This window comes from Cypionkella sp. (genome assembly GCF_034376685.1).
Lineage (GTDB): Bacteria > Pseudomonadota > Alphaproteobacteria > Rhodobacterales > Rhodobacteraceae > Cypionkella.
This window is the reverse complement of sequence record NZ_JAXMJJ010000029.1, coordinates 115,344-171,239: the sequence shown is the minus strand read 5'-3', so window position 1 is coordinate 171,239 and position 55,896 is coordinate 115,344. Positions and strand designations below refer to the sequence as shown.

Genomic DNA, 55,896 nt, shown 5'->3' with positions numbered 1-55,896 from the left:
GCACCGCTAAAATGTGGTGCGGTCGGGTAGCTGGTATAGCGGGGCACGCGCGCGTCAAAGAGACCGAGCTGCATCAGTTGCGAATGGACTGTCATGAGCGTAGTTTGACAGCGAGTGTGCCCGGATGCCTTGACCCAGATCAATCGACCCGAACCCATCAACCGAAAGGCCGGATATGTCGCATCATGACCCGAAGATCGCCGATCTGAATTGTGGCGACTGTCCGATCCGGCACCGGGCGGTTTGCGCGCGGTGTGAGACGGATGAGCTGCACCTGCTGGAGTCGATCAAATATTACCGCAGCTTTCAGGCCGGGCAGCCGGTGATCTGGTCGGGCGACCGGATGGAGTTTGTGGCCTCGGTCGTCACCGGCATCGCGACGCTGACCCAGACGATGGAGGATGGTCGGCGGCAGATGGTGGGTTTGTTGCTGCCGTCGGATTTTGTCGGACGTCCGGGGCGGGCGACGGCGGCTTATGATGTGACCGCCACCACCGATCTGGTGATGTGCTGTTTTCGCAAGAAGCCGTTTGAAGAGCTGATGGGATCAACCCCGCATATCGCGCAGCGGTTGCTGGAAATGACGTTGGATGAGTTGGATGCCGCACGGGAGTGGATGCTGCTTCTGGGCCGCAAGACTGCGCGCGAGAAGATTGCCAGCCTGCTGGCGATCATCGCGCGGCGGAATGCCTCGTTGAAGAAGGCGCCGGGCACCGGGGGGGCGCGGTTTGATCTGCCGCTGACCCGTGAGGAGATGGCGGATTATCTGGGCCTGACATTGGAGACGGTCAGCCGTCAGATCTCGACTTTGAAACGGGAAGGCGTGATCGTGCTGGAAGGCAAGCGGCATGTGGTCGTGCCGAATCTGGACCGTTTGCTGGAAGAAACCGGCGACGATTCCGATGGCGGGATGCTGAACTGAGGTCCCAACTCGGGACCTTTTGAAATCGTTTGAAAACAATGGCTTGACCCTATCGCGTTAAGTGTTTCTTAATCCCTCAACCCCTCATTCAAGGATAGGCCATGCCGCAACCGCCAGATCCCGAACAGCCCAACGGTGCCTTGACCCTGCGCACGCTGACGATGCCGCGCGATGTCAACAACAACGGCGATATCTTTGGCGGCTGGGTGCTGTCTCAGATGGACATGGCGGCGGGGATTGTGGCCTCGGCTCGGGCGCAGGGCCGGGTGGCGACGGTGGCGATTGACGCGATGCAGTTCATCCGCCCGGTGAAGGTTGGCGACGTGCTCTGCATCTATGTCAGCATCGCGCGGGTCGGGCGAACCTCGATGGGCTTGCAGATTGAGGCTTGGGTGCTGCGCAACCGCCAGGCGCTGCGCGAAAAGGTGACGCATGGCATGTTTACCTTTGTGGCGATTGATGAGGCGGGCAAACCGCGCGAGCTTCCGGCAGAGTAAGCCGCCATCACGCTTGCGCGAGCATTCCCGCTTATCAGACCAAAGGCTGATCTTGCAGCGCCCGCCTTGTGCTATGGTGGCGGTGCAGGGCTACGGTGCGCCGTCCCTGCACTCTCGCAGGACCGGGGCTTGTGCTGCCTTGGTTGATCCTGCGACGTTGCTGCGGAACGTCTGATCGCAAGGAGATCTGTGATGCACTATAGCAAACACCTGACCGCGTTGAGCGCGGCTTTCATTCTGGGATCGAGCCTTGCTGCGCAGGCGGCAGGGATGCTGGCCGATGCCAAGGGCATGACATTGTATATTTTCGACAAGGATGCAGGCGGGGTTTCGGCCTGTTATGACGACTGTGCGGTGAAATGGCCGCCCTATCTGGGCAAGGCCGATGACAAGATGGCCGAAGGCTGGACACTGGTGGACCGCACCGATGGCAGCAAGCAATGGGCCTATGACGGCAAGCCGGTGTATTATTTCGCGGGCGACAAAGCCAAGGGCGAGGCCAATGGCGACGGTTTGGGCGATGTTTGGCATGTGATCAAGGAATGATCCGAGCCCTGCCGGGCTAAATTGAAAAGAGGCGAGGGGAAACCCTCGCCTCTTTGTTTTGGCCCGCTTGGTTAGCGGCTGCTTCCGCGTTTTACAGGGCGGCGGCATGCCTGCGGAGCTGAATTACTGGGCGTCAAAAAATGCCCGTCACATAAAGCAGAATAATCACGACAATCGGAATCCCGAGGAAGTATGCGACAATGCCTTTCATGGCGGTCTCCTTTGGTTGGAAGCACTCGACTTGAAAGACAAACCCTGTAAGCCCGATTTGGTTCCCGCTGACCGGTAGGCAGCGCTTCAGCCGTCGTGCCACGGTCGTCGCCGACTGATCGGGAACCGTTTGGCGATGTCTGCGTTTTCTCTTCATGCGGCAGACACCGCCTGCGCCGATCTGGTGAAAGGTTTGCGCGGGGCTCTGGCGCGATGCAGGTGCACGCTGTGCTCAGAGGAGATGTATCATGGATAAAGACCGGATTGTAGGCTCGGCCAAAGTGGTCAAGGGCAAGGCGAAAGCTGCGATTGGCTCGGCGATTGGCGATGCCAAAATGAAAGCCGAAGGTCAGGCCGATCAGGTTGAAGGCCGAGTGCAAAACGCCGTCGGCAGCGCCAAAGACACAGTGAGAGATGTGATCAAGGGCAAGTAAGCCCAAACAATTCGCGGGTTGGCTGTTCAGGCCAATCCGCCCCCTGCCCCTTTATCATGGAGTTATCCGATGTCGCTTGGAACCATTCTGCTGATCATTCTAGTGATCTTCCTGCTCGGCGGCTTTAGCGGTCGTTTCGGTGGCTATGGCTATGGTTATGGCCACGGCGGCGTCGGTGTGATCGGCGTGGTGGCGATTATCGTGCTGGTGCTGTTGCTGACCGGGCGGATGTGACGGGATTGGGCAGCCCGGCCATGCGCGTCGGGCCATCAATCTGTGGCGGAGCAGCCCTATTCTGATCGTTTCAGCAGCTTGCAATCTTAATGGGTTGCATACGCCTATGTTGACAGTGCGTGCACTGCGTTTTTCTGCATAGCTTATCGGACCACCATCAATACAATCCCAAATCGCGCATGATTGGCGGCCAGTCCTTGATACGCTTGCGGGCTTTATCAGGGAATTTCCCTGCCACAGCATGAATGATCACGTTCAACAGGGTGGTCATCGCCCCGGTGCTTTCCAGAAATGCATCCACTTTTGTGGTGACGTGAAACACCAAAGGTGTCTCCTGTGCCGCCCAAGTGTTCAACTCATCCGTCACAACCACGACCGTCATGCCCAACCGAATGGCCGTCTGGACAATCGGCAGCGCTTCACGCGCGTATGGTGCCATATCCACCATCACGAGGCAGCGGGCTTCATCGGCACGACGGAACGACGGGATCCACTCGACCAAGCCACCGTCATGCGGTGACAAAAACCGCACCGAGCCGCGCACGATGGACAAGCGCCGGGTGAAATCCTCGGCAATGCCGCGAATGGTCTGGAATCCCATGACAAAAACTTCGTCCGCTGCAGCGATGGCGTCGATGGCAATCGGCCAAACGGGTTTGTCGACTTCATGCGCGAGGGCCAGCACTGCATCGGCATCGCGCTTAAGGATGGCACCGATTTCGCCATCGAGCAGGCGGAAATAGCGCTCGCTGGGTGAGATATGGGTGTGCACCAGCGCGGCCTGCAAGTCTTCCTTCAGCCCCTGCAAGCCTTTGAAGCCTGCGCGTTTCAGGAAACGGCTGACGGTGATCTCACTGACCCCGGTTTTGGCGGCGATCGAGGCACCGGTTTCCAGCCCCAAGGTAGCTTCGTTGAGAGTAAGCCATTGCACAATGACTGCCTCAGATTTGGTCAGCACACCGGAAAGGCTGCGCAAACGCGCGGCAAGGGGAGAATCCTCGGGGGTTTCAGGCATATTGTTCATGGCAGAGTTTACATCAAATATCTAATATGGTAGCGATCTGTCATAACCATAACATGCTCGACTCGCCGCTGCCAACAGATTCTGACCAAAGCGGAGTGGTAAGAGCGACAACCGGGAGATCATGATGAAGGCTTTTGGAGTGGCCGTTTCGCTGGCCCTGATGACGGGTGCTGCGCAGGCGGAAGAGACGCTGGCGCTGTATAACTGGGGCGATTACATCAACCCCGAAATTCTGACCAAGTTTACCGAGGAAACCGGCGTCAAGGTGACGTTGGACACCTATTCCTCGAACGAGGAAATGTTGGCGAAAATTCAGGCGGGTGCAACGGGCTATGACATCGTGTTCCCCTCGGTGCATATGAATGACATCATGTTGAAGCTGGGCCTGTTGGAAAAGACCGACATCAACCTGTCGCCGGATTTCAAGAACATCGACCTGGCCAACCTGCGATCCAAAGAAGATCAGACCAGCAGCTATTGCCTGCCCTATGCCTGGGGCACGGTGGGGGTGTTTTATAACGAGAAACTCACCGGGCCGCTGACGTCTTGGGCGGATTTCTTTGCGGTGCCGGAAAAGACCGGCGGCAAGATCACCCTGCTGGACGACATGCGCGAAGTGCTGGCGATTGGGCTGATCGCGAATGGCAAATCGGTGAACTCGGCGGATCCGGCGGATATCAAACTGGCGACCGACTACATTCTGGCGCACAAGGCCAGCGTGTCGGCATTTTCCTATGACAGCATGGCGATGATGACCTCGGGCGATATTGCGGCGGCGCATTTCTTTGTCGGCGGCAACGTGTTTTTCACCCAGACGCCCGAGATCAAATACATGATCCCCTCGGAAGGGGCGACGATGTATCAAGAAAACATCTGCGTGCTGGCCTCGGCGCCGAACAAGGCAAACGCAAAGTCCTTCATGGAGTTCTACCTGCGCCCGGAGATCGCGGCGCTGAACGTGGCACAGCAGTATAATGGCACCGCCAACGTGCCCGCCCGCGAATTAATCCCGGCAGAGATCAAGAACAATCCGAACATCACTGTGGGGCCGGAAACCATCGCGCGGCTGCAAATCTTTGAAGATATTGGCGCTGCGTTGAAGTTGTATGATCGCGCGTGGAACACCATCCGCACCGCGCAGTAAACATAGCTTGGCACTGATCGGGCGGTCCTTTGTGGGCCGCCTTTGTTCACCGGGATATCTGACATGGCACTTCTTGAAATCCGCAATGCGCGGCGCGAATTCGTCACACCTGAAGGCGGCAAGTTTGCAGCCCTCGATGGGGTCGATTTGGACGTCGGCGCACATGAGTTTGTCACGCTGCTGGGGCCTTCGGGGTGTGGCAAGACAACGCTGTTGCGATCGATCTCGGGGTTTGAGACCCTTGATGGCGGCGCGATCTTGCTGGATGGCGCTGATCTGGCGGCGCTGCCGCCGTTCCGCCGCCCGGTGAATACGGTGTTTCAAAGCTATGCGTTGTTCAGCCATATGTCTGTGGCGCGCAATGTGGGTTATGCGCTGGAGGTGCGCGGAGAGGATCGTGCCAGCCGCGAGCGTGCCGTGGCTGAGGCGTTGGAGAAGGTCGGGCTGACTGGCATGGGCGCGCGCAAGCCATCGCAACTGTCGGGCGGGCAACGCCAGCGTGTCGCGCTTGCGCGGGCGATCATTGGCAAGCCTAGGTTGTTGCTGTTGGATGAGCCGCTGTCGGCGCTGGACCGCAATCTGCGCCAACAGATGCAGATCGAGTTGAAGACGCTGCAAAACACCCTTGGCATCGCGTTTATCTTCGTCACCCATGATCAGGAAGAAGCGCTGACCATGTCGGATCGCATCGTGGTGATGCGCGCGGGCCGGATCGAGCAGATCGGCACCCCGCGCGAGATTTATCGCCATCCGAAAAACCGCTTCGTGGCGGAGTTTGTCGGTGAAACCAATCTTTTCGCGCTGACCATCGACCGGATTGAGGCGGGTCAGGCTTTGGGCCGCACGGTTGAGGGGCTGGAGCTGATGCTTCCCGCCGGTGCCGCCAAGGCCGGAGACAAAGCCGTGGCCGTCCTGCGCCCGGCGGATTTCACACTGTCGGATCACGGCATCGCCGCCACCGTCACCAAGGCGGTTTATCTGGGCTCTGACCTGCATCTGTTCGTGCAGCCCAGTGTTGGCGGCCCGGAAATCCGCGTCACCGCCCGCGATAGTGCGTCCGCCCCGAAAGAGGGCAGCGCCGTACATCTATCCTACGATCCAGCAGCACCGCATGTGCTGGAGGCGGCATAATGGCCATCAGGCGACAAACCCTTGTGCTAACAACGCTTTTAACCCCGGTGACGTTGTTTCTGGGCGTATTTTTCCTGCTGCCCCTGCTGATCATCGCGCTGTTTTCTTTCCTGACTCCGGGGCTTTACGGTGGTGTCGAATGGGCGTTTTACCACTGGAACTATGGCCGGATTTTTGGCTGGGCCGATGACATCCTTGAAGTCTATGAGCCGATCTATCTGCAAATCCTTATGCGCAGTCTTGGCTTTGCCGCGCTGACGGCCCTGCTGTGTTTGCTTTTGTGCTACCCGGTGGCGTTCTGGGTCAGCCGTTTGCCAAGCCGCTGGCGGATGTTGTTTCTGTTCCTGATCACGCTGCCGTTCTTTTCCAGCCTGATCGTGCGGCTGTATGCGTGGCTGTTGATCCTGAAGCCTTCGGGAATTTTGAACACGGTGTTGATCAGCGTCGGCGTAATTTCCGAGCCGTTGGAAATTCTCTACACGCCTGCCGCCGTGGTGCTGGGCATGGTCTATGTCATGGTGCCGTTCATGTTTCTGCCGCTGTATTCGGCTGTCGACAATCTGGATCGGGCGCTGATTGAGGCGTCGATGGATCTTGGCGCCACCCGGTTGCAGACCTTCGTGAAAGTGGTGTTGCCGCAGACCCTGCCCGGTATCTTAGGCGGTGCGGTGATTGTGTTCATCCCTTCTGTCGGCAACTTCATCGTGCCGGATGTGCTGGGCGGCGCAAAGGGGCTGATGATCGGCAATCTGGTCGAGCAACAGTTTCTGTCGGCGCGCAACTGGCCGTTTGGCTCGGCGCTGTCGATGATCGTGATGGCGGTGGTTCTGGCGGTGCTGCTGGGGTCAATGGCCTTCGCCAAGCGCAAAGGGGGCCAGAATGCGTAATCCGATTGGCTGGGCCGCGCTGACGTTGTTCTCGCTGGTGTTCTTCCTGTTCATCTACGCGCCGTTGTTGGTGATCATCGGCTATTCGTTCAACTCGAACCCGGTCAATATGATGATCTGGGAGGGGTTCACCTTTGACTGGTATCGCGGCCTGCTGGGTCTGGGCGAACGTGTGGCCGATCCGAACAGCCGCGCGACCTATATCGAAAGCACGGATCAGATGCTGGCGGCGCTGAAAGCCTCGTTGACGGTGGCGGCTTTCACCACCACGGTTTCGACCGTGATCGGCACGGCGACGGCCATCGCCCTTGCCCGCTATCGCTTTGCCGCGAAAGGGTTTTACAACGGCTTTCTGATGTTGCCGATGATGATGCCTGATATTGTGCTGGGCATAGGGCTGCTGATTTTCTTCGTCACCATCGGGATGAACCTGTCGATGCTGACCATCATCATCGGGCATTGCACCTTCCTGACTTCGTATGTGTTCATCATCGTGCAAGCGCGCATCGCGGGGCTTGATCCGGCATTGGAAGAGGCTTCGGCCGATCTGGGTGCGTCGGAATGGGTGACGTTGCGCAAGGTGCTGCTGCCGCAACTGGCACCGGGGATCATTGGTGGGGCGCTGCTGGCCTTTGTGATCTCGATGGATGATCTGGTGATCACCTATTTCGTGGCGGGCACCGACAACACCACGCTTCCGGTATTCATCTTCGGCATGGTGCGCCGGGGGGTGAAGCCAGAGATTAACGCCATCGCAACCATGATGATTGCGGCCTCGATCGTGATCGCGGCTTTGGGACTATGGCTGCGCGCCAGAAAGACGGAATGAGATGAAAGATACGAACTTGAAACTGGGCCAGAAACCTCGGGCCCGCGATCTTGGCTTGCCGTTTCCCGGCAAAACCGGCCCGCTGAATGCGATCACCGATGTGCCGGGTGTCGCGGTAGGGTTTTGCACCCTGACCGACCCTGCGCGTAACATGCGCACGGGTGTCACGGCTATTCTGCCGCGTCCGGGCACGGTGCCGATGCCAGTTTGGGCGGGGCAGTATTCGTTGAACGGCAATGGCGAGATGACGGGCACGCATTGGATCCATGATGCGGGTTATTTCGTGGGGCCGATCTGCATCACCAACACCCATGGTGTGGGCGCGGTGCATACGGGGGCCGTGCGCTGGATGATCGACACCTATGCGGATTATTTCCAGAACCATCACGCTTGGGCGATGCCCGTGGTGGCCGAGACCTATGACGGTGTGCTGAACGATATCAACGCGCTATATGTGCAGCCCGAACATGCCATCGCTGCCCTGAATGCGGCAAGCACCGGCACGGTGGCAGAGGGGTCCACCGGCGGCGGCAACGGCATGATCTGTTACGAGTTCAAGGGCGGCACAGGCACCTCATCGCGGTTGATTGAGATCGGCGGGCAAAGCTACACCGTGGCCGCCTTGGTGCAGGCCAATCACGGCATCCGGCCTTGGCTGACCATTCTGGGCCGCCCAGTTGGCCAGTTGATGCCCGAGGATTCGCTGCACGCCACCGAGATGGGCTCGATCATCGTCATCGTGGCCACCGATGCGCCGTTGTCGGGGCTGTCGCTGCGGCAGGTCGCCAAGCGTGCGGCAATCGGCATTGGGCGGGGGGGCACACCGGGCGGCAACAACTCGGGCGATATCTTCATGGCGTTCTCGACCGCCAACGCAGGCCCGGTGCCGCAGTTTGCGCCCGCTGTTGTGACCAAACAAGAGCTGAACGGCGAGGTGCTGGACCCGCTTTATCTGGCCTCGGTTGAAGCGGTGGAAGAAGCCATCGTCAACGCCATGGTTGCGGGGGAGGACGTGGTAACCTTCAAGCCTCAGGGGGTGATTTGCCGCGCGATCAACCACGACCGCTTGCGCGGGATTTTCGGCGGGTCTGAGGCTCGATAAATCTGCGCACAGGGGGCACCGTGCACGCCCTACGGCAAGATCGGGGCAGATCCATGCGACAGTTGGCGCCGACTGACGGTCGCGCCTCCATTGACTGCCTCGCGGAGCATATCAAATGAAGATCACCGCCATGAAAACCTTTATCGTGCCGCCGCGCTGGCTGTTCCTGAAGATCGAGACCGAAGAAGGCGTCTCGGATTGGCGGGAGCCTTTGGTCAAGGGCCGCGCGCTGACGGTTGAGGCGGCTGTGCATGAGTTGGCCGATTACCTGATCGGCCAAAGACCCGCTCCGGATCGAGGAGCATTGGCAGGTGATGTATCGCGGCAGTTTTTATCGCGATGGCGGTTGTCGATATCATCCAGCCCGACAATTGCTCGGACTACGCGCCGGCAGAAACGGCAGTCACTCCAGACGTACCACCGCGCACGCCATTTGTGATCGAAATGGTTTGCCGTCCTCTCAAACACTGAGACGGTTGCGAATGCCGCTCGCATAGGTGCGCCCGACCGTCAGTCTGGTGCCGTCGCTGATCTGAAGCGTCAATCTGCCGTCAACGCCGCGTTGAATCTTCTGGATTGCCTTGAGACTGACCAAAGTGCTGCGGTGAATCCGAACAAAGCCATAGGGGGCGAGTTTGGTTTCCAGTGCAGCCATATTCTCTGGGTAAAGACAGACTTTCTCGGTAAGGTGAAGCTGCACATAGTCCCGCTCTGCCCTTGCATAGATGATGTCTTCAATTTCGACCCGCAGCAAACCGCTGCGATGCCTGATCCAAAGCGCCGGGTTGGGAATGGTGACTTCGGCCAGTGTTTCCCGCAAGCTGTGGACCGTCGTTGTCAGTTCTTCAACCTTGCAAGACGATGCGCGTGCCGCGATGGCCAAGATGGCGCGCTCAATCGCCTTCGTCAGCCGGACCGGGTCGACAGGCTTGGTCACATAGTCGACGGCCTCAACCTCAAAGGCGCGCAGCGCGTGTTGATCGTAAGCGGTGACAAAGATGATTTGCGGCGCTGACGCACCCAACCTTTCAAGGACGCTAAAGCCGTCACCGCCCGGAATCTGAATATCCAACAGCAGCAGGTCGGGTTTCAATCTTTCCGCTTCAGCAACAGCTTGCTTCACGTCTGCCGCTTCACCCACCACCAGAACCGACTCCAGCCGCCGCAACATGCGGATCAAGCGACGGCGCGCGATGGGTTCGTCGTCGACAACAAGAACCGTCGTCACCGTCACGGCGGCCCCCACGACATCGGCAGCGTAATCTGCACTTTGAAGCGGTTCTGGGCCGACAGCGTCGCCTCGCACGCGCATTGTTCCGGCCAACGCGCCTGCAACCGATGCGCGACGTTTTCTAAGCCGATCCCAAGCCCCGCTGCTTGTGACGCACCGCTTGGCGGAACGGTGTTTTCCACCCATAGCCGCAGAGTGCCTTTGGGTTCTTCTGCAACACCAATCACCAATTCGGCAGGCCCCTGCATCTGCGAAATGCCATATTTTACTGCATTTTCGACCAAGGGCTGCAAAATCAACGGCGGCACCAAAAGGTCGTCCAGACCCGCAGCCACCTCGGTTCTTACCTGCAAGCGGTCTGAAAAGCGCACCTTTTCGATGCCAAGGTAGTTCAGCTGCATCGCCAGTTCATCGGCGAGGCGAATATCATGCTCGGGGTTCAGCGTCACGGTTTGACGCAAGAACGACGCAAGCCTCAAAAGCATTTCATGCGCCTGAACGCTGGCATTTTCCTCGATCAACCCGGCGACAGAATTCAATGTGTTGAACAGAAAATGCGGGCTGACCTGATACTGCAAGGCGCGCATTTGGGCTGCCAATGCCTCTTGCCGCACGGCGGCCACCCGTTGTTCGACCTCGCGGACGTGATCGCTGTATTGCAGCGCAAGGTAGAGACAAGACCAGCCAAAAAGCTCGGACGTGGTGAAAATCACCACCTGCGCGAAGACGGCCTTATCGAATGGAACGGGTTGGGGATAAACAAAATAGGCATGAATGCCCCAATCCAAAAAACCGGATACCGGCGAAAGCGCCAGAGCAAGCCCACAGCCGACCAAGGCTTTGTAACCCAGCCGGACCTTTCGCATTTTCCAAAGCACCAAAGTGATGATGATCGCCAGAATAGCGTCTCCGGTCATGCCGATCAGCTTGCCCGGCGCGGTGACAATCGGATCATAGCCCGCCAGACCCCAGACCAGACTGGCGACAACAAAATAAGTCGCGGCATAGGCCAAGCCAAGCTTGACCACATTGGGGCCAAAAGCCCGCGGCCCAGTCTTTGCTGCGCCTGCGGGCGGCGGTAAAGGCACGGCTGCATCAAACATCGGCGCATCATTCACCGCAGATTTCCCCCTGTCCAGCGACGTTCGTCGACGAATTCGGTGCCTTCGTAGACTAAGCCTTCGCCGGGCGATCTGACAAACCTAAGCATGGCAGCGAAGATTTGCTTCGCCTTCCGTGTGAAAAAGGATTTTGCCATGTTCACCCCCGCCATTTCTGCCGGTTTCAAGACCATCAACATCCTGCCAGACACCAACAGCGAAATGCTGGGCGCGGCGATCACGCTGCAAAATGGCAATCTGCTGCTGGTGTCTGAAGCTTATGGCAGTAATGGCGAAGTCTTTATGCGCCAGTTCACCCCAGACGGGCGCAGCTTGACCACTGCCGCCCAAGTGAACACCACCACCTTCGGTTCGCAAAAGGATGTTGAGGTTACACAGCTAGAGAACGGCAACTTTGTTGTCGCCTGGACAGATACCAGCGAGACCGCCCCGGATTTCACTGGCACCACGGTGCGGTTTCAGGTGTTCAATGCCGCAGGCAACAAGGTTGGGGGCGAGGTCGCCACGCCAATGACGACCACGGGCGATCAAGAGCTGACCTCGGTGGTGGCGCTGGATGATGGCCGCTTTGCGGTGGTCTGGACCCATCGCAGCGAGGCCGCGCCGCGCATGCGCGTCTATAACGCCAACGGCACCCCGGCGGGTGACGAGCAGATCTTGACCGAAGCCACCTACGCCCGGGGCATCGGGGCGATTACATCCTATGGCGATGGCGGCTTTGTACATGCGGTGGCGACTGGCATCTTCTCCAACGAGACCGTCAGCGTGCAGCGCTATTCAGACACCGGCAGTCCGATCGGTGGTCTGATCCAGGTCGCGGTCGGCGGCGATTACCGCAGCATCCGTATCGAAGAACTCTCCGATGGCAGGCTGGCGGTGACTTGGACCGATACCAGCGAGACTCCGCCCTACAACCACGGCTCTATCGTCCGGGGCCAGGTCTTGTACCCGAACGGCAGTCTGGCCGGCTCGGTGTTTACGGTGTCTGACGATATTTTTTCCGAACATCGTGCGTCAAAAATTACCGCGCTCAGTGATGGTCGATTTGCCGTAACTTGGAACACCGGCCCGGCGGATGAGGTTTATCAGCACAAAGAGGTCATGCGCATCTACAATGCGAACGGCACCCCGGCCAGCGAGATCATCACGGTCTATGATCAGCAAGAAACCTATAACGGAATCCGGTTGCTTTCTGGCTCGATCGTTTCCGTCAGCGAATTGCCGGATGGTCGGCTGGTGTACACCTTCAGCGCTTTGACGCCAAGCGGATCAGATTTCATCACCGCCACCCGCATCGTCGATCCACGCTCGGCCTTGGATGTAACTCTCGGCAGCGAGCACAACAATTTCACCGGAACCCGCTACAACGACGAGATCAATGGCGGCGGTGGCGATGACAGTCTGCTTGGCGCTGGTGGCAATGATCGTCTGGATGGTGGAGCTGGAAACGACAGCCTTGTCGGCGGGGCGGGCCATGACAGCCTTATCGGCGGATTGGGCGATGACCGTCTGCAAAACGATGCGGGCAATGATACGCTGGATGGCGGGGCAGGCATCGACACGGTCATCTTTACCGGCAGCGCGGCGGTCACCGTCAATCTTGCCCTGACCACGGCGCAGAACACCGGCTATGGCACCGACACGCTGCGCAACATTGAAAACGTATTGACCGGCAGCGGCAACGACGACATCAGCGGCAACGCGGGCGCAAACAAGATACAAACCGGTGCGGGCAACGATATCTTGCGGGGTTGGGCTGGCGACGATTTGCTTTACGGTGGCGCGGGCGCGGATCGACTCATCGGCGGCGCGGGGCGCGATCTGCTGTATGGTGGGGCCAATGACGGCGCCAGCGATGTGTTTGTTTTCACCGCAATCACAGACAGCGCCAAGGGTGCCGCGCGCGACGTGATCTTTGATTTCGTCGCGGGGACGGACAAGATTGATCTCGCAGCCATTGATGCCAACGCGGCGCTTGCTGGCAATCAGGTCTTTACATGGACGGGCACCACATCTGCGGCCAATGCGCTGTGGTATACGGTAAACGGCGCGAATGTCTTGCTGCGCGGCGACGTGAATGGCGATGGTGTCTTTGACTTTGAGATCCAGGTTGCGGGAATAACAACTCTAGCTTCAACGGACGTAATCTTGTGAGCAAATGTCTGGGAAGGTTTGAAAGTCGAGGGTTTTCTCGGCCAGTTTCGGGCCATGCCACCCAAATTCTCCACCACTGTGGTGCAATCACTGATTTGAACTGCGGCAATGAAGAGGCGGATCGTACGGCAATTAGGATGGCGGAATTGTATGCGCCGGACATTGCACGGAGAGTCCAGATCGAAGATCGGTATGGCTTGTGCAAAGGCAGCGAGGCGGTAAAGTCATTTGGTGCTGCGGATTGCGCGACCCATTTTGAGCGATTGCCAAAAGATGGTTTTGGGATCTACCTGTCCAAGCTGCCAATAAGCGCGATCTGATCAGGGCCTGACGGTGCGGCGCCAGACCACTTGCACCGGGAAATTCTGCTTGCCCAAGGCCGCTTCATCGCTGGTCAGGATGGCGGCGATATATTCGGCGATCTCGTTGATCGGCTGACGGAATGTGGTCAGGTTGTAACCCAGCCAGCCGGCCTCGGGGATGTCATCAAAGCCAATCACGCAGATATCCTCGGGGATCGACAGCCGAAAATCCTGCCGGGCGGCGTCCATGAAACCAATGGCAAGCAGATCGGTGACGCAAAATACACCGTCAGGCCGCGAAGAGGCCGCAAGCAACTGCCGGGCGCTGTCGGCCCCGCTGGCATAGCCGGTGGGGCCAGCGCGACTGACCGTGACCGCGAAGCCTTCCGCCTCGGCTGCGGCGACAAAAGCGCGCTCGCGTGCGGTGACGCTGGGCGTGCCTGCGGTTGAACTGACCACGGCAAGCCGGGTGCAGGCGGCGCGCAGCAGCATCAGGCAGGCCTCGCGCGCGGCCTCCTCGTTGCCAACCATGATCCGCTCGGGCCCGATGATCGGATCGTCGCGGTTGATCAGGATCACCCTTTGGCCATTGTCGATACAGGTCTCGATCAGTGAGGCCGAGGGGCTGCCCGACACCACTACCGTCGCATCAGCCCGGTAGTTCAGGGTCTGGCGCAGCGCCGCTTCGACATTGGCAGGCTGCCCCGCCGTATTCAGCACCATCACAACCTTGCCGATTTCCTGCAACCGCCGCGTCACCGCCTCTAGAAACGAGGATTGATAGGGCGCCTGCATATCCGCCACAATCAGACAGACAATGCCTGATCGGTGCTGGATCAAACCGCGCGCCAGCAGGTTGACATGATAGCCCAGCTTTTCCGCCGCCGCGAGAACCTTGCGGCGGGTCGCCTCTGACACGCTGGCGCCTTCGGTAAAGGTGCGCGACACCGCCGAACGCGAGACCCCGGCAAGCTCGGCGACCTTATGCGCGCTGATCGAGGCCTTATGCGGTTTTTGCTTTGATTTCGGCATCGGGTGGTCCAGATGAGGAACGCTGCGTTGCAATGTTGCACAGTTCTGTGAACATTGGAACTGGCCATGCAAAACACCAAACAATACACTGTAATAGCGAGTATATTTTGATCGACTGCCCACAAAAATGCCGGTGATGTGAGCTGAATCCTGCTTTGTAACGAATTTATGACACTATTCTGTTGCACGGCTGTGCATTGACTGGCACTCTGAGGCGATGCAGGCGCACACTGCGCCATGCCATCGGGGGCTGCCTTGGACTCGACTATCCAGCTTATCAATCTGCTCGGCGCAGCCTCTTTGTTGATCTGGGGATTGCGCCTGATCAAAACCGGGGTGCTGCGGGCCTTTGGGGCTGTGCTGCGGCAATGGATTGCCAAGGGGACGACGAACCGGGTTTCGTCGGCGTTTTGGGGGTTTGTGGTAACGCTTGGTTTGCAATCCAGCACCGCGACCGCTGTGATCACCGCCTCGTTCACGGCACGCGACATCGTGAACCCGCGCATGGCGCAGGCGGTGCTGCTGGGCGCAAATCTGGGCACTGCGGTGGTAACGCTGTTCTTGTCGATGGATCTTCACTGGCTGGGCAGCGCCTTGATCTTTGTCGGCGTGGTCATGTCGACATCAAGCACGACAAACGCGCCGCGCAATATGGGGCGCGCGGTGCTTGGGCTTGGGCTGATGCTGCTGGCCTTGCATTTGCTGGGCGACATCACCGCGCCGCTGCGCACATCGCCCACGGTGATCACGATACTTTCCGCGCTGGATGATGCGCCGGTGTTTGCCGTGCTGCTTGCGGCAGGGCTGGCAGTGCTGGCCTCCTCCAGTCTGGCTGTCGTCGTGCTGATCATGCTGCTGGCAAGCGCGGGCGTGGTAGAGCCGCCACTGGCGCTGTATCTGGTGGCCGGGGCCAATCTGGGCGGTGCGATTCCACCGCATCTCGCCGTGTCTGGCGATGGCGTGGTAGCGCGGCAGTTGACGCTGTCAAATCTGATCGTTCGGATGTTGGGCTCGGTTCTGGTCATGATGTTTGCGGTGCCGTTGGCGACACTGCTAGAGCGAGCGTTCCCTGATCCCGCGCACCTGACCGTGGCTGCCCATCTGGGTTTCAACATTGCGCTGCTGGTGATCTTTTTACCGCTGATCGGCCCGGTTGCGCGTATCGTAGAGCGCATCCTGCCCAATCGCGGCGATGCCACGCAAAGCGGCCCCAGCTATCTGGACGATAGTCTGCTGAACACCCCGGACATGGCGCTTGCTGTAGCTGCGCGCGAGACCCTGCGGGTTGGCGATCTGGTCGGTCAGATGTTGGAGCACACCCTGACCAGTCTACATCAATCGGATGAAGCCGCTTGCGCCGATGTTGGCCGTCTTGAAGATGAAGTTGACCGTCTGCATGAGGCGATCAAGCTTTACGTCACGCGCCTGGGCCGCACCGAGCTGGATGAACGCGACGCGCGACGCGCCAATGAGGTGATCTCTTACGCGATCAACCTCGAGCATGTCGGTGATATCATCGAAAGCGGGCTCGCAGAGATTGCCCTTAAGAAAGCCCGCAAGAAGCTGAGCTTTTCTGTCGAGGGGCTGGCCGAAATCGACGACTTCTACGCTCACACCCGCGAAAACCTCCAGATGGCACAGGCGATATTCCTGTCGCGTGATCCAGAACTGGCCCGGCGTTTGCTGGATCAGAAGGTGATCATCCGCAAGATTGAGGCGCAGTCCGCCGAAAGCCACCTGAACAGGGTGCGCGCCGGGCGGGTTGAGACGATTGAGACCAGCACCATCCATCTTGATCTGTTGCGTGACCTGAAACGGGTGAACGCGCATCTGGCCTCCGTCGCGCATCCGATTTTGGAAGAGCTGGGCGCGCTGCGAGAAAGCCGCGTCCGCGCCTCGTTGGCGTGAAAGTTTGAATGTGCGCCAATCAAACTGGCTTTGCAGCAAAATTGCCGCTTGGTCGTGAGAGGCTGCTGACCCGGCCCAGCGGTTTTGGCGGCCGTTCGGTGGCTATGGCCACGGCGGCGGCGGTGTGATCGGCGTGGTGGCGATCATTGTGCTGGTGTTGCTGCTGACTGGACGGATGTGACGCGATTACCCGTCAAATGGTTGAAAGATCCACTCGAATGTTGAGCGCGTTGGCGAAAATCCAAACGCAAGGTCATATGCATCCGTCGCATTTACGGTGAGTTTCGCTTCTACCAAGTTAGGAACGAAGTTGAAAACGCTGCGATCAGACAGTCCGTAGATCAACATTAGAACAGTTGAATTTGGCTGTGGGTCAAATGCTATAGTAACTTCCGCCCCCTTTACTCCAAATTGGTTGTATTGGCGCTGATCATAAAAATAGGGTTCCCAAAACCTGATCTTAACGCCACCGTTAAAAAGCGAGCAGTCGTCCAGCGCGGCATCGTGAAAGCCACCAACAGCTTCAAAAGCAAGTGATACCAACGGGTCGCAAAGCGTGCGCTTTTCATAAAAGATAAATGGCGGGATGTTTTGCATCGTTGTTGCCAATATGAAAAGAGCGGGGCTGAACCCCGCTCGATTATTTACCGGCTGAACCGCTTGTACTTCGCGCGTTTCGGCTCCAGCGCATCTGGACCCAAACGGCGGACTTTGTCTTCTTCGTAGGCTTGGAAGTTGCCTTCGAACCATTCGACATGGGCGTCACCTTCAAACGCCAGCATATGGGTGCAGAGACGGTCGAGGAAGAAGCGGTCGTGGCTGATGATGATCGCGCAGCCGGCGAAGTCTTCGATGGCGGATTCGAGGGCTTGCAGGGTTTCCACGTCGAGGTCGTTGGTCGGTTCATCGAGCAGCAGCACGTTGCCGCCCGAGCGCAGCAGTTTCGCCATGTGGACGCGGTTTCGCTCACCCCCCGACAGCAGGCCGACCTTTTTCTGCTGGTCGGTGCCTTTGAAGTTGAACGCCCCGGTGTAAACGCGGGAGTTCATCGACATATCGCCAAGCTGGATGACTTCCGAGCCGCCGGAGATTTCTTCCCAGACGTTTTTGTTGGGGTCCAAAGCGTCGCGGGATTGGTCGACGTAGGACAGTTGCACGGTATTGCCGAGCACGATGGTGCCCTCATCCGGTTGTTCTTGACCCGACAGCATGCGGAACAGCGTCGATTTACCGGCACCGTTCGGGCCGATCACGCCGACGATGGCACCCGGCGGGATGGTGAATGTCAGATCCTCGATCAGTTGCTTGTCGCCCATGTGCTTTTTCAGCCCGGTGACTTCGATCACCTTGGAACCGAGGCGTTCGCCGTTCGGGATGATGATCTGCGCGGAGGATGCGCGTTCCAGCACGGTCTGGCCAGCCATCTCGTTGTAGCGCGCCAAGCGGGCCTTGCCTTTGGACTGACGGGCTTTGGCACCCGAGCGGATCCATTCGAGTTCTTTCTCCAGCGCTTTCTGCTTGGATTTATCTTCGCGGGCTTCCTGGCTCATCCGTTTGGCTTTTTGGTCGAGCCAAGCCGAGTAGTTGCCTTCGTAGGGGATGCCGCGGCCACGGTCCAACTCCAAGATCCAAGAGGTGATGTCGTCGAGGAAGTAACGGTCGTGGGTGACGATCAGGATGGTGCCGCGATAGGCGATCAGGTGTTTTTGCAGCCAAGCGATGGATTCGGCGTCAAGGTGGTTGGTCGGTTCGTCGAGCAGCAGCATGTCGGGGGCTTCGAGCAGCAGTTTGCACAATGCCACGCGGCGGCGTTCCCCGCCTGACAGCGATTCGACATCGGCGTCATCGGGCGGGCAGCGCAGGGCGTCCATCGCGACGCCGACGGAAGCCTCAAGCTCCCAAAGGTTGCCGGCGTCGATCTGGTCTTGCAGGGCGGCCATCTCATCGGCGGTCTCGTCCGAGTAGTTCATCGCCAGTTCGTTGTAGCGTTCCAGAATGGCGGTCTGTTTGGCGACGCCAAGCATGACGTTGCCTTTCACGTCCAAGGACGGATCAAGGTAGGGTTCCTGCGCCAGATAGCCGACTTTCGCGCCCTTGGCGGCCCAAGCCTCGCCCTTAAAGTCGGTGTCCATGCCGGCCATGATTTTCAGCAGGGTCGATTTACCCGAGCCGTTGACGCCGACCACACCGATTTTCACGCCGGGCAGGAAGTTCAGGTGGATATTCTCAAAGCACTTCTTGCCACCGGGGTAGGTCTTGGAGACGCCTTCCATGTGGTAGACATATTGATACGAGGCCATTGGGGTGCTCCTGACAAAGTCGCTGTGCGCTGTTGCTGCGCTATGTAGCGATTGTTGGGGGCAAGGGCAACGTGGGGGTTATGCGGGACGTGGTGCTGGCACAGAAATGGTTTACAGATGATCGCGGATCGTGCTGCGCGGCCAGTCGCGTTTGTCCTACAACATGAGTGGCCCGAAATTCTCTTCACCGAATTTGTCCGGTGTTATGCAGCAAAAGCGCCAACAAAACTGAACCCGCGCGCGCCTGATTGGCTAACTTGGCGACATGTTAGAGCCATGACTCGTTCTCGGGTGATAGCCCGAACATGACGGTTGCGGCGAGGGCAACGGCGGAGAGGAAGTTCGGGTACCTGTCGGAGCGCATGGCGACGCGCCGCCAGTCCTTGAGGCGGCCGAACATGATCTCGATCCTGTTGCGGCGCTTGTCATGCTTGACGGGTTTGCTGCGAGACTTCCGAGCCGGGATGCAGGGCTTTATCCCCTTGTCTTTCAATGCATCTCTGATGCCAATCCGCGTCATAGCCCCGGTCCACCGGCAACCATTCTGCCCTCGGCAAGCAGCCCGGCAGGGCCGCTGCACCGTGTAATCACTGACCTCTGGCCTGCGGTGATGAAGAAACGGATCGGACGGCCGCCCGCGTCGGTGACGGCATGCAGCTTGGTATTCATGCCGCCTTTGGTTCTGCCAATCAGACGGCCTCGCTGGTCGTCGGTCCCGTTTTTGACCGCAGACTTGTCACCGTGCGGTGTGCTTTGAGGCAGGGCGCGTCGATCATGACGGTCTTCGGGGTGGCCGCCTCGGAAGGCCAGACCTCCATCATCCGGGTGAAGATGCCCTTGTCGCCCCGTCGCGCCCAATGCTTATTGGGGGTCTTTGGCGGGCCATACTCCCTGGGTGCGTAGCACCACCGCAACCCATTGCGATTGATGAAGATTATGCCGATCAAGACCCGGCATTCATCGACGCGCGGCTTGCCATTGCTCTTGGCAAAAGGCCTGTAGCCGCGCCATCTGCGCGTCCGTCAGCCAGAAAAGGTTGCTCATATCTCAGTCTCCTTACAGAGCCTGAAGCATGCCGTAACTGAAAGATCGATGGGCCTTGACCCTAGATACTTGTCGATATGCTTGGCCCAAACTTCGAAGCCTTCGTCGGATGAGCCGACAAAATACAGCGGCGGACAGGTTTATTGTACCGGCGGATAGTTCAGGCTGCCATCCGAGATCTGGGGATACTTGCCGGTATGTTCGCCGGTTTCGCCACGCAACCGGGCGCGGAAGCCGTCGTTGTATTGCACCAGATCTTCCAGCGTCGATTTCGCCCAGTTGCCTTCGCCCTCGGGGCTGGCCTTACCGGCGTTTTTCACCTCATGCGCGAAACCTTGCACGGCGTCCGGGTTGGCCTTGGCGACGATCTCATCCAGCACCGCGTGGGCCTCTGCCTCGGTCTGGCGCGCAATGGCAAAGGCGTTCACCTCAACCTTGACGCGCCGGCCTTCGGCATCGGCTTTGCCACGAATGTCATCGACTTGCGCGGCCAGACCCTCGGGGTGTTGCCGTTGGTGAAATACCAATCCGACACCCGTGCGGCCATATCGCGGGCGGCACGGCTGGAGCCACCCTGGAAAATCTCGGGCTGCGGATCAGCGGGCTTGGGTTTCATCGTGTAGTTGTTGAAACGGTAGAATTCGCCTTTGAAGGTGAAATCGTCCTGCCCCCAAATACCCCGCAACGCCCGGATGAATTCTTCGGAACGGCGATAGCGTTCGTCGTGATCCAGCCACGGCTCGCCAATCGCGTAGAATTCGCCCCGGAACCAGCCCGACACCACGTTGATGGCGATGCGGCCGTTGGTCAGTTGGCTGATGGTGGCGATCTGCTTGGCGGCGATCGCGGGGTTCCACGGGCCGGGCAACAGCGCCGCGATGACTTTCAGCTTTTCGGTGGCAGCAAGCAGCGCATGGCTGAACGCCACTGGTTCGTGTTGGTTATCAGCGCCATAGCCTGCGGTAAAGCGGATCTGGCTGAGGGCATAGTCAAACCCCGCCGCCTCGGCGATCTGCGCCAGTTTGCGGTTATAGTCGATGTCCCAGCTGGTGCGCTGTTCGATGTTGGGAATCACCAGGCCGCCTGAAACATTGGGCACCCAGTAGGCGAATTTGACGGGATCGGTAGTCATGTCAGCGGCCTTTTCGGGGTTATTCGCCAGCTTGCGCGGGGCGCAAAGCTTGCGGGAAATGCAGATCAAACTGGGCCACGGCGCGCTGCAACCGGGTCAGGGCGGCGGGGGCGGTCAACACAGCATCGGTGAAGTCTTTGTCCGAGACATGCACGGCGGTGGGCAGGGAATACGCCTCAAAGAACGCAAACAGCGGGCGCAGCTGATGCTCCACCGCCAGCGCGTGCTTTTCGCCACCGCCCGTCGCCGCGATCAGGATCGGTTTGCCGATCAAAGACAGGGGGTCCAGCAGGTCAATCAGATGCTTGAACAGGCCGGAATAGCTGGCCTTGTAGATCGGCGTTGCCACAACCAGCGCGTCGGCCGCGACAATACGCGCGATAAGGGCTTGGCCCGCGGCGTCCAGATCAGTCAGCCGACGCGCGCAGCCAAAGACACGGCAGCCTGCACCAAAGCGCGGGCCTCCGACGGGGTGGTGATGCTGCCAGACAGACCAACCGGTTCCAGCTTTGGCCTAGCCCCCAAAGGCACCGTCTGACGGTAGATTGGTGTTGTTTCGGCCAGATTCAGCCGAGATATGACACAGAAAGCAGTTGTGGATCGGCGTTTGATACGCCACTCCGAGGCGGTTGATCGGTCACGGGTTCTCGGCTGCTGACCCGTTCTTCACTTGTGATAAAGCTCTGCATATTGCTCGCGTAGCAGGTTCTTTTGCACCTTGCCCATCGTATTGCGCGGAAGCTGTGTTACGAACATCACGCGCTTGGGCTGCTTGAACCGGGCGAGATGCCCCTCCAACGCCGCAATGATGGCGGCCTCTGTCAGGCCTGGCGTACCAGTGGGCACCACAACCGCTGTCACGGCTTCACCGAAATCCTTGTGCGCGATGCCGATCACCGCGGATTCCAACACGCCAGGGATCTCGTCGATCTCGGCCTCGATCTCTTTGGGATAGACGTTGTAGCCGCCGGTGATGATCAGATCCTTGCCGCGCCCGACGATATGGACATAGCCCTTGTCATCGATGCGCCCCAGATCGCCAGTGATGAAAAACCCGTTCGCGCGCAGCTCGGCATCGGTCTTTTCCGGCATCCGCCAGTAACCTTTGAACACATTGGCCCCGCGCACCTCGATCATGCCAATCTCGCCCTGCAGCAGTTCAGCGCCGGTTTCAGGATCGGTCACGATCACCTCGGTACCCGGCAAGGGCAGGCCCACGGTGCCCGCCACCCGCTCACCGTCATAGGGGTTTGATGTGTTCATATTGGTCTCGGTCATGCCGTACCGCTCAAGGATCGCATGACCCGTGCGCGCCCGCCATTCGCGGTGGGTTTCGGCCAGAAGCGGAGCCGAGCCGGACACGAACAGCCGCATGTTGGCCGTGGTCTCGACGTTCAACATGTCGTCTTCCAGCAGACGGACATAGAAGGTCGGAACCCCCATCAGCACGGTCGCCCGTCCCATCAGCTCGAAAATGCGGTCGATGTCGAATTTCGGCAGGAAGATCATCGACGCGCCCGAGAACAGAGTCACATTGGTTGCCACGAACAGGCCGTGCGTGTGGAAAATCGGCAAGGCATGGATCAGCACGTCCTTATCGGTGTAGTGCCATGTTTCGCGCAGCGACAATGCGTTGGATACCAGATTGCCATGCGTCAGCATCGCGCCTTTCGAGCGGCCCGTGGTGCCCGACGTATAAAGCAGCGCCGCCAGATCGTCCTTGTCGCGCAGCACGGTGTCAAAACCTGCCGGGGCTGCGGCTGCTGCATCTGTCAGGCTGCCCTTGCCTTTGGCATCCAGCGTTACCATCCGCGCCTGAGCCTTTTCGGCGGCTACGGTCAGATCGGCTGCGCGCGAGGGGTCGCAAACAAACAACGATGGTTCGGCATCATTGATGAAATACGCGACCTCTGCTGCTGTGTAGCCAGTGTTCAACGGAAGGAACACCGCACCCACGCGGGCGGTGGCAAGATAGAGAATGATCGCCTCGACCGATTTCTCCGCCTGCACCGCCACGCGGTCATCCGGTTTCACGCCCAAAGACACCAGTGCATTGGCCATCCGGCCAGTGCGGGCGACGAGATCGGCGTAGTTGATGCGCGCGCCGTCAAGCGTCTCAATCGCGGGGGCCTCGGCATCGGTGATTGAGCGGGCGAGGATATCGAACAGGTTCGCGTTCATGAAAACTCCTGCAAAAACGGGAAATCAGGATTTATCGGTGGGCAGCGCGGTTTTCACGCTGTCCGAGGCGGAGACATAGCTGCGCTCGGCAAAGCCTTCGTGATTGGTCTCGATCTGACCAAGATCATAGAGGTAGTTCACCATCAGCCCATGCGATTGTTTCAGCCCATTGGCTGATATATCGCCCAAATAGTTCAGCCGTTCCAGCCGTGCGCCATTGCCCAAATGGAAGCGCGCCACCGGGTCGATCACGCGTTTCGATTTGTCGCGGGCGCGCAGGAAATAGGTGGCGGCGGCGGCCAGAAGTGGGGTGCGCAGCGCCTCGGCCATGGTGGCGTCCTGATGCCAACCGGGCAGATCCAGCACGGTAAAGGCATGCCGTTGCTCGGCACTGATCAGGTCAGAGGTTTCATCCTTGCGCTGTATCCCAAGCCAAGCCGCAAAGCTCGGTACCGGCGACAGGGTGACGAAGGTTTTGATGTTGGGCAGTTCACCCTTCAACTCCTCGACCACCTGTTTGATCAGAAAGTTGCCGAAGGACACCCCCGCAAGCCCGCGCTGGGTGTTCGAGATTGAATAGAACACCGCCGTATCGGCCTCTTCAGCGCGGATCGGCTGACGGGATAACTCCAGCAGGCCGCCGACATTGTCGGGAATGGCACGGGTCAGCGCCACCTCGACGAAGATCAGCGGCTCGTCCACCAGTTGCGGGTGGAAAAAGCCATAGCAGCGCCGATCGGTTGGTTGCAGACGGTTGCGCAAATCGTCCCAGTTCTGGATCGCATGCACCGCCTCATAGCGGATGATCTTTTCCAGAATGCTCGCCGGGGTGTTCCAGTCGATGTGGCGCAGCCCCAGAAAGCCGCGGTTGAACCACGACCCGAACAGATGCGCAAAATCGCTGTCCACCCGGCGCAGGTCAGCATTGTCGCGCAGGTGGCGCAGCAATTCCTCGCGGATGCGCACCAAAGCGGCGGTGCCGCCGGGGGCAAGGTTCAGACGACGCAACAACTCTTGCCGACGTGGTTCGGCGGCGGCGTGCAAGGCCTCAACAGCCTCCATCGACTCGGGTGTTTTCTGCATGGCGGCGAGGGCGGCTTTCACCGCCTTTGCGTCGGGGCCAAAGTTTTCGGCCAGTGCCTTCAGGAATGCCAGCCTTGCCGCCGTATCGGCATCCTCAAAAGCGGCCAGCAGGGCGCGGGCGATCACCACGCCCGAAGCCTCCCCCCGCCGCGACAGCAGGCGCTGGCCCAGTTCAGACAGGTCGGGGACGACGATTGTCTCTGGCCCCGCACCCTCGCGCCATCCGAGCAGACGACGGCCGCGCACCGTCAGGCTTTCGAACAGATCACCCAGAAAGGCAGGGCGGCTGTGGCGTTGGGGTTGTTCGGTCTTGATCATCACGGACCTCCGGGGTTGCTATTGCTGCCGGGATCAACCCGGCAGCACGACGAAGATGATCCACAGCACGATGGGGGCGATGATCGTCACCAAGGCACCGTAGTTGAGCAGTTTGCGGAAGAACGCCTGCTTGTCCACACCCTGCGCATTGGCCAGAACCAATGCACCATTGGTTGAGAACGGACTGACATCAACAATGGTCGAAGCAACCGCCATACCCGCGATAAAACCGATTGCGCCGACACCGGTGCCCGCTTGCAAAAACGGCACCGCCAGTGGGATCAGTGAACCGAGCACAGCGGTAGACGACGCAAAGGCGGACACCACCGCGCCGACAAAGAACAGCATCAGAGCCGCGAGCATCGGCGAGGCCATGCCAGCCACACTGACACCGACAAAGTCAATGGTTCCCATATGTTCCAGCACCGCGACATAAGTGGACACCCCGGTGATCAGCATGATCTCGGGCCAAGCGACCTGCGCCATGGCGCGCTTCTGCATGGTGGGGGCGCAAAGAGCCAGCGCCAGACCGATGGTCAGCGCAACGAAGCCAATGTCCAGCTTGAACGCCAGCACGAGCACAGACAGCAGCATCAGCGAGGCGAGCGTGAAAACCTGATACAGATTGCCGTCGCGGTGATTGCCTTCTTCAACTTCGGCGACCAGCTTGTTCGATGCGCCACCGCCTTCTTCTCCGATCCGGCGGCTTAGGGCTTCGGCCTCACTATCGCCAAAGATCTGCGGACCCGTGGCGGCACGCGTGATCTCAATATGCGGGACCTTGATGGTTTCGATGGTTTGCATGCGCATCTGCATCAGTTTGCGTCCGCCCAGCACCATGAACAGCAGTAGCGCCACCGCCGCGTTGACTGCGAAGCTGGCGGCAAAGGTGGTCATCGGGCTCAGCGGAAGTCCCGCCTTTTGCACCACACCATTGGTGATGCCGCCATAGATGCTGATCGGAGAGAACCCGCCAGCCTGAGCGCCGTGAACCACCATAAGGCCCATCAGCAGCGGCGAAATCTGGTAGCGGAAAGCAAAGCCAAGCGCGATTGGCGCGACAATGGCCACAGCGCCGGGGCTGACAGCGCCAACCGAGGTCAACAGCGCCGAGATGCCAAACATGATCCACGGGATCGCCGCGAGGCGGCCTTTGACCGCACGAACCGCCATGCGCACCAGCCAGTCAATCGTGCCGTTGTTTTGCGCCAAAGCAAACAGCCAGGTGATGCCGACCAAGGTCAGGAATAACCCGCCCGGAAAGCCTGCGATGATGTCTTTGGTAGATTGTGCGGCCAGCAACGTGCCGACAAGAAAGGCCCCGACAAATGCCAGTACCCCCATGTTGATCGGCCAGATGGTGGCGACGACAAACATCGCGACCAAAGCATAAATAGAAATCAGATGTGGTGACATGCGTGGCTCCTCTCCCTGCATTCGCCTGTGCCGGAATTCCGGCTGTCTATCCGCCCCACCCTCCAAAGTAAGGCGAATCTCCCCAAGAGCGTTATACTCATTGATGGCTCTGTTGTATATAACAAGATGCTGCATGGATATTATATCTGGGGTGGACTAGAGTTCAGCAAACAGGAAGGAAGATCGAATGCGCGCGATTCCCAACGCTTTGCGGATCAGGAACGCTCTGGAAAACGCAATCGTTCAGGGGGTCTACGCCCCCGGAGAACGGCTGGACCCTGAGGCCCTGGAGCGTGAGTTCGACTGTTCGCGCACACCGATCCGCGAGGCGCTGTATCAGCTGGAATCTTCCGGGTTGGTCCGGGTGATGCCCAAGCGCGGTACTTTCGTCACCTCTTGGACGGCCGAGCAATTGGCGGAACGCTTCGAAGTCATGGCCGAGACGGAGGCCACCTGCGGCCGTCTGGCAGCGCGGCGCATCACAGAATCCGAGTTGGTGGAGTTCGAGATAATCCACGCCCGCTGTCGCGAATTGGCGGAGGCGGGGGACACTGAAGGGTATTACCGGCACAACTCGTTGTTCCACCATTGCATTTACCGCGCCACCCACAATGCTTTTCTGGAACACGAGGCAGCCCGACTGCATGCCATGCTGCAGCCCTATCGGCGGATGCAGTTGCGGGTTCGCAACCGTATGTCACGGTCGTATAGCGAACATGACACCATCGTGGCCGCGATCCGAGCCGGAGACGCTGAGGCGGCGGCGACAGCGCTCCGCGAACATGTGATTGTTCAGGGCGACCGTTTTCACGACCTTCTTTCTGCCCTACGTCAGGCGGGCGAAAAGAAGGTGGGAAGGTAGCGGCCTTGGCGAAAAACTTGCAGCTTGAAACTTGCGATCAGAAATCCAGCCCCAGATCCAGCGTGCGGGCAGAATGGGTCAGCGCACCGCTGGAAATATAATCCACCCCCGTCGCCGCCACTTCGGCGATGCGTGGCAGCGCCATATTGCCAGAGGCTTCCGTCACCAATCGCCCCGCGACCAGATCGACCGCTTGCCGCAGCGTCGGCGTGTCCATGTTGTCCAGCAGCACCACATCTGCGCCGCCAACCGCCAGCACTTCGGTCAGTTGTGCCAGCGTATCGACCTCGATTTCAACCTTTATCATATGCGAAACCGATGCGCGTGCGGCCATCAGCACCGCACGGATACCGCCCGCCGCCGCGATGTGATTGTCTTTGATCAGGATCGCATCTGACAGCCCAAAACGATGGTTGAAGCCGCCGCCATGCAGCACGGCGGCCTTTTCGACCATGCGCAGGCCCGGCGTGGTCTTGCGGGTGCAGGTGATGCGCGTGGCGGTGCCCGCAGTCTGGGCCACGAAGGCCGCCGTCAAGGTGGCAATGCCGGAAAGCCGCCCGGCAAAGTTCAGCGCGACACGCTCGGCCGACAGGATCGACGCCGCAGCGCCTTCGATCTCCATCAGCACATCACCTGGCGCGCACTGGCTGCCATCGGCGCGGTGCAAGGTGATCGCAAGCGCTGGGTCCACCAAGCGAAAGGCAATGGCGGCCAGTTGCATCCCCGAAACCACGCCGGTTTCGCGGGCATTCAGTTTGGCACGGTAGCGCGTCGCCGCCGGGATCACCGCACGGGTGGTCACGTCACCATTCGGGCCAAGATCTTCGATCAATGCCGCGCGCACCAGTGGTTCCAGCAGCAGGTCGGGTAGCGGCGCGAAAGCGGTGGTCATTCCGAGGTCTCCGTTACGGATTGGCGCAGGGCAAGCGCTTCGGTCAGCGTGAGGGTGCTGCGATGCGCCAGCGCGGGATTGGTATCTGGGAAATCACGGCGGCAATGCGCGCCGCGCGATTCCTGCCGCAACAAGGCTGCGGCGGCGATCAAAGTGGCAGTGGCGGTCATGTTGAGGAAATTTGGGTGCTCGGACGCCTGATTTTCAAGATCGGCAATCCGGCGCAGCGCCAACCGCAGGCCAGCCCCATCGCGCACAACGCCGACATGATCCGTCATCACGGCCCGCAGCGCTGCGACCAAACCGGGGTCGAGGGCGCGGCCGCCCGCTTGCAACGTCAGGGCCACGGGCAAGGTGTGATCGCTGCTGAGACCCTGCGCAATATTGCGCGCGGCACGGCGACCGTAGACCAATGCTTCGAGCAGCCCATTCGAGGCGAGGCGGTTGGCGCCATGCAATCCGGTCGCACTGGCCTCACCGCAGGCCCAAAGTCCGGCCAGACTGCTGCGTCCCTGCGGAGACACGGCAATGCCGCCCATGTGATAGTGCGCAGCTGCCGCCACCGGAATGGCTTGCGTCACCGGATCAATGCCGCCGCGACGACAGGCTTCGGCCACGGCGGGAAAGCGATCGGTGATCTCGGCCCCAAGCGCCGCGCGGGTATCGAGCATTGGACGGCGCCCGGCTTCTGTTTCGGCAAAGATGGCGCGGGCCACCACATCACGCGGCGCAAGTTCGGCATCGGGGTGGACGGCCAGCATAAAGCGCGTGCCGCCACGGTTGATCAGGGTAGCGCCTTCGCCGCGCAAAGCCTCGGTCGCCAAGGGGGCGGGGTCTTCGCCCATGTCGATGGCGGTCGGGTGGAACTGCACGAATTCGGCATCCGAAATCACCGCCCCCGCCCGCGCCGCCATGCCGATCACCTGACCCCGGATGCGGGGTGGATTGGTGGTCAGCGCATAAAGCCCGCCCGAACCACCACCCGCCAACAGCACCGCCGCCCCACGCAGCAGGATTGGTGCAGAACCTTCTGTTGCTTCGATCACGACTCCGGTGACTTGGCCGTCTGGCAGCGACAAATCCGTCGCCATCACGCCTTCTATCACCTGCACCGAAGCCGTGCGCCGCACTTCGGCAATCAGCGCGGCCATGATCTCGCGGCCAGCCTGATCGCCGCGCACCCGGACCACCCGCGCCAGACTGTGTGCCGCCTCACGCGACAGCACATAGCCGCCCTGCGCATCGCGATCAAACGGCGTGCCGATCGCGGTCAGGTCCAGAATATGTGTGTGAGCCTCGGCAGTCACAAAAGCCGCCACCTCGGCGTCGACCGTCCCTGCCCCCGCGCGCACGGTATCGGCGGCATGGGCCTCGGGGCTGTCGGCTTCGGCCATCGCGGCGGCAATGCCGCCCTGCGCCCAAGCCGAGCTGGCACCCTGCCCCAGCGGATCGGGCGAGATAATCAGTACGGGATGCGGCGCAAGGTTCAGCGCAGCATAAAGCGCGCCCAGACCCGCGCCGACAATGATCACCCGTCCGGTGTCGACGCTGTGCATCGCCTGCGCTGTCATGGCTTAGGCCGCAGCCCGACTGATGTCGATCATCCGCTGCACCGCGACCCTTGCACGCGCTGAAATCTCGGCATCGACCAGCACCTCACCCGTCATGCTGTGCAGCGCATACAGGATCTTTTCCAGCGTGATCATCTTCATGTAGGGGCACATGTTGCAGGGCTTGGCGAATTCGACCTCGGGCAGTTCATCGGCGATATTCGCCGCCATTGAGCATTCCGTCACCAGCATCGCTTTGGCGGGTTTATGTTTGTGGACCCAATCAATGATGCCCTTGGTAGAGCCGGTGAAATCCGCCTCGGCCACCACTTCTGGCGTGCATTCCGGGTGGGCGATGATCTTCACATCGGGGTCATGCTCGCGATATGCGCGCAGATCAGCGGCTTGGTAGAGTTCATGCACGATGCAGGAGCCTTCCCACCACACCACGCGTTTGTGCGTCAGCGCCGCGACATTGCGGGCGAGATATTGGTCGGGCGTCATGATCACGGTGTCGCCCTCCATCGCGTTGACGACTTGCAGCGCATTGGCCGAGGTGCAGCAGACATCCGACGCCGCCTTCACCTCGGCGGTGGTGTTGACGTAAGACACCACGGGCGCGCCCGGATAGCGCGCGCGCATTTCGGCCACGCCATCTGCCGTGATCGATTCCGCCAGAGAACAGCCCGCGGCCATATCGGGCATCAGCACAATCTTCGACGGGTTCATGATCTTCGAGGTTTCCGCCATGAAATGCACACCGCATTGCACGATCACATCGGCCTCAACCTCGGTCGCTTTGATCGCCAATTGCAGGCTGTCACCGACAAAATCCGCAACACCGTGGTAAATTTCTGGCGTCATGTAGTTATGCCCCAGGATCACTGCGTTGCGCTCCGCCTTCAGCCGATTGATCGCAATGACATAGGGCGCAAACATCGCCCAGTCGGCCAGCGGCACCACGCGATCCATCTTGGCATGGATGTGTTTCGTGGCCTCGGCTGCATCCAGCGATGGAGCAAGATCGTAATGGGCAGCCAGTTCGGCGCGCAGTTCACGAATATCGGTCAAGATCGGCGTTCCATTGCTGAGCGGCGGGGATAAACCCGTTTGGGTGCACGACTGCCTATAAAGCCTTTTGCGGGTGACGCAAACCCTTCACAAAACAGCGTTTTTTGACCTTTTGGTGAAATGCGGCGACTTGAATCGCGGATCGCGTGAACTTCTAGCACACGGGGTGCCAGGCAGCGCAGGTTACAAGCTTTTGCCCAGCCAGAGGTTCGCCGGGAAGCTGGTATAGGCAGGAATGTCCTGCCAGCCGTCGCGGCGGTAGAGGGCGATGGCTTCGGTCAGGGCGGCGTTGGTATCAAGTTTGAGATGGCTGTAGCCAAGCGATCTGGCGCGGGATTCAATGCTTTGCATCAGGCGGCGGGCAAGGCCCTGACCACGGGCTGATGGGTCGACCCAGAGGCGTTTGACCTCGGCCGTGGTGGCATCAAGCGAGCGGATGGATACGCAGCCGACCGGAAGATCATCGCTCCACGCGATCAGGAATGCCCCCCGTGGCGGGCGGTATTTCTGCGCATCGTGCAGCGGCAGCCCCAACATATCTGGCGTGACGCCAGCGATCTTCTCGGCCAGCAAAGCGTAATAGGCCTTCAGGCAGGCGAGCGCTTCGGGGGCATCGGGGTCGGCGTCGCGGATATCGAGCTGGTCTTGCAAAAGCGTGGTGGCGATCAGATCCATCGCGTCGATCAGGGCTTGTTGACGCGCGCCCGCGCGGGACAGGGTTTCGGCGGCTTTGGCATAGCCGATGGCCTCGTAAGCCGTCATTTCGGCCTGACCTGCGGCGGTCAGTTGCGCTGTGCGGCGGCGGCGGTCGCTGGTGTCAGGGGTCAGATGGATCAGACCTTCGGCTTCCAAGCTGCGCAGCAGGCGGCTGAGCAGACCGGAGTCGAGGTTCAGTTTGGTTCGGATGTCAGCAATATCAGTGCCTTGCGGTTTGACCAGCTGCAATACGCGGGCAGCACCCAGCGGGCGGCCTCGGCCAAGATAGGAATGATCCAGCGCGCCGGTCTCACGGGTGACCGCACGGTTGAAGCGGCGCAGGCGGGCGATGGAGTCAAGCATGGGCGGGCCTTTGTGCTGCATTGGTCAGCGGGGGTTTCACACCCCCGCACCCCCGTGGGATATTTTAGGACAGATGATAGCAAATTTTAGTCAAATTGGCTGGAGTCGTCCCATTAATTAGCTGACTTAGATCAGGTATTTTCTGTGGTCAAGAGCGCCGCTGTGAGGCGTTCGTGCAATTTTGCGCCTTTGGCGGGGGTGACCTGAGCAACCCAAGCGATCTGGGCGAGGAAATTGGGGGCTTGGCGGCGCAGATCGGTGAGGCGGCTGAGGTGGTGGATTGTGGCCTTGAGCAGGTCGTAATTTTCCCGTGGGGTTGATATGTTGAGCGGGAAGCCTTGCTCGATGGCAATTCGCGGAACCGCGCGCAGCAGGGGCGCGCCCTGCGGCAGATAGCGGTTCCAAAGCAGATTGCGGGCGGCAAGTTTGGGGGCCTTGTTGGGCAAGGAAAGGCGCAAGGGCACGGGTTAACCTCACCTGTCCTGCATAGCCGGATCTGAATGCAGTTCAGCCACGGCCATGCGTCGAATGTAACGGCTTGCGATCTTTGGGAGGGGAAGCCCCGCCCAGCCGGAGGTCCGGCGTCTTAACCCGTGCCTTGCAGCAAGCGCTTTGCCTACTGCAAGCCATTGTAATGGCGCGTGACTTCGGGTCAACATGGCAAAATGAAAGCAGGGTTTCCCATTGCGGCCAAGGGCATGGTTGTTGGCCTTTTGGGCGGATCGTTTGATCCGGCGCATGAAGGGCATGCGCATATCACCCGCGAGGCGTTGAAGCGGATGGGTCTGGACCGGGTGTGGTGGCTGGTCAGCCCCGGCAATCCTTTGAAGGCCCGCCAGCCTGCGCCGATGGCGGAACGGCTGACACGGGCGCGGCAGATGATGTCGGATCCGCGGGTGGTGATTTCCGATCTGGAGGCGCGGTTGGGCACGCGGGCGACGGCGGATACATTGCGCAAGCTGCAGGCGATCTATCCCGGCGTGCATTTTGTCTGGCTGATGGGGGCGGATAATCTGGTGCAGTTTCACCGCTGGAACCGCTGGCGGGACATTTTGCGCTCGGTTCCCGTCGGAGTTTTGGCACGGCCGGGGTCTGGGGTCGCGGCGCGGACAAGCGTGGCCGCGCGGGCGTTTCGGGTCAATCAGGTGGATCGCGGTGAGAATTTGCGCGGGCGCAAAGCGCCGGCGTGGTGTTTTGTCAACATCCCGATGAATGGCGCGTCATCGAGTGCGATCCGGGCGCGGGGCGAGTGGAAGAAGTAGGGCTGCCGCAAAGCCTGATCTAAGGTTCAATATGTGCCGCTGCCAGATGAAACGAGATTGCCCGCGTATCGGCATTGCCCAGTTCCAGCTTGGGAACCCAAGTATCGCTGACAAAGCAAATTGCGTTCGCTCCGGCCATCAGCGGGACGCGGACTTCGGTCTTACGGTCGGTCAAAGCGAGAGTCTGGACGGTTGTGCCGTTTCGCTCTACCCGCAGCTTGATAGACGTGCGGCGGTAATTTTCCACACCAAGCACCAAGGTCGCCCCAGCGGTTGCGCTTTGAACATCCAAGGTTGACCGCTCTTTGGCGATCAGATGTTGCGGACCCATGAACCACTCGTCACCCCGCGCGTAAGACCGGGCCAGATCAAAAGAACCCGGTTGCGCCGATGACGGTTGTGCCGCCGCCGCTGGTCGTGTGGCATTGGGCCTTGCACGCGCCACGCACAGATGTCCAACCGTTGGAACCGCCGAGGCTTCGATCTTGACCGACAGGCCGGTGCGCTGAAGGCAGGCGGTTATGAAGGCTTCAGACCAGCCGCTTTCAAACCAGCCCATTTTCGCAATGCAGTAGATCGATTTGGGGTCGTTGCGCAGCCCCCAATGCCGCCACATGTTATTGATAGGCTCACCAGCAAAGATGATCGCACCATCGGGTTTCAGCATTTTGCCCAACCGCTCGATCACGGTCCACGGCCGGATGGCGTGGTGCAGACATTCATAAAACAGCACCGCGTCAAACCGATCTTCTGACAAGAATTCGTCAAAGGTGCCCTGCGCGGCGACGATCGGCAGGCCGTGGCGCAACTGTCTGCGCCGGATCAGTTCGACAAAACTAGGATTGATATCCACCGATGTGACGCGGCAGCCCAAGGTGGCGAAAAACTCGCTCGACATGCCCCAGCCTGCGCCCATGTCCAACACCTTGGCATTGGCAGGCAAGTCGGCAACCGCGATCAGATGCGACAGCCGCAAATAGTGTCGCACCATGCTGTTGGGATTGGTCATCGCATAGGCATTGGCCCCGGCGACGTGGTGGTCCACATTGAAATCGGATTGCTCGTTGGCCTCTTGATCAATCGCCCGACCGGAAATTTCGTGGTACAGTGCAAGCTGTTGATCAACATAGGCTTCTGAAAACGGATCAAGGTCTTCATTCACCTTCATCTGCGGGCGGTAACGCATGCCCTGCCAATATTCCATCGCCTTGGCGCTGGAAGGTCCGCCCAAAGCGTCGACTTTTGCAATGAACGCGGGCAGGTCAGCTTTCGAAAACGTGCTCATAAATTTCTTCACCTTTATCGAAAACACGAAATTCGGTATTTCATTGCAGGACGGACATAAGCACCAAAAAATCTGCAGGACAATGGGGTTTCAGGCAGGATCATAGGTGTGGAAGTCACGTCATCGGTGCATAAACGAGGCGGCGAGACTGTGTGGCTGTTTATGACTTTGGTGTGACGAAGGTGGAATTTTCTGGGCTGCGATTGCATCGCAGCCACGCCCAAGGCTATTTGTGCGATGGGATGACCAAGGGAATCGACATGCTGGTTGGGCGCAGATGGGTGTTGGGCGGGCTGCTGGCGGGGGCTGCGCTGCCTGCGTGGGCAGAAGCGCCTGCGGTGTCGCTGCGGCCCAAGGCACGGGTGATCAAACCAACCGGCGCGGCGGCGCTGGTTGAAGCGGCCAAGCTGACCGGTGTGGTCGGCTATTGCGTGGCGGATCTGGCGACCGGGCGGGTGTTGGAGTCTTTTGGCGAGGCGCAGACCATGCCGCCTGCCAGTGTCACCAAATCTGTGACCACCGCCTTTGCGCTGGAAAAGCTGGGGATCGAGCATCGCTTTGTGACGCGGGTGATGCGGACGGGCGCTGTGGTGAACGGGCGGCTCGACGGTGATCTGATCCTGGCGGGGGGCGGTGATCCGACCTTTGACACCGACAAGATGGGCGATCTGGTGGCGGCGCTGGCGGCCTCGGGGCTGCGCAAGGTGACGGGGAAGTTTGTGGCCTATGCCGGGGCTTTGCCAGAGCGGGTGGAGATCTCGGGCGATCAGCCGGATTTCGTGGGCTATAATCCGGCGATCTCGGGGCTGATGCTGAATTTCAACCGGGTGAACTTCGTCTGGAAAGCGGTGAATGACGGCTACAGCCTTGCGATGAACGCGGAAGGTGCGCGGTTCGTGCCGCCGGTCAGTATGGCACGGGTGCAGGTAGTGGACCGCGATGTGCCGGTGTTTGCCTATGAGGCGGGCACGGCGGGCGACAATTGGACGGTGGCGCGCGGGGCTTTGGGGCGCGAAGGCTCGCGCTGGTTGCCGGTGCGTCATGCGGCGGCCTATGCGGCGGAGGTGTTTCAGACCCTGTGCGCGGCGCAGGGGATCAAACTGCCAAACGCCGAGGTGGTTTATACCCTGCCCGCTGCGGCAGAGATTGTGCGCCACGAGTCCGAGGTTTTGCCGGACCTGCTGCGCAAGATGATGCGGTTTTCGACCAATCTGACCGCCGAGGCAGTGGGGCTGGCGGCCTCGGGCGCAGGCACGCTGGAGGGGTCAGCGGCGGTGATGACAACATGGGCGCGGCGGCGGTTTGGCGTGCAGGCGGTGTTTGGCGATCATTCTGGGCTTGGGCCGAAAAGCCGGATCAGCCCGTCGGCGATGGTGCAGGTGATGATCGCGGCGCGGCGCGACAAGCGGCTTTCGATGCTGCATGACCTTCTGAAAACCGTCGATCTGCCCAGCGTCGATGGCAAGCCCGCAGCGAAAGCCGCCAAGTCGGGCAGCATGGCGCGGGTGCATGCGAAAAGTGGCACGATGAACTTCGTCTCGAACCTGTCGGGCTATGTCGATGCGCCGGGAGGGCGGTCGCTGGCGTTTGCGATCTTCACCGCCGATGTGCCGCGCCGTGCGGCGGTGCCAGTGTGGAACCGGGAATCACCCGAGGGCGACCGGGCTTGGGTCAAGCGGGCGCATCGCCTGCAAGGCCAGTTGCTGCACCGCTGGGGCAAGACTTATCTTTGACCGCGCCACTTATTTCGGCAAATGCTGCCGTTTAAGCCGAAGGTCGCCGCATCCCGCAAGGCGATGCGCAAAAGGTTTGCGGTGATGTCCGTCAGCCTGTGCCGCGCGCCGCGCTGCACTGGGTGGCAGGCTGCATCACTCGGAAAACGCACTCAGATTTCCCCGGCGTAATCGTCGCAACCGCTGTAACTGGATAGACAGAACCATCACAGCGTGTAGTCTTGCCCTGTGTCGGCGAGGGCTGAGGAGCCTGCGTCACGGACCATTTGCATCAACAGGAGGATTGCATGGATCGTCGTTCGTTTTTGACTAAGGCTTCTATCGGGGGTGTCAGCGCGGCGGGGGCCGCGATGCTGGCCTCGCCGATGATTGCGCAGTCGAGCCCCAAGGTCACCTGGAGGATGACCTCTTCTTTCCCGAAATCGCTGGATACCATCTATGGCGGAGCTGAGGTTCTGTCGAAGATGCTGTCGGAAGCCACCGATGGCAATTTCCAGATTCAGGTGTTTGCGGCGGGGGAACTTGTGCCCGGTGGCGCGCCTGCGGCGGATGCGGTCAGCGCGGGTACGGTCGAGGCCTGCCACACCGTTGGCTACTATAACTTCGGTCAGGATCCGACCTTTGCGCTGGCGGCGGCTGTGCCGTTCTCGCTGTCGGCACGCGGGATCAACGCCTGGCACTACCACGGCGGCGGCATTGATCTTTACAATGAATTCCTTGCCACCAAGAACATCTTCGCTCTGCCCGGCGGCAACACCGGCGTGCAGATGGGCGGTTGGTTCCGCAAGGAAATCAACACGCTGGCAGACCTTCAGGGCTTGAAGTTCCGCGTGGGTGGCTTTGCCGGCAAAGTGCTGACCAAGCTGGGCGTGGTGCCGCAGCAAATTCCGGGTGGCGACATCTATCCGGCGCTGGAGAAGGGCACGATTGATGCGGCGGAATGGGTTGGCCCCTATGACGACGAAAAGCTTGGCTTCTACAAGGTCGCGCCGTTCTACTACTACCCGGGTTGGTGGGAGGGTGGCCCGACGGTTCACTTCTTCTTCAACAAGGCGCAATACGAATCGCTGACGCCGCAATACCAATCATTGCTGCGCACGGCTGCGCGGGCAGCGGATGCCGATATGTTGCAGAAGTATGACTACAAGAACCCGACGGCGATCAAATCTCTGGTTGGCCAAGGCGTGCAGTTGCGTCCGTTCAGCCCGGAAATCCTGCAAGCTTCGTTCACCGCTGCGAATGAAGTTTATGCCGAGATGGAAGCCACCAACGCCCCGTTCAAGAAAATCTGGGAGTCGATCAAGGCGTTCCGCAACGACTACTATCAGTGGACGCAGGTGGCGGAATACAACTACGACACCTTCATGATGATCCAGCAGCGCGACGGCAAGCTGTAAGCCAGACGCCAAAAGAAAGCCCCCGCCGAGTGATCGGCGGGGGCTTTTTCATGCGCTCAGGTTGGGGTCAGGGCGCGGGGGCGACTGGCTTTGTGGTGTCAAAGCTGGGTGGCTGTGACAGTAGGTCGTTGTTCAAGGGGGCAGGCGCTGCGGGTGCAGCCGGGGTGGCTGGCCCGCCCAGACCCGTGCCCAAACCGCCATCCAGCCCACCCAGACCACCAAGCCCGCCCAAACCAGAGTTCGGCGCGGTGAAGGTGACATGCGAGGTATCCACCACCGCGCCCTTGTAGTGCATCACCATCTGCGGGAAGGCGATCACCAGCCCGATCATCACCACCTGGATCACCACAAAGGGCACCGCCCCCCAATAGATCTGGCTGGTTTTGACGGCTGCGGTCAACTTGCCGGTCACTTTGTCGATAAAGGGTTCTTTTGGCGCCACTGATCGCAAGTAGAACAGCGAGAAGCCAAACGGCGGATGCATGAACGACGTCTGCATGTTGACGCCCAAAATGACGCCAAACCAGATCAGGTCGATGCCCATCTTGTCGGCGACAGGGGCCAGCAGTGGCACAAGGATGAAGGCCAGCTCGAAGAAATCGAGGAAGAACGCCAGCAGGAACACCAGAATCGAAACACCGATCAGGAAGCCCAACTGCCCGCCCGGCATCGCAGTCAGCAGATGCTCGACCCAGAGGTGGCCTTGCACGCCGTAGAAGGTCAGCGAAAACACCCGCGCGCCCAGCAGAATGAACATCACGAAGGCGGAAAGCCGGGTGGTCGAGGCCAAAGCCTGCTGGATGACTGACAGGCTCAAGCGGCCTTTGACGCCTGCCAGAATCAGCGAGCCGACAGCGCCCATTGCACCGCCCTCGGTCGGGGTGGCGATGCCAAGATAGATCGTGCCGAGAACCAGAAAAATCAGTGCCAGCGGTGGGATCAGCACGATGATCACCTGCGAGCACAGTTTAGACATCCAGTTCAGGTTCAGCGCCCGATCCAGCAAGGCCGCGACATAGATCGCGATGATGGCAATCGAAGCGCCAATGATATCAGCACCTTCACCGTAACGTGGCAGCAGGGCTTTGATGATCAGATAGCCCATGACGCCCGCGATCAGCAGCGACACCATCAGCGAGGTGACGCCACTGCCCAAAGTGCGCGCTTCTTTCGGCAGGGCCGGAGCCCAGTTCGGTCGGAACATCGTCACAAGGAAGACATAGCTCATGTACAGCCCGGTCAGCACCAGACCGGGGATCATGGCACCCTTATACATGTCGCCCACCGAGCGACCCAGCTGGTCGGCCAGAATGATCAGCACCAGCGAGGGCGGAATGATCTGCGCCAAGGTGCCAGAAGCGGCAATCACCCCACTCGCCAAGCGTCGATCATAGCCGTAGCGCAGCATGATCGGCAGCGAAATCAGGCCCATAGCGATCACCGAGGCCGCGACGACTCCGGTTGTTGCCGCTAGCAGCGCGCCAACGATGATCACGGCATAGGCCAAGCCACCGCGCACCGGGCCGAACAACTGGCCGATGGTTTCCAAGAGATCCTCGGCCATGCCAGAGCGTTCCAGCACGATGCCCATGAAGGTAAAGAACGGGATGGCCAGCAGGGTTTCGTTCTGCATCACCCCCCAGAACCGTTCGGGCAAGGCGTAAAGCAGCGGCCAATCGAGTGTGATGGTGCCTTCCGACAGCGGGGCAAGCCAGACACCGAAGATGAAGAACAGCAAGCCGTTGGCGGCCAGCGAGAAGGCCACCGGGTAGCCTGCCAGCAGGAACACCACGAGAGAGACGAACATGATCGGCGCCATGTTCTGCGCGATCAGTTCCATCATTTGCGTTCTCCCTTGGCGGTTTGCTCAGCTTCAGCTTGGGCGGCGGCGAGTTGCTCAGCCAGTTCCGCGCCTTCCAGCGCGGCGGCCTCATGGGACGAGACAAACGGCGTGGGATCGGGGATCACCCCGCGCATCACCGCGATTTTCTTGATGATTTCCGAGATACCTTGCAGCGTCAGCAGCAGCATGCCTGCCAGCAGCAAAGCCTTGGCGGGCCACAACGTCAGCCCGCCCGCGTTGTTCGAGGTTTCGCCCGAGTGATAGGATTGCAGCACATAAGAGACGAAATACACGTCCATCAGAATCGCGAAGGGCATCAGGAAGAACACATGACCAAACAGGTCAATCCAGTGCTGGGTGCGCCGCGACAGCGCCCCATAGACAATGTCGATGCGGATATGTTCATTTTGCCGCAGCGTATAGGCCGCCGCCAGCAAAAACGCCGCGCCATAGAGATACCATTGCATCTCTAGCAGGGCGTTGGACGAGGTGTTGAACACCTTGCGCACCACGGCATTGCCTGCACTCAACAGAATGGCTGCCAGAATGAACCAGCCGACCGCTTTGCCGATTACTTCGGTGCCCCGATCTATAAAGCGTGATAATATCAACATGATGGCTCCCCCCATGCGCGTGACTTTGGCCAAGTCGCATCTAACGGTCAATCGGCTATGCGGGATGAAGTGCAATCAGCCCGCGAATTTGGATTCCATTTGGCATCGACGTAAGGTCATGACGTCCCGATGCCGCGTAATTAGGCTCGCGCAATCGGCGCCCCATAATCAGACCACCGCAATCAGGCCCGTGCAGCGTCAGGGCCGCAGATGCCGCACTCTGGCACCCCATTCAATAGCGGCGGCGTGGAGACGGTCGATGTTCAGCTCTTCGCGCACCTCTTCCAGCATGCGCAGTTCCGCCTCGCGCAGGCTGCCGTCGGCTGTGGCGACATCGCAGGCCAAAGCATAGGCGGTTTCATTCAATCGCTCGGGCAGCGCGTCGCGGATCAGGCCGAACAGCGCCTCCAAGCCGTCTTCTTCCTCGAACAGATCAAATACGGTTTGCGCCACGACCCGGATGCGATCGGCGTCGTAGCTGCCAAACACCGGCATGTGGTTCACCGTGCGCTGAATTGCCACCAGTTCAGCCGTGCGCATGTTCTCATCCGAAGCGGACACCGCGATCATCACGGCCAGCAGCGCGTCTTGGGGCGACAGCGAGGGGGGGGTATCGGGCAAGTCTGCTCTCCTATTGTTGCGGTGCAGAATATTGACCTGCGCGCGTGGCGGCAATAGAGGACAGGGGCTTGTGGTGACATGGGGTTGCCACGCGTTGGAGTATGCCGCGATGTCCGCTTTGCGCGATGCTGGGATGAAATCGAAAGCTTGGCCCTTTGAAGAGGCCCGCGCGCTGCTGAAACGCTACGAAAAAAAGGCACCGGAAAAGGGCTATGTGCTGTTTGAAACCGGCTATGGCCCCTCGGGTCTGCCGCATATCGGCACCTTTGGCGAAGTGGCGCGCACCACGATGATCCGGCGGGCGTTTGAGGCGATCTCGGACATTCCGACGCGTCTGATCTGTTTCTCGGATGATGTCGACGGGATGCGCAAGGTTCCCGAGAATGTGCCGCAACAGGATATGCTGCGCGAGCATATGCAGAAGCCGTTGACGTCTGTGCCCGACCCTTACGGTGAATTCGACAGCTTTGGCGCGCATAACAACGCCATGCTGCGGCGGTTTCTGGATACGTTTGGCTTTGAGTATGAGTTCATCAGCGCCACCGAGTTCTATAAATCGGGCAAGTTCGACGATACGCTGAAGCTGGCGACCGAGCGCTATGATGCGATCATGAAGATCATGCTGGCCAGTTTGCGCGAAGAACGTCAGCAGACCTATTCCTGTTTTCTGCCGATCCACCCCGAAACCGGGCGGGTGATGTATGTGCCGATGAAGAACGTCGACCCGGTCAACCACACCATCACCTTTGATGATGAGGATGGCCGCGAATGGACGCTTCCGGTGACGGGCGGCAACGTCAAGCTGCAATGGAAGCCGGACTTCGGCGCACGTTGGGCGGCGCTGGATGTTGATTTTGAGATGTATGGCAAGGACCATTCCACCAATACCCCGATCTATGATGGGATTTGTGAGGTGCTGGGCGGCAAAAAGCCGAACCATATGTCTTATGAGTTGTTCCTTGACGATCAGGGCCAGAAGATTTCGAAATCCAAGGGCAATGGCCTGACGATTGACGAATGGCTGTCCTATGCCTCGTCGGAAAGCCTGTCGTATTTCATGTATCAGAAGCCGAAGACGGCGAAACGGATGCATTTCGACGTGATCCCGCGGGCGATGGACGAATATCACCAGCAGTTGCGGGCGTATCCGACGCAGGACGTCGATCAGCAGGTCAACAATCCGGTGTGGCATATCCACAAGGGCAATCCGCCTGCGTCGAAAATGGTGGTGCCGTTCTCGATGCTGTTGAATTTGGCCTCGGTGTCGGGCGCGAAGGATGCACGCGGCCTTTGGGGCTTTATCAAGCGTTATGCGCCGGATGCCTCGCCCGAAGGCAACCCCGATCTGGATGCGGCGGCGGGCTATGCCTTGCGCTATTTTGCCGACCGGATTGCGCCGACGCGGGTGTTCCGTCTGCCTTCGGATCAGGAACGCGCGGCAATGCTGGATCTGCGGGCGCGGTTGGTGGCCTGGGACGGCGGTTTGGACGACGAGGCGCTGCAAAGCATGGTATTTGCCGTCGGGAAAGACCACGCGTTCGAGCCTTTGCGGGACTGGTTCAAGGCGCTCTATGAGGTACTTTTGGGTGCCTCGGATGGCCCGCGCTTTGGCGGCTTCATCGCGCTTTATGGCGTGGAAGAAACCATTGCGCTGCTCGATCGCGGCTTGAATGGCGAGCTTATCGCCTGATCTGCTGAAAACTGCGCCCCTGACTCAACGCTAGCGTGTGTGTCGGGGGTTTTTATTTGACGAAACCTCGGGCTGGTTTACCATTTATGATGGGGACGGTGGTATGAGGTGTTGCGATGCGACTTTACCTTTATGTTGCCGCTTTAGTCGGGCTGACCTTGCCCGCTATGGCGCAGGAAGTGCCTATTCAACAAACCATTCAACAGCAACTCGATGCGTTCAATGCGCAGGATATTGGCAAGGCGTGGACCTATGCCTCACCCAACATCAAAGGCATTTTCGGCACGCCGGATGAGTTTGGCGAGATGGTCGAGAAGGTTTATCCGATGGTGTGGCGGCATGACGCGGTGCGGATGCTGGAACTGCGCACCGTGGCGGGCAATCTGTGGCAGCGGGTGATGATCACCGATGCCGGCGGGCGCACCTATCTGCTGGATTACATGATGGTTGAGACGCCGGAGGGTTGGCAGATTAACGCCGTGCAACTGTTGCCGCAGCAGGGTGTTGGGGCCTGAGGCGCTTTTGCAGCGTGGCGGCTGTCATCGTTTGACAGCGCAGTGGCCTTTGGGGCCGAAGTCGAGAGTCATGCTTTCGGGCGGTGAGCTTTGATCAGCGTGGGGTCGGTCTCGATCCAGCCCGCGCCGATCAGGTCGAGGCAATAGGGCACGGCGGCGAAGATAGAGTCGAGGCTGGTGGCGATGGCGCTGGGGCTGCCCGGCAGCGAGATGATCAGGGTTTTGCCCCGGATGCCAGCAGTTTGCCGCGACAGAATTGCGGTGGCGACGACTTTGCCATTGGCCGCGCGCATCGCCTCGCCAAAGCCCGGCAATTCCATGTTAATTACATCCGCAAGCGCCTCGGGGGTCTGGTCGCGCGGGCTGGGGCCGGTGCCGCCGGTGGCGAGGATCAGGTCGGCCCGCCAGTTATCAGCGAGATCGCGGAGTTCGGTGGCGACTTCGGCGCGGCCATCTGGGGTGATGCGACGGAGGATTTCGACGGGGGTGGTAAGGGTGCGGCGCAGCCAGTCTTCGGCTGCCGGGCCGCCCCGGTCTTGGTATTCGCCCTTTGACGCGCGATCAGAGACGGTGAGAATGGCGATGCGGGCAGCGGGTTTGGGGGCGGACATGGGGCGGCTCCTTTTGGCCGCAGGGTGCGGGTTTGGTGGGGCGGGTGCAAGCCCCTGCTTGCCGCAACGCGCCTGCGGGCGTAAGCTGAGGCTTGCCCGGATGGGGCCGAAAAAGGATGCCGTTTGCCTGATTTTACGCTGCCCGATCTGGGCTGGTCTGACCATTTCTCTGAACAGCTGACCGAGGAGGATGCGGCGTTTGTGCCGGCGCGGCTAAGTTCGCTGCATCGGGCAAGGGTGCAGGCTTTGACGGCGGACGGCGCGGTGGAATTGCTCTGCCCGCCGACGCTTTCGGTCGCAGGCATGGCGGTGGGCGACTGGGTACTGGCCGACGGTCCGCGCGTGGGCCGGGTGCTGGAGCGGGTCAGCCTGTTGCAACGCCGGGCTGCGGGGACCGGGACGGTGGCGCAACTGATCGCGGCGAATGTCGATACGATGTTCGTCGTCACCTCTTGCAACGCCGATTTCAACGAGGCGCGGTTGGAGCGTTATCTGGTGCTGGCGCATTCCGCCGGTATCACGCCGGTGGTTGTGCTGACCAAAGCGGATATGGCCGAGGCCGCACCCTATATCACGCGGGCAGAGGGACTTTCGGCGGGGATGGCAGTGGTGGCGTTGAACGCCAAATCCGGTGATCTTGCTGTGCTCGATCCGTGGTGTCGGGCGGGGCAGACGGTGGTTTTGCTGGGATCTTCCGGTGTGGGAAAATCCACCTTGGCCAATAGCTTGACCGGGGGGGCATTAGAGACAGGTGCTGTGCGGGAGGATGACGCCAAGGGCCGTCACACCACGACCTCGCGTTATCTGCTGGCTTTGCCTGCGGGCGGTTGGCTGATCGACACGCCGGGGGTGCGCGAGTTGCAGCTGACCGATGTGGCGGATGGCATTGATGTGCTGTTTTCCGATCTGATCGACCTTGCGGCAGATTGTCGGTTTCGCGATTGCACCCATTCCGTCGAGCCGGGTTGCGCGGTGCAAGCTGCGATCAAGGCGGGCGTGGTCGATGCGCGGCGACTGGAAAGCTGGCGGAAACTTGGGGCTGAGGAAAAGGCCAATTCGTCCGCGATGCAGGTGTCAAAGGTGCGGGCGGCGGGGAAATATACCAAGAAATCCGCGGCAAAGCGGCGGCCTGGGGGCTGAGCGCCGGGGGTTTCACCCCCCCGGACCCCCGTGGGATATTTGCCCCAATGTGAACGCAAATTTTAGTTAAATTTTATGGGCTTGGCTGGTTTGAGGCTTGGCTGGCCCAGAGGAATTGCTCGGGCGTTTCTACCGCGCAGGGGCGAACTTTGCGCAGACGGTTCAGCGCGGCTTCCGGGCCTTCTCCGGCCTCGATCATCAGGCGCAAGGCGGCGGTGCCGGATCTGCCGCAACCGCCCATGCAGTGCAGCAGGACCTTGTGGCCATCCTCAAGTTCGCTATGCACGACGATGGAAATATAGTCCCAGCCTTCGCCGGGGGTGTCGTAATCGGCGGTGGGCAAATGCGCCCAGGCAATGTCAGCGCCTTCCAAATCAAAGCCGAGCGTTGGCCCCACGCGCTCCAGTTCCTCATAGGTGATGAATGTGACGACCAGTGACGGTTGCCAATGCCGGACCGCGATCAGGTCTGCCTCATAAAACCCGGCGCGGCCGGGGCACGGACTGATGCCCAGCACCCCCTGCCCTACGCTCAGTTCTGCGATTGTCAGCCGCATCTGTTCCTCTTTGGTTTACGTTTGGCCACGCGCGGCTTAGGTTATGGCAACCCGAATCCGCCCGCATAGTCCTGAGGCATGATGACCGAAACCACGCCGCAAACCTATCAGGTTCTTGCCCGCAAATACCGCCCCGCGACCTTTGCCGATCTGGTCGGGCAAGAGGCAATGGTGCGCACGCTGAAGAATGCCTTTGCGGCGGACCGGATTGCGCATGCGTTCATGCTGACGGGTATTCGCGGCACCGGCAAAACCACCACCGCGCGGATTGTGGCCAAGGGGCTGAATTGCGTCGGGCCTGATGGTCAGGGCCTGCCGACTACCGAGCCGTGTGGCGTGTGTGAACCTTGTGTGGCGATTGCGGAAGGCCGTCACGTTGACGTGATGGAGATGGATGCGGCCAGCCGCACCGGCGTCAATGACATGCGCGAAGTCATTGATTCTGTGCATTATCGGGCGGCCTCGGCCCGCTATAAGATCTATATCATCGACGAAGTGCATATGCTGTCGAATGCCGCCTTCAACGCGCTTTTGAAGACGTTGGAAGAACCGCCGGCACATGTGAAATTCATCTTCGCCACCACGGAAATCCGCAAGGTGCCGGTGACGGTGCTATCGCGCTGCCAGCGCTTCGATCTGAAGCGGATCGAGCCGGAAGTGCAGATGGCCTTGATGCGCAAGATTGCGAATGCCGAGGGCGCACAGATTACAGATGGCGCTTTGGCGCTGATTGCGCGCGCGGCGGAAGGCTCGGCGCGGGATGCGACCTCGCTGTTGGATCAGGCGATTTCCAATGGCGCGGGGGAAACCACCGCAGATCAGGTCAGGGCGATGCTCGGGCTGGCGGATCGGGGCCGGGTGCTGGATCTGTTTGATTTGATCATGAAAGGTGAGGCGGCCGGAGCCTTAGCGGAACTGTCGGGGCAATATGCCGACGGCGCTGATCCGATGGCAGTGCTGCGCGATCTGGCGGAAATCACCCATTGGGTCTCCGTCATCAAGATCACGCCGGAAGCTGCCGAAGACCCGACGACGCCGCAGGATGAGCGCGAACGTGGGTTGGCGATGGCTGCGGTTTTGCCGATGCGGGTGCTGACGCGGATGTGGCAGATGCTGTTGAAGGCGTTGGAAGAGGTGGCGCTTGCCCCCAATGCGATGATGGCCGCCGAGATGGCGGTGATCCGGCTGACGCATGTGGCCGATTTGCCGGACCCTGAGACGCTGGTGAAAAAGCTGATGTCGCAAGCGGCCCCTGCGCGGCCTACCGGGGGTGCGCCTGCTGGTGGCGGTGGCGGCATGGTGCATGGCGCGCTGCGGATGGCGCCTTCTGCGCCCATGCGTGGGCCAACTATGCAGGTCGGCCAGGCCTTGGCGGTGGCCGAAAGCCAGTTGGTGGTGTATTCCAGCTTCGCGCAAGTTGTTGAACTGATCCGCGAAAAGCGTGATATGCGCTTGCTGGTCGAGATTGAAGAAGGCGTCAAACTGGCGAAATACGCGCCGGGGCGGATCGAGTTTGAACCGGCTGCGGGTGCGAAACCCGATCTGGCGGCGCGGTTAAGCCAGCGGTTGCAGGGCTGGACCGGGGCGCGTTGGGGCGTGTCGGTGGTCAATACCGGTGGTGCGCCGACGCTGGCCGAAGAGCGTGATGCGGCGCAGAACGCGGCGAAAGCTGAGGCGATGGAAAACCCGCTGGTGCAGGCGGTGATGCTGGCGTTTCCGGGGGCGAAAATCTCTGAGATCAGGACGGCAGAGGCGATGGCGGCGAGTGCCGCGATCGAGGCTTTGCCGGAGGTAGAAGACGAATGGGATCCGTTCGAGGACAGCTAAGGAGTTGATATGCTAAAAGGTTTGGGCGGCATGGGCGATATGGCCAAGATGATGAAAGCCGCGCAGGAAATGCAGGGCAAGATGGCCGAGCTGCAAGAAGAAATGGCGCGCACCGTTGTGATCGGCGAGGCGGGCGCGGGGCTGGTCAAGGCACGGGCGACCTGCAAAGGCGAAGTGACCGGGCTGGATATTGACCCGTCGATTCTGGTCGCCTCAGAAAAGGAAGTGGTGGAGGATCTGATCATCGCCGCGATCAAGGATGCGCAAAACAAGGGTCAGGCCCGCAACATGGTCGAGATGCAGAAAATGACGCAAGCGCTTGGATTGCCTGCGGATTTCAAGCTTCCAATCTAGGGGAACCCTGCCGGAATGGAGCAATCGCGCGACATTGAAACGCTGATCGAATTGATGGCGCGGTTGCCGGGGCTTGGGCCTAGGTCGGCACGCAGGGCTGTGTTGGCGTTGCTGAAAAAGCGGGGGCCGCTGATGGCCCCCTTGGCGCAGGCGATGGCAACGGTGGCGCTGACAGCGAAGGATTGCGTGATCTGCTGCAATATCGGCACCAGTGAAATCTGCCCGATTTGTAGCGACGAAACCCGCGCCAATGGGGAGATTTGTGTGGTTGAGGATGTCTCTGACCTCTGGGCGATGGAACGCGGCGGGGCGTTCAAGGGCCGCTATCATGTGCTGGGCGGAACACTTTCGGCACTGGATGCGATTGGGCCGGATGAGCTGGGCATCCCCCGGCTGGTAGAGCGGGCGGCGGCGGCGACAGAGGTGATTCTGGCGCTGAATGCCACGGTGGATGGCCAGACCACCGCGCATTACATCGCCGATGCACTGGCGGGGCTTGAGGTGCAGATCACCTCGCTGGCACAAGGCGTGCCGATTGGTGGCGAGTTGAACTATCTCGACGATGGCACCATTGGCGCGGCGCTGCGGGCGCGCCGCCGCTTTTGAGCCAATTTAGCGGCGCTTCACAACCATACCGTGCTTCTGCCGCATTCCCGCCTTAATTCGGCGTCTTATTGGGGTGGCGGATAACCGGAGAGCATCATGGCTGTTGTTTCAATGATTACAGGCGGATTTCTCGGTTTCTTCTCGGCGCTGTTTGGACTTGTGGCTTTGAACGTGACATGGCTGACCGCCCTGTGGTTGTGGAGCGGTATTGGCTGTGCCGCAGCCATTCTGCTGTTGGGCTATGCCATGCTGCCACGCCGCAAACCGGCAGAGCATCATCATCCAGAACACGCCTAGCGCGTAATTTTTTCTTGATCTGTGGCCAGAGTCGCCCCTAACTTACCCTGCGACGTTGACTCTCTGCGATCCCTGTCTCCGATTTCGGCCACAGCATTCGACAAAGGCTGACTGCGCCAAGCCGCCGCAATCTCGCGGGCGGAACTACTAAGGGAGACGTCACGATGGCTAAGGGCACCGTGAAATGGTTTAATGAAACCAAAGGCTTCGGCTTTATCGCCCCGGAAGGTGGCAAGAAGGACGTGTTTGTGCACATCTCGGCGCTGGAGCGTGCTGGTCTGCGCTCGCTGAAAGATGGCCAGCCGGTCACCTTCGATATCGAAGCGGGCCGCGATGGCCGCGAATCGGCGACCAATCTGGCGCTGGCCTGAAACTTCGGCGCAAGCACCGTATCACATTTGAAAGGGGCGCATTTTATGCGCCCCTTTTGTATTGTCGCCATATCCCTGATCACTGCTGGCGATCAGGATGGCAGCTGATCGCATTTTCAGATCAGACGCGCCGCCAGTCGCTCCCGTAGGGCATGTTCAAAGCCGACCCGCAGCGAGATGCCCGAAGCGGGCGCGCGCAGCACCACCGCCGCACCGCGCTGTTCGGGGAATTCCTGTGTTGTGCATTCCTGCGACAGCAGGATCACCGGCACGCGCCGCGAGACATCTGCCAGCAGTTCATGGGCACGCCGACCTGCTGCAAGACCGCCAATCGCATCGCAATCAATGACGCACAAGCCGTAACCCGCCGGATCTTCAATCACCGCTTCCAGCCCGACGAACAGATCATCCACCATCTCAACCTTGCCACCCAAGCCAGCAAGGCGATGCGGCAGGATGTTGCCGTCTTGCGCTTGCGTAACCAGCATCACCCGAACGCCGAATCCGACCGGAGATGCACTATGATGTTCAAATGACCGAATGACTTGCACGATTGTTCCCCTAAACATGGCAGGCGTTCTGCGTCTTGATTGTTCTACTTTAGGCGACAGTTGCGGCGAAATTAGGCGGGCATTCAGGCATTTCGCGGTCAATTGTGGCGGTGATTAGGCGTTGAACCTGCAGGCTTTGCCCGCCATGATCGCCGCAACAGCAGTCAGGTTTCCCGCATCATGCCAGCGCCAGATTACCAAAGCCTTATCGACGCCGCGACCTGGGGGTTTATCCGCGACAGTGAAGCCTGTTATCCGCCCGGCACCGCCAGCCTGACCATCGCCGATCAGCGCCGGATCTATGATGCGATGTGCGCGACGTTTCATCGCGGCTATCCGGCAGGGGTGGTGGCAGAGGATAAGGTGATTGCAGAGGTTCCGTGCCGGATCTATCCGGGCGCTGGCCCGACGGTGGTGTATCTGCATGGCGGCGGCTATGTGGTGGGCGGGCTCCACAGCCACGACGACGTTTGCGCCGATATTCGCGCGCTTACGGGCTTGCAGGTGGTGGCGGTGGATTACCGTTTGTCGCCCGAGCATCTGCATCCTGCGGCGTTTGAGGATGCGACGGCAGTGGTGCAGGCTTTGCAGGGGCCACTGGTGCTGGCGGGGGATTCCGCAGGCGGCAATCTGGCGGCAGCGGTCAGTCATGCGTTGCGGGGCGATGCGCGGATCTTGGGGCAGGTGTTGATCTATCCGGGCTTGGGCGGGGATCGGACAAAGGGCAGCTATCTGACCCATGCTTTCGCACCGATGCTGACGCTGGCGGATGTGGAATTCTACGCAGGCATCCGGCATGGCGGGGCAGAGGTGCAGGGCGATGCAACCGTCGCCCCCTTGCAGGATACCGATTTTAACGGCCTGCCACCCACCATCGCGATTGCCGCCGAATGTGATCCGCTGGCCGATGATGCGCATGACTATGCTGCGGCGATCCGGGCTGCAGGCGGGCGGGCGGTGTCGTTCACAGCACCCGGCATGGTGCATGGCTATCTGCGCGCGCGGGTGACAGTACCTCGGGCGGCGGCATCCTTCACCGAAATTTGCAACGCGATCAGCGCCTTGGCACAAGCCCGCTGGCCCTATGGAGAGACCCAATGAACGCACATGCCAATATCACCCACTGGGCCGAGCGCGTCGACATGGCGGCAGCGTTCCGTTGGAGCGTCAAGCTGAACCTGCATGAGGCGGTCTCGAACCACTTCAGCCTTGCGGTGAACCCCGAAGGCACGAAGTTCCTGATGAACCCCAATATGCGCCACTTTGGCCGGATCACCGCATCCAGCCTGCTGGAGATTGACGCAAATGATCCCACCACGATGAACCGCCCTGACGCACCCGACCCGACCGCCTGGGGCCTGCATGGCAGCATCCACCGCGCTTTGCCGCATGCGCGCTGCGTGATGCATGTGCATTCGATTCACGCGACGGTGTTGGCCAGTTTGGCGGACAGCTACCTGCCGCCGATCGACCAGAACTCGGCGATGTTCTTTGGGCGGCAAGTGGTGGATGCCGATTACGGCGGCATGGCGTTTGAGGAAGAAGCCGCGCGCTGCGTCCAGCTTTTGGCCGACCCGAAGATCACCACCATGATCATGGGCAATCATGGCGTGCTGATCATCGGCCAAACGGTGGCGGATGCCTTCAACCGCCTGACCTATTTTGAGCGCGCCGCCGAAACCTACATCCGCGCTTTGCAAACCGGAAAGGCCTTGCGAATCTTGTCGGATGCAGTGGCCGAGAAAACCGCGGGCGAATGGGACAACTACCCCGGCTATGCCGAGGCACATCTGCGCGAGATCAAGGCCTTGCTGGACGAAGAAGGTGCGAGCTACGCCAGCTGAGGGCGGAATTCGCGCGAATTCCGTCTACGATTTTCGCGCGAAAATCGGCTAGGCGGTGAAGAACGGTTTCGCCTTCATACTGGGCGGAACCGCCACCCCCATCCGCGTCAGGATCGACGGGGCCAGCGCCAACTGGTCGAGCACCACATCGGCGGCGGGCATCTCGGAATCGCCGAAGTAATAGAACGCGAATTCCTGCTGCAATTCGCCCGCACCGCCATGATGGCCGCGTTCGTCCTGGCCGTGGTCGGCGGTGACGATCACCTCATAGCCCGCGCTGCGCCATTGATGCAGGAAGGTGGCAAGCATTTCGTCCATCCGGTAACAGGCGTCGTCCATCTCCTCGCAGTCGTGGAAGAAGCGGTGGCCGAGACTGTCGAGCGTGCAAGTGTGCAGGATGCCGTAGTCGATGCCTTTCACCAGACACAGCCGGGTCAGCGTGGCAAACAGATCGACATCCGAGGGCGTCATCTGGTTGTAGCTGCTATCCCCGGTCATGGTGTGAAAGCGGCCGTGGGTGATCGGGCCTTCGGGCTCATCATATTCAATGTCGCGCACCATATCGAACGGATAGCGGTTGAAGAATTCCGACCAGAAACTGTGGGTCACTGCCCCGGTCTTGCCGCCCGCTTTGGAGATTTCCGAGAACACATCCGGTAATTCCAAGCGGCGGCGCAGGCCGTTGCCCCAGATGCCATGCACCTGTGGTGGCGTGCCGGTGTGGATCGAGGCGTAGCAAGAGCCAGAGGTCGAGGGCAGCACCGAACGCATCCGCCAGACCCTTGCCTCGCCCGCGGCGACCCAGCCTTCAAGATTGCCAAACAGGCGGCGCCAGTTGCGGTAGGGCACGCCATCGAGGATGATCAGCAGTAGTTTGCGCATTTACAACTCCGGCCCGGCGGAGATCGCGAAGCCTCCGGCGGGGATATTTATGAACAGATGAAACGGCGACGGCAGCGGCTTAGTTGCCGCCGCTTTCCATTTTGCGCGAGGCGAGCACCTCTTCGAGCCAGCCCAGTTTCATCTCGGGCACCGAGGACAGCAGAAGGTCGGTGTAGTCGTCGAAAGGCGGGGTCAACACATCGGTCTTGCTGCCGTAGCGCACGACCTGGCCACGATACATCACCGCGATCTTGTCAGCGATGGCTTTCACCGTCGCAAGGTCATGGGTGATGAACAGATAGGCCACGCCTTCGCGGGCTTGCAACTCCAGCAGCAGTTTCAGGATGCCATCCGCCACCAGCGGATCGAGGGCCGAGGTGACCTCATCGCAGATGATCAGCTTGGGCTTGGCGGCCAGCGCGCGGGCAATGCAGACGCGTTGCTTCTGGCCGCCGGACAGTTCGGCCGGGTAGCGGTCGATAAAGCCCGCGCCCATTTCGATTTCTTCCAGCAGTTCCTGAATACGCTTGCGTTTCGCGTCGCCTTTCAGACCGAAGTAAAACTCCAATGGCCGCCCGATGATGGTGCCGACGGTTTGGCGCGGGTTCATCGCGGTATCGGCCATCTGGTAGATCATCTGCAATTCGCGCAGATCATCCTTCGAACGGCTGGCGAGATCGGGCGACAATGTGCGGCCCGCAAAGGTGATGCGGCCTTGGGCTGCAGGCAAAAGCCCGGTAATCACCCGAGCGAGCGTGGATTTGCCCGAGCCGCTTTCGCCCACCACAGCAAGAGTTTGGCCTGCGGGCAGATCAACGGTGACATTCTTCAACACGTCGAAATTGGTGCCCTTGTAGCGCGCCGTCACATTGGCGACCGACAGCACCGGCGGGGCTTCGGCTTTCTCAACGTGGTCAATCGAACGCACCGACACGAGTGCCTGTGTATAGGCTTGCTGCGGCGCGTTGATGATCTGATCGGTCGTGCCGTATTCGACCTTCTTGCCGCCGCGCAGCACGAGGATATCATCGGCGACCTGCGCCACCACAGCGAGGTCGTGGGTGATATACAGCGCCGCCACACCGGTATCGCGGATCGCGGCTTTGATCGCCACCAGCACGTCGATTTGCGTGGTCACATCCAGCGCTGTGGTGGGTTCATCGAAGATCACCAGATCCGGCTTCGGGCAGAGTGCCATCGCTGTCATCGCACGCTGCAACTGCCCGCCCGAAACCTGATGCGGATAGCGGGTGCCAAAGCTTTCGGGATTGGGCAGACCAAGCTTGCGGAACAGCTCTACCGCGCGGGCTTCGGCCTCGGGGCGGGTCATCAGCTTGTGGTGCAGGCTGGTTTCAATCACCTGCTCCATCAGCCGTTTCGCCGGGTTGAACGCAGCGGCGGCGGATTGGGCGACATAGGTGACCTCGCGACCGCGCAGGCTGCGCAGATCGCTGGGGCCAGCCGTGCGGATATCGCGGCCGTTCAGCATCACCTGACCGCCTGACAGTCGCACCCCACCGCGCCCGAACGACATCGCCGAAAGCCCGATGGTGGATTTGCCCGCACCGGATTCGCCAATCAGGCCCAGAACCTTGCCCTGTTGCACAGAGACAGACACATCATCTACCAGCACCACATCGCGCGGTTTCTCACCCGGCGGGTAAGAGGTGGCCTCAATCCGCAGGTTCCTGATTTCCAGCAAGGCAGGTGTGGGTTTCATCTGATCAAGCACCGCGACCGCCTTTCAGGCTGGTGGTGCGCGACAGCACCCAATCCGCCACCAAGTTCACCGAGATCGCCAGTGCTGCAATCGCAATCGCCGGAGCAAGGGCGGCAGGGATGCCGTAGACCAGACCCGCCGAGTTTTCCTTCACCAAGCCGCCCCAATCCGCCAGTGGTGGCTGCACGCCAAGGCCAAGGAAGGACAGGGTGGAGATGAACAGCACCGCGAAGATAAAGCGCAGACCTAGTTCAGCCACCAAGGGCGACAGCGCGTTGGGCAGGATTTCCGAGAAGATGATCCAACCCTGCCTTTCGCCGCGCAGACGGGCAGCCTCAACGTAATCCATCACGGTGATATCTACTGCAACCGCCCGACTGAGACGGAAAACCCGCGTCGAATCCAGCAATCCCATCACCAGAATCAGGTTCAGCGTGGTCACATCCACCGCCGTCAGGATCACCAGCGAGAAGATCAGCGTCGGCACCGCCATGATCAGGTCGATAAACCGCGACAGCGCCTGATCCACCCAACCGCCTGCGGTCGCCGCCAGAAAGCCCAACACCGAGCCGGTGACAAAGGACAGGATGGTGGAGGCCGTGGCGATAAAGATCGTCACCTGCGCGCCATAGATCATCCGCGTCAGCAGATCGCGCCCGATACTATCGGTGCCCAGCCAATGCGCAGACGAGATCGGATCCCAGACGCCGCCGACCAGCTCATCCATCTGATAGGGCGCGATCAGTTGCGCGAAGATGGCGATGAAGAAAAAGCCCCCGGTCAAAACCAGACCGAGCAGCGCGGAAAGCGGAATGCGCCTCATTTCGGGTGCCTCAATCTTGGGTTGGCCAAAATGGACACCACATCCGCAAGGATGTTCAGCCCAATGTAAACGGCGGCGAAGATCATGCCGCAAGCCTGCACCACCGGCAGGTCGCGTTTGGTGACGTGATCGACCAGATATTGCCCCATGCCGGGATAAACAAACACCACCTCAACCACGACAACGCCGACCACCAGATAGGCCAGGTTCAACATCACCACGTTGACCACAGGGGCGATGGCGTTCGGAAACGCATGACGCCAGATCACGGTCAAAGGCGACAGGCCCTTCAGCTCGGCCGTCTCGATATAGGCCGATTGCATCACGTTCAGGATCGCCGCCCGCGTCATCCGCATCATATGCGCCAGCACCACCATCACCAGAACGATGACGGGCAGGATGATCGCGCCCAAACGCTCAAACACCCCCATGCCGGGGAAAACCATCGACATGGCAGGGAACAGTTGCAGCTTTACGGCAAGGAAATACAGCACCAGATAGCCCGCCACAAATTCGGGCAGGCTGATCGTCGCCAGTGTCACGCCCGAGATCAGCCGGTCCGGCCAGCGCCCGTTATAGCGTGCGGCCACCAGACCCAACAAAATCGCAAGCGGCACCGAGATCAGCGCAGCCCAGAACGCAAGGAACAGCGTGTTGCCCAGACGGTTGCCGATGGATCTGGCGATATCTTCGCCATTGGTCAGCGCCGTCCCCATATCCCCGGTCAGAAATCCAAACAGCCAATGGCCATAGCGCGACAGCACCGGGTCATTCAGACCCATTTTCTCGCGCAGGTTGGCCAAAGCCTCTGGCGTGGCGGACTGACCCAGCATGGCTTGCGCGGCATCGCCCGGCAAAGCCTCGACCCCGAAAAAGATCAGCGCCGAGACTGCCAACATGAGCAGCAGACCCAGCGCCAGACGCTGGGCCACGAGTTTCAGGACCGGATGCATACGGCGATCAGGTGTTCAGCCAGCACTTGGCAAGTGCGCGGCCATTCATCAATTCGCCATTCGGATCAGCCTCCCAGCCAGCAACTTCATCGCGCTTCGCTTCAACGAAATCGTTGAACATCGGGCAGATCAGACCGCCGTTGTCGCGCAGATTGTTCGCCAGTTCGGAATACATCGCCTTGCGCTTGGTTTCATCCAACTCGGCACGCGCGCCGATCAGGGTTGCGTCGAACTTCGGATCCTTGAACTTGGTGTCGTTCCAGTCAGCGGTGGACAGGTAAGCCGTGGAATACATCTGATCCTGCACCGGACGTCCGCCCCAATAGCTGGCGCAGAACGGAGCCACGTTCCAGACGTTCGACCAATAGCCATCATCCGGCTCGCGCTTGATTTCCAGCGGGATACCGGCCGCATTGGCCGATTGCTGGAACAGCTGGGCGGCTTCGACTGCGCCGGGGAAGGCACCTGCGGCCACCTGCAACACGATGGGCGAGCCATCATGGCCAGATTTCTTGTAAGCCTCAGCCGCAGCGGCTGCATCATATTCGCGCTGCGGGATGGTGTCGTCGAACAGCGGATAGGCGGCGTTGATCGGGAAGTCATTGCCGCGCGAGCCCAGGCCGCCAAGGATCTTGTCGACCATTTCCTGACGGTTGACCGACAGTTTCAGCGCCATGCGCAGATCGTTGTTGTCGAAGGGGGCCTTGTCGCAATGCATGATAAAGACGTAGTGACCACGGCCAGCAACGGCCTGAATCGAGATCCCCGGCGCGCCTTTCAGCAAC

58 protein-coding genes and 2 pseudogenes (2 of these 60 running past the window's edge) are annotated in these 55,896 nt (G+C 60.2%); 28 read left to right on the top strand and 32 right to left on the bottom strand.

All coding sequences use genetic code 11. The features are described from left to right. On the bottom strand, positions 1–95 hold the 5' end (the start) of the coding sequence (gene hemN / locus U1A24_RS06900) for an oxygen-independent coproporphyrinogen III oxidase (RefSeq protein ID WP_322321230.1). The gene continues 1,261 nt to the left of window position 1, outside the view; 95 of the gene's 1,356 nt are visible here — the first part of the coding sequence; it begins with the start codon at positions 93–95; the stop codon falls past the left edge of the window. Between the two features lie 80 nt (positions 96–175). Here hemN and fnrL point away from each other — a divergent pair, with 80 nt between their 5' ends. From fnrL to U1A24_RS06885, 3 genes are all read left to right on the top strand, one after another. Next, a complete protein-coding gene (gene fnrL, locus U1A24_RS06895) occupies positions 176–922 on the top strand; it encodes a transcriptional regulator FnrL (protein WP_322321229.1) in 747 nt (248 codons plus the stop codon). A 101-nt stretch (positions 923–1,023) separates the two neighbouring features. Next, positions 1,024–1,419 (top strand): acyl-CoA thioesterase, encoded by a 396-nt coding sequence (locus U1A24_RS06890; RefSeq protein WP_322321228.1) that lies wholly within the window; start codon positions 1,024–1,026, stop codon positions 1,417–1,419. Positions 1,420–1,611: 192 nt separating this feature from the next. After that, a complete protein-coding gene (locus U1A24_RS06885; RefSeq protein WP_322321227.1) occupies positions 1,612–1,965 on the top strand; it encodes a hypothetical protein in 354 nt (117 codons plus the stop codon). 133 nt (positions 1,966–2,098) lie between these two features. On the opposite strand, the gene U1A24_RS06880 is transcribed toward U1A24_RS06885, so the two are convergent. Continuing rightward, a complete protein-coding gene (locus U1A24_RS06880) occupies positions 2,099–2,332 on the bottom strand; it encodes a hypothetical protein (protein ID WP_322321226.1) in 234 nt (77 codons plus the stop codon). Between the two features lie 91 nt (positions 2,333–2,423). Between U1A24_RS06880 and U1A24_RS06875 the strand changes: the two genes are divergently transcribed. Next, complete coding sequence (locus tag U1A24_RS06875; RefSeq protein WP_322321225.1) at positions 2,424–2,609, top strand: CsbD family protein; 186 nt, start codon at positions 2,424–2,426, stop codon at positions 2,607–2,609. A gap of 69 nt (positions 2,610–2,678) precedes the next feature. Further along, positions 2,679–2,843 (top strand): DUF3309 family protein, encoded by a 165-nt coding sequence (locus U1A24_RS06870; protein ID WP_322321224.1) that lies wholly within the window; start codon positions 2,679–2,681, stop codon positions 2,841–2,843. A 157-nt stretch (positions 2,844–3,000) separates the two neighbouring features. Here U1A24_RS06870 and U1A24_RS06865 read toward each other — a convergent pair whose 3' ends face one another. Then, on the bottom strand, positions 3,001–3,867 hold the full coding sequence (locus tag U1A24_RS06865) for a MurR/RpiR family transcriptional regulator (RefSeq protein WP_322321223.1): 867 nt from the start codon (positions 3,865–3,867) through the stop codon (positions 3,001–3,003). Between the two features lie 124 nt (positions 3,868–3,991). Here U1A24_RS06865 and U1A24_RS06860 point away from each other — a divergent pair, with 124 nt between their 5' ends. The 6 genes and pseudogenes from U1A24_RS06860 to U1A24_RS06835 all read left to right on the top strand — a co-directional run. Next, positions 3,992–5,011 carry a spermidine/putrescine ABC transporter substrate-binding protein gene (locus tag U1A24_RS06860; protein WP_322321222.1) on the top strand — a complete coding sequence of 340 codons (1,020 nt, stop codon included), beginning with the start codon at positions 3,992–3,994 and terminating at the stop codon, positions 5,009–5,011. A 63-nt stretch (positions 5,012–5,074) separates the two neighbouring features. Continuing rightward, the gene (locus U1A24_RS06855) at positions 5,075–6,142 is read left to right on the top strand and encodes an ABC transporter ATP-binding protein (RefSeq protein ID WP_322321221.1); all 1,068 of its coding nucleotides are present in this window, start codon (positions 5,075–5,077) and stop codon (positions 6,140–6,142) included. Continuing rightward, a complete protein-coding gene (locus tag U1A24_RS06850; protein WP_322321220.1) occupies positions 6,142–7,029 on the top strand; it encodes an ABC transporter permease in 888 nt (295 codons plus the stop codon). The genes U1A24_RS06855 and U1A24_RS06850 overlap by 1 nt, the downstream gene beginning before the upstream one ends. Next, complete coding sequence (locus tag U1A24_RS06845; RefSeq protein WP_322321219.1) at positions 7,022–7,858, top strand: ABC transporter permease; 837 nt, start codon at positions 7,022–7,024, stop codon at positions 7,856–7,858. Before U1A24_RS06850 ends, U1A24_RS06845 begins: the two co-directional genes overlap by 8 nt. Position 7,859: 1 nt before the next feature. Next, on the top strand, positions 7,860–8,960 hold the full coding sequence (locus tag U1A24_RS06840) for a P1 family peptidase (RefSeq protein WP_322321218.1): 1,101 nt from the start codon (positions 7,860–7,862) through the stop codon (positions 8,958–8,960). A 115-nt stretch (positions 8,961–9,075) separates the two neighbouring features. Next, positions 9,076–9,304 (top strand): annotated as a pseudogene (locus tag U1A24_RS06835) (D-galactonate dehydratase); the annotation flags it as partial. A gap of 116 nt (positions 9,305–9,420) precedes the next feature. Here the strand turns inward: U1A24_RS06835 and U1A24_RS06830 are convergent. Both U1A24_RS06830 and U1A24_RS06825 read right to left on the bottom strand, forming a co-directional pair. After that, complete coding sequence (locus U1A24_RS06830; protein ID WP_322321216.1) at positions 9,421–10,188, bottom strand: LytTR family DNA-binding domain-containing protein; 768 nt, start codon at positions 10,186–10,188, stop codon at positions 9,421–9,423. 2 nt (positions 10,189–10,190) lie between these two features. Beyond that, complete coding sequence (locus U1A24_RS06825) at positions 10,191–11,294, bottom strand: sensor histidine kinase (RefSeq protein WP_322321215.1); 1,104 nt, start codon at positions 11,292–11,294, stop codon at positions 10,191–10,193. A gap of 153 nt (positions 11,295–11,447) precedes the next feature. Here U1A24_RS06825 and U1A24_RS06820 point away from each other — a divergent pair, with 153 nt between their 5' ends. After that, a complete protein-coding gene (locus U1A24_RS06820) occupies positions 11,448–13,466 on the top strand; it encodes a calcium-binding protein (RefSeq protein ID WP_322321214.1) in 2,019 nt (672 codons plus the stop codon). Positions 13,467–13,786: 320 nt separating this feature from the next. On the opposite strand, the gene U1A24_RS06815 is transcribed toward U1A24_RS06820, so the two are convergent. After that, positions 13,787–14,800: a LacI family DNA-binding transcriptional regulator gene (locus U1A24_RS06815; protein ID WP_322321213.1), complete on the bottom strand. Its 1,014-nt coding sequence runs from the start codon at positions 14,798–14,800 to the stop codon at positions 13,787–13,789. A gap of 255 nt (positions 14,801–15,055) precedes the next feature. On the opposite strand from U1A24_RS06815, the gene U1A24_RS06810 reads away from it, so the two are divergent. Together U1A24_RS06810 and U1A24_RS21670 are read left to right on the top strand one after the other, a co-directional pair. Then, positions 15,056–16,708, top strand: a complete 1,653-nt coding sequence (locus U1A24_RS06810) for a Na/Pi cotransporter family protein (RefSeq protein WP_322321212.1) — start codon at positions 15,056–15,058, stop codon at positions 16,706–16,708. A 124-nt stretch (positions 16,709–16,832) separates the two neighbouring features. Continuing rightward, positions 16,833–16,889, top strand: coding sequence for a hypothetical protein (locus tag U1A24_RS21670; RefSeq protein ID WP_416173472.1), 57 nt, complete (start codon positions 16,833–16,835; stop codon positions 16,887–16,889). A 5-nt stretch (positions 16,890–16,894) separates the two neighbouring features. Here U1A24_RS21670 and U1A24_RS06805 read toward each other — a convergent pair whose 3' ends face one another. The 9 genes and pseudogenes from U1A24_RS06805 to U1A24_RS06770 all read right to left on the bottom strand — a co-directional run bounded on the left by U1A24_RS06805 (position 16,895) and on the right by U1A24_RS06770 (position 26,182). Then, on the bottom strand, positions 16,895–17,305 hold the full coding sequence (locus U1A24_RS06805) for a hypothetical protein (protein ID WP_322321211.1): 411 nt from the start codon (positions 17,303–17,305) through the stop codon (positions 16,895–16,897). Between the two features lie 47 nt (positions 17,306–17,352). Beyond that, on the bottom strand, positions 17,353–19,008 hold the full coding sequence (gene ettA, locus U1A24_RS06800; RefSeq protein WP_322321210.1) for an energy-dependent translational throttle protein EttA: 1,656 nt from the start codon (positions 19,006–19,008) through the stop codon (positions 17,353–17,355). A 268-nt stretch (positions 19,009–19,276) separates the two neighbouring features. Then, a pseudogene (locus U1A24_RS06795) lies at positions 19,277–20,052 on the bottom strand (IS5 family transposase). 140 nt (positions 20,053–20,192) lie between these two features. Beyond that, a complete protein-coding gene (locus tag U1A24_RS21665) occupies positions 20,193–20,480 on the bottom strand; it encodes a hypothetical protein (RefSeq protein ID WP_416173468.1) in 288 nt (95 codons plus the stop codon). Continuing rightward, a complete protein-coding gene (locus U1A24_RS06790; RefSeq protein ID WP_416173467.1) occupies positions 20,477–21,184 on the bottom strand; it encodes an LLM class flavin-dependent oxidoreductase in 708 nt (235 codons plus the stop codon). The genes U1A24_RS21665 and U1A24_RS06790 overlap by 4 nt, the downstream gene beginning before the upstream one ends. A 19-nt stretch (positions 21,185–21,203) precedes the next feature. Further along, complete coding sequence (locus U1A24_RS06785) at positions 21,204–21,590, bottom strand: NAD(P)H-dependent oxidoreductase (RefSeq protein ID WP_416173470.1); 387 nt, start codon at positions 21,588–21,590, stop codon at positions 21,204–21,206. A 260-nt stretch (positions 21,591–21,850) separates the two neighbouring features. Further along, positions 21,851–23,365 (bottom strand): malonyl-CoA synthase, encoded by a 1,515-nt coding sequence (locus U1A24_RS06780; RefSeq protein WP_322321208.1) that lies wholly within the window; start codon positions 23,363–23,365, stop codon positions 21,851–21,853. Positions 23,366–23,389: 24 nt separating this feature from the next. Next, the gene (locus U1A24_RS06775) at positions 23,390–24,766 is read right to left on the bottom strand and encodes a malonyl-CoA decarboxylase (RefSeq protein ID WP_322321207.1); all 1,377 of its coding nucleotides are present in this window, start codon (positions 24,764–24,766) and stop codon (positions 23,390–23,392) included. Between the two features lie 33 nt (positions 24,767–24,799). Further along, on the bottom strand, positions 24,800–26,182 hold the full coding sequence (locus U1A24_RS06770; RefSeq protein ID WP_322321206.1) for an SLC13 family permease: 1,383 nt from the start codon (positions 26,180–26,182) through the stop codon (positions 24,800–24,802). Positions 26,183–26,369: 187 nt separating this feature from the next. Between U1A24_RS06770 and U1A24_RS06765 the strand changes: the two genes are divergently transcribed. Further along, entirely contained in the window at positions 26,370–27,044 is a 675-nt protein-coding gene (locus U1A24_RS06765) for a GntR family transcriptional regulator (protein WP_322321205.1), read from the top strand. Between the two features lie 37 nt (positions 27,045–27,081). On the opposite strand, the gene nadC is transcribed toward U1A24_RS06765, so the two are convergent. The 5 genes from nadC to U1A24_RS06740 all read right to left on the bottom strand — a co-directional run bounded on the left by nadC (position 27,082) and on the right by U1A24_RS06740 (position 32,080). Beyond that, positions 27,082–27,936, bottom strand: a complete 855-nt coding sequence (gene nadC, locus U1A24_RS06760) for a carboxylating nicotinate-nucleotide diphosphorylase (RefSeq protein ID WP_322321204.1) — start codon at positions 27,934–27,936, stop codon at positions 27,082–27,084. Then, positions 27,933–29,492: an L-aspartate oxidase gene (locus U1A24_RS06755; RefSeq protein ID WP_322321293.1), complete on the bottom strand. Its 1,560-nt coding sequence runs from the start codon at positions 29,490–29,492 to the stop codon at positions 27,933–27,935. The genes nadC and U1A24_RS06755 overlap by 4 nt, the downstream gene beginning before the upstream one ends. Before the next feature lie 18 nt (positions 29,493–29,510). Further along, a complete protein-coding gene (gene nadA, locus U1A24_RS06750) occupies positions 29,511–30,557 on the bottom strand; it encodes a quinolinate synthase NadA (protein ID WP_416136307.1) in 1,047 nt (348 codons plus the stop codon). Positions 30,558–30,740: 183 nt separating this feature from the next. Continuing rightward, entirely contained in the window at positions 30,741–31,616 is an 876-nt protein-coding gene (locus U1A24_RS06745; protein ID WP_322321203.1) for a helix-turn-helix domain-containing GNAT family N-acetyltransferase, read from the bottom strand. A gap of 131 nt (positions 31,617–31,747) precedes the next feature. Further along, a complete protein-coding gene (locus U1A24_RS06740; protein WP_322321202.1) occupies positions 31,748–32,080 on the bottom strand; it encodes a hypothetical protein in 333 nt (110 codons plus the stop codon). 201 nt (positions 32,081–32,281) lie between these two features. Here U1A24_RS06740 and U1A24_RS06735 point away from each other — a divergent pair, with 201 nt between their 5' ends. After that, positions 32,282–32,878 carry a nicotinate-nucleotide adenylyltransferase gene (locus U1A24_RS06735; protein WP_322321201.1) on the top strand — a complete coding sequence of 199 codons (597 nt, stop codon included), beginning with the start codon at positions 32,282–32,284 and terminating at the stop codon, positions 32,876–32,878. A 19-nt stretch (positions 32,879–32,897) separates the two neighbouring features. Here the strand turns inward: U1A24_RS06735 and U1A24_RS06730 are convergent, their stop codons facing one another. Continuing rightward, positions 32,898–34,163 (bottom strand): class I SAM-dependent methyltransferase, encoded by a 1,266-nt coding sequence (locus U1A24_RS06730; RefSeq protein WP_322321200.1) that lies wholly within the window; start codon positions 34,161–34,163, stop codon positions 32,898–32,900. A gap of 152 nt (positions 34,164–34,315) precedes the next feature. Between U1A24_RS06730 and dacB the strand changes: the two genes are divergently transcribed. Continuing rightward, a complete protein-coding gene (dacB, locus tag U1A24_RS06725) occupies positions 34,316–35,896 on the top strand; it encodes a D-alanyl-D-alanine carboxypeptidase/D-alanyl-D-alanine-endopeptidase (protein WP_322321199.1) in 1,581 nt (526 codons plus the stop codon). 287 nt (positions 35,897–36,183) lie between these two features. Then, positions 36,184–37,293 (top strand): TRAP transporter substrate-binding protein, encoded by a 1,110-nt coding sequence (locus U1A24_RS06720; protein ID WP_322321198.1) that lies wholly within the window; start codon positions 36,184–36,186, stop codon positions 37,291–37,293. Positions 37,294–37,360: 67 nt separating this feature from the next. Here U1A24_RS06720 and U1A24_RS06715 read toward each other — a convergent pair whose 3' ends face one another. The 3 genes from U1A24_RS06715 to U1A24_RS06705 form a co-directional block, all read right to left on the bottom strand. Continuing rightward, entirely contained in the window at positions 37,361–39,136 is a 1,776-nt protein-coding gene (locus U1A24_RS06715) for a TRAP transporter large permease subunit (protein WP_322321197.1), read from the bottom strand. After that, entirely contained in the window at positions 39,133–39,765 is a 633-nt protein-coding gene (locus tag U1A24_RS06710) for a TRAP transporter small permease subunit (RefSeq protein WP_322321196.1), read from the bottom strand. The genes U1A24_RS06715 and U1A24_RS06710 overlap by 4 nt, the downstream gene beginning before the upstream one ends. 183 nt (positions 39,766–39,948) lie before the next feature. Further along, positions 39,949–40,371, bottom strand: a complete 423-nt coding sequence (locus U1A24_RS06705) for a tellurite resistance TerB family protein (protein ID WP_322321195.1) — start codon at positions 40,369–40,371, stop codon at positions 39,949–39,951. Between the two features lie 109 nt (positions 40,372–40,480). On the opposite strand from U1A24_RS06705, the gene U1A24_RS06700 reads away from it, so the two are divergent. Continuing rightward, complete coding sequence (locus tag U1A24_RS06700; RefSeq protein WP_322321194.1) at positions 40,481–42,061, top strand: lysine--tRNA ligase; 1,581 nt, start codon at positions 40,481–40,483, stop codon at positions 42,059–42,061. Positions 42,062–42,177: 116 nt separating this feature from the next. Continuing rightward, positions 42,178–42,576 carry a DUF4864 domain-containing protein gene (locus tag U1A24_RS06695; protein WP_322321193.1) on the top strand — a complete coding sequence of 133 codons (399 nt, stop codon included), beginning with the start codon at positions 42,178–42,180 and terminating at the stop codon, positions 42,574–42,576. Between the two features lie 68 nt (positions 42,577–42,644). Here the strand turns inward: U1A24_RS06695 and mog are convergent, their stop codons facing one another. Next, positions 42,645–43,187 carry a molybdopterin adenylyltransferase gene (gene mog / locus U1A24_RS06690; protein ID WP_322321192.1) on the bottom strand — a complete coding sequence of 181 codons (543 nt, stop codon included), beginning with the start codon at positions 43,185–43,187 and terminating at the stop codon, positions 42,645–42,647. A gap of 123 nt (positions 43,188–43,310) precedes the next feature. On the opposite strand from mog, the gene rsgA reads away from it, so the two are divergent. Continuing rightward, positions 43,311–44,327: a ribosome small subunit-dependent GTPase A gene (gene rsgA / locus U1A24_RS06685; RefSeq protein ID WP_322321191.1), complete on the top strand. Its 1,017-nt coding sequence runs from the start codon at positions 43,311–43,313 to the stop codon at positions 44,325–44,327. 73 nt (positions 44,328–44,400) lie between these two features. On the opposite strand, the gene U1A24_RS06680 is transcribed toward rsgA, so the two are convergent. Beyond that, positions 44,401–44,883, bottom strand: coding sequence for a protein-tyrosine phosphatase family protein (locus tag U1A24_RS06680; RefSeq protein ID WP_322321190.1), 483 nt, complete (start codon positions 44,881–44,883; stop codon positions 44,401–44,403). 81 nt (positions 44,884–44,964) lie between these two features. Between U1A24_RS06680 and U1A24_RS06675 the strand changes: the two genes are divergently transcribed. From U1A24_RS06675 to U1A24_RS06655, 5 genes are all read left to right on the top strand, one after another. Continuing rightward, positions 44,965–46,710 carry a DNA polymerase III subunit gamma/tau gene (locus tag U1A24_RS06675; RefSeq protein ID WP_322321291.1) on the top strand — a complete coding sequence of 582 codons (1,746 nt, stop codon included), beginning with the start codon at positions 44,965–44,967 and terminating at the stop codon, positions 46,708–46,710. A gap of 9 nt (positions 46,711–46,719) precedes the next feature. Continuing rightward, complete coding sequence (locus U1A24_RS06670; RefSeq protein ID WP_322321189.1) at positions 46,720–47,064, top strand: YbaB/EbfC family nucleoid-associated protein; 345 nt, start codon at positions 46,720–46,722, stop codon at positions 47,062–47,064. 15 nt (positions 47,065–47,079) lie between these two features. Then, complete coding sequence (recR, locus tag U1A24_RS06665) at positions 47,080–47,670, top strand: recombination mediator RecR (protein WP_322321188.1); 591 nt, start codon at positions 47,080–47,082, stop codon at positions 47,668–47,670. A gap of 96 nt (positions 47,671–47,766) precedes the next feature. After that, positions 47,767–47,967 carry a hypothetical protein gene (locus U1A24_RS06660; RefSeq protein ID WP_322321187.1) on the top strand — a complete coding sequence of 67 codons (201 nt, stop codon included), beginning with the start codon at positions 47,767–47,769 and terminating at the stop codon, positions 47,965–47,967. Positions 47,968–48,131: 164 nt separating this feature from the next. Next, positions 48,132–48,338: a cold-shock protein gene (locus tag U1A24_RS06655; protein ID WP_054005237.1), complete on the top strand. Its 207-nt coding sequence runs from the start codon at positions 48,132–48,134 to the stop codon at positions 48,336–48,338. Between the two features lie 116 nt (positions 48,339–48,454). On the opposite strand, the gene U1A24_RS06650 is transcribed toward U1A24_RS06655, so the two are convergent. Then, on the bottom strand, positions 48,455–48,826 hold the full coding sequence (locus U1A24_RS06650) for a hypothetical protein (protein WP_322321186.1): 372 nt from the start codon (positions 48,824–48,826) through the stop codon (positions 48,455–48,457). 243 nt (positions 48,827–49,069) lie between these two features. Between U1A24_RS06650 and U1A24_RS06645 the strand changes: the two genes are divergently transcribed. After that, complete coding sequence (locus U1A24_RS06645) at positions 49,070–49,990, top strand: alpha/beta hydrolase (RefSeq protein ID WP_322321185.1); 921 nt, start codon at positions 49,070–49,072, stop codon at positions 49,988–49,990. Further along, positions 49,987–50,733, top strand: coding sequence for a class II aldolase and adducin N-terminal domain-containing protein (locus U1A24_RS06640; protein ID WP_322321184.1), 747 nt, complete (start codon positions 49,987–49,989; stop codon positions 50,731–50,733). Before U1A24_RS06645 ends, U1A24_RS06640 begins: the two co-directional genes overlap by 4 nt. 48 nt (positions 50,734–50,781) lie before the next feature. Here the strand turns inward: U1A24_RS06640 and U1A24_RS06635 are convergent, their stop codons facing one another. The 5 genes from U1A24_RS06635 to U1A24_RS06615 all read right to left on the bottom strand — a co-directional run. Then, positions 50,782–51,615 (bottom strand): alkaline phosphatase family protein, encoded by an 834-nt coding sequence (locus tag U1A24_RS06635; protein WP_322321183.1) that lies wholly within the window; start codon positions 51,613–51,615, stop codon positions 50,782–50,784. Between the two features lie 79 nt (positions 51,616–51,694). Continuing rightward, entirely contained in the window at positions 51,695–53,335 is a 1,641-nt protein-coding gene (locus U1A24_RS06630) for an ABC transporter ATP-binding protein (protein WP_322321290.1), read from the bottom strand. Positions 53,336–53,339: 4 nt separating this feature from the next. Beyond that, positions 53,340–54,158 carry an ABC transporter permease gene (locus U1A24_RS06625; RefSeq protein ID WP_322321182.1) on the bottom strand — a complete coding sequence of 273 codons (819 nt, stop codon included), beginning with the start codon at positions 54,156–54,158 and terminating at the stop codon, positions 53,340–53,342. Next, entirely contained in the window at positions 54,155–55,111 is a 957-nt protein-coding gene (locus U1A24_RS06620) for an ABC transporter permease (protein WP_322321181.1), read from the bottom strand. Before U1A24_RS06620 ends, U1A24_RS06625 begins: the two co-directional genes overlap by 4 nt. 7 nt (positions 55,112–55,118) lie before the next feature. Then, positions 55,119–55,896, bottom strand: partial view of an ABC transporter substrate-binding protein gene (locus U1A24_RS06615; protein ID WP_322321180.1) — the final stretch only. The gene runs 812 nt beyond the window's last position; only the last 778 of its 1,590 coding nucleotides appear in the window; its start codon lies beyond the right edge, outside the window — the gene reads right to left on this strand; its stop codon occupies positions 55,119–55,121.

What these genes read in the sequence shown, in the direction of transcription:
- U1A24_RS06710 (WP_322321196.1), bottom strand. Translation starts at nt 39,765, where the DNA reads ATGGGGGGAGCCATCATGTTGATATTATCACGCTTTATAGATCGGGGC.
- U1A24_RS06775 (WP_322321207.1), bottom strand. Translation starts at nt 24,766, where the DNA reads ATGATCAAGACCGAACAACCCCAACGCCACAGCCGCCCTGCCTTTCTG.
- U1A24_RS06870 (WP_322321224.1), top strand. Translation starts at nt 2,679, where the DNA reads ATGTCGCTTGGAACCATTCTGCTGATCATTCTAGTGATCTTCCTGCTC.
- U1A24_RS06680 (WP_322321190.1), bottom strand. Translation starts at nt 44,883, where the DNA reads ATGCGGCTGACAATCGCAGAACTGAGCGTAGGGCAGGGGGTGCTGGGC.
- U1A24_RS06715 (WP_322321197.1), bottom strand. Translation starts at nt 39,136, where the DNA reads ATGATGGAACTGATCGCGCAGAACATGGCGCCGATCATGTTCGTCTCT.
- U1A24_RS06640 (WP_322321184.1), top strand. Translation starts at nt 49,987, where the DNA reads ATGAACGCACATGCCAATATCACCCACTGGGCCGAGCGCGTCGACATG.
- U1A24_RS06780 (WP_322321208.1), bottom strand. Translation starts at nt 23,365, where the DNA reads ATGAACGCGAACCTGTTCGATATCCTCGCCCGCTCAATCACCGATGCC.
- U1A24_RS06655 (WP_054005237.1), top strand. Translation starts at nt 48,132, where the DNA reads ATGGCTAAGGGCACCGTGAAATGGTTTAATGAAACCAAAGGCTTCGGC.
- U1A24_RS06790 (WP_416173467.1), bottom strand. Translation starts at nt 21,184, where the DNA reads ATGACTACCGATCCCGTCAAATTCGCCTACTGGGTGCCCAATGTTTCA.
- U1A24_RS06840 (WP_322321218.1), top strand. Translation starts at nt 7,860, where the DNA reads ATGAAAGATACGAACTTGAAACTGGGCCAGAAACCTCGGGCCCGCGAT.
- U1A24_RS06880 (WP_322321226.1), bottom strand. Translation starts at nt 2,332, where the DNA reads ATGAAGAGAAAACGCAGACATCGCCAAACGGTTCCCGATCAGTCGGCG.
- fnrL (WP_322321229.1), top strand. Translation starts at nt 176, where the DNA reads ATGTCGCATCATGACCCGAAGATCGCCGATCTGAATTGTGGCGACTGT.
- U1A24_RS06815 (WP_322321213.1), bottom strand. Translation starts at nt 14,800, where the DNA reads ATGCCGAAATCAAAGCAAAAACCGCATAAGGCCTCGATCAGCGCGCAT.
- U1A24_RS06890 (WP_322321228.1), top strand. Translation starts at nt 1,024, where the DNA reads ATGCCGCAACCGCCAGATCCCGAACAGCCCAACGGTGCCTTGACCCTG.
- nadC (WP_322321204.1), bottom strand. Translation starts at nt 27,936, where the DNA reads ATGACCACCGCTTTCGCGCCGCTACCCGACCTGCTGCTGGAACCACTG.
- recR (WP_322321188.1), top strand. Translation starts at nt 47,080, where the DNA reads ATGGAGCAATCGCGCGACATTGAAACGCTGATCGAATTGATGGCGCGG.
- U1A24_RS06620 (WP_322321181.1), bottom strand. Translation starts at nt 55,111, where the DNA reads ATGCATCCGGTCCTGAAACTCGTGGCCCAGCGTCTGGCGCTGGGTCTG.
- U1A24_RS06885 (WP_322321227.1), top strand. Translation starts at nt 1,612, where the DNA reads ATGCACTATAGCAAACACCTGACCGCGTTGAGCGCGGCTTTCATTCTG.
- U1A24_RS06755 (WP_322321293.1), bottom strand. Translation starts at nt 29,492, where the DNA reads ATGCACAGCGTCGACACCGGACGGGTGATCATTGTCGGCGCGGGTCTG.
- U1A24_RS06765 (WP_322321205.1), top strand. Translation starts at nt 26,370, where the DNA reads ATGCGCGCGATTCCCAACGCTTTGCGGATCAGGAACGCTCTGGAAAAC.
- U1A24_RS06805 (WP_322321211.1), bottom strand. Translation starts at nt 17,305, where the DNA reads ATGCAAAACATCCCGCCATTTATCTTTTATGAAAAGCGCACGCTTTGC.
- U1A24_RS06720 (WP_322321198.1), top strand. Translation starts at nt 36,184, where the DNA reads ATGGATCGTCGTTCGTTTTTGACTAAGGCTTCTATCGGGGGTGTCAGC.
- U1A24_RS06650 (WP_322321186.1), bottom strand. Translation starts at nt 48,826, where the DNA reads ATGCTGGTTACGCAAGCGCAAGACGGCAACATCCTGCCGCATCGCCTT.
- U1A24_RS06675 (WP_322321291.1), top strand. Translation starts at nt 44,965, where the DNA reads ATGACCGAAACCACGCCGCAAACCTATCAGGTTCTTGCCCGCAAATAC.
- U1A24_RS06670 (WP_322321189.1), top strand. Translation starts at nt 46,720, where the DNA reads ATGCTAAAAGGTTTGGGCGGCATGGGCGATATGGCCAAGATGATGAAA.
- U1A24_RS06860 (WP_322321222.1), top strand. Translation starts at nt 3,992, where the DNA reads ATGAAGGCTTTTGGAGTGGCCGTTTCGCTGGCCCTGATGACGGGTGCT.
- U1A24_RS06875 (WP_322321225.1), top strand. Translation starts at nt 2,424, where the DNA reads ATGGATAAAGACCGGATTGTAGGCTCGGCCAAAGTGGTCAAGGGCAAG.
- U1A24_RS06820 (WP_322321214.1), top strand. Translation starts at nt 11,448, where the DNA reads ATGTTCACCCCCGCCATTTCTGCCGGTTTCAAGACCATCAACATCCTG.
- U1A24_RS06630 (WP_322321290.1), bottom strand. Translation starts at nt 53,335, where the DNA reads ATGAAACCCACACCTGCCTTGCTGGAAATCAGGAACCTGCGGATTGAG.
- U1A24_RS06625 (WP_322321182.1), bottom strand. Translation starts at nt 54,158, where the DNA reads ATGAGGCGCATTCCGCTTTCCGCGCTGCTCGGTCTGGTTTTGACCGGG.
- U1A24_RS06865 (WP_322321223.1), bottom strand. Translation starts at nt 3,867, where the DNA reads ATGAACAATATGCCTGAAACCCCCGAGGATTCTCCCCTTGCCGCGCGT.
- U1A24_RS06635 (WP_322321183.1), bottom strand. Translation starts at nt 51,615, where the DNA reads ATGCGCAAACTACTGCTGATCATCCTCGATGGCGTGCCCTACCGCAAC.
- U1A24_RS06825 (WP_322321215.1), bottom strand. Translation starts at nt 11,294, where the DNA reads ATGTTTGATGCAGCCGTGCCTTTACCGCCGCCCGCAGGCGCAGCAAAG.
- U1A24_RS06730 (WP_322321200.1), bottom strand. Translation starts at nt 34,163, where the DNA reads ATGAGCACGTTTTCGAAAGCTGACCTGCCCGCGTTCATTGCAAAAGTC.
- U1A24_RS06660 (WP_322321187.1), top strand. Translation starts at nt 47,767, where the DNA reads ATGGCTGTTGTTTCAATGATTACAGGCGGATTTCTCGGTTTCTTCTCG.
- U1A24_RS06770 (WP_322321206.1), bottom strand. Translation starts at nt 26,182, where the DNA reads ATGTCACCACATCTGATTTCTATTTATGCTTTGGTCGCGATGTTTGTC.
- U1A24_RS06850 (WP_322321220.1), top strand. Translation starts at nt 6,142, where the DNA reads ATGGCCATCAGGCGACAAACCCTTGTGCTAACAACGCTTTTAACCCCG.
- U1A24_RS06855 (WP_322321221.1), top strand. Translation starts at nt 5,075, where the DNA reads ATGGCACTTCTTGAAATCCGCAATGCGCGGCGCGAATTCGTCACACCT.
- U1A24_RS06695 (WP_322321193.1), top strand. Translation starts at nt 42,178, where the DNA reads ATGCGACTTTACCTTTATGTTGCCGCTTTAGTCGGGCTGACCTTGCCC.
- ettA (WP_322321210.1), bottom strand. Translation starts at nt 19,008, where the DNA reads ATGGCCTCGTATCAATATGTCTACCACATGGAAGGCGTCTCCAAGACC.
- U1A24_RS06700 (WP_322321194.1), top strand. Translation starts at nt 40,481, where the DNA reads ATGTCCGCTTTGCGCGATGCTGGGATGAAATCGAAAGCTTGGCCCTTT.
- U1A24_RS06645 (WP_322321185.1), top strand. Translation starts at nt 49,070, where the DNA reads ATGCCAGCGCCAGATTACCAAAGCCTTATCGACGCCGCGACCTGGGGG.
- U1A24_RS06845 (WP_322321219.1), top strand. Translation starts at nt 7,022, where the DNA reads ATGCGTAATCCGATTGGCTGGGCCGCGCTGACGTTGTTCTCGCTGGTG.
- U1A24_RS06735 (WP_322321201.1), top strand. Translation starts at nt 32,282, where the DNA reads ATGAAAGCAGGGTTTCCCATTGCGGCCAAGGGCATGGTTGTTGGCCTT.
- mog (WP_322321192.1), bottom strand. Translation starts at nt 43,187, where the DNA reads ATGTCCGCCCCCAAACCCGCTGCCCGCATCGCCATTCTCACCGTCTCT.
- U1A24_RS06745 (WP_322321203.1), bottom strand. Translation starts at nt 31,616, where the DNA reads ATGCTTGACTCCATCGCCCGCCTGCGCCGCTTCAACCGTGCGGTCACC.